This is a genomic window from Martinezella lusitana (genome assembly GCF_014207095.1).
Taxonomy (GTDB): domain Bacteria; phylum Pseudomonadota; class Alphaproteobacteria; order Rhizobiales; family Rhizobiaceae; genus Rhizobium; species Rhizobium lusitanum_B.
Window position 1 is genome coordinate 1 of sequence record NZ_JACHBG010000017.1, and the last position, 55,787, is coordinate 55,787.

A 55,787-nucleotide genomic window follows, 5' to 3' on the forward strand; every position below is an offset into this window, starting at 1 on the left:
GGCGGTCACGCCTACTAACCTTCAAGGAGACTTCGCATGTGGTATTTCGCCTGGCTCCTCGGCCTCCCTCTCGCCGCCGCTTTCGCCGTCCTCAACGCCATGTGGTATGAGCTCATGGATGATCAGGCCAAGCAGAAGGCTGGCCGCAACCAAGGGAAATAAGCCCGGGGAGCTATCGCTCCCGGGAAAGCGGCAGGCCGGCTTCGACGGGCCTGCCGTCTTGGTTCAGAAATTTCGCTCAAGGGAGATCAATTCTCCATTCATTCCAATCAATCTTGCCGGCCGCCGCATTTGTTTGGGATGAGGCCGCCCGCTTGCCCGAGCGCATGCGGTGTTTTTCTATGACTTGAATGGCGCGCAACAATATACCATCAATGTCGGTCAGATCTCATTCCTGACGATCCCGACGCGGAGCATTGACATGAAGAACTGGCACCCCGATCTCAGCCGCTCCCCGAACCCGCGTTATATCGCCATCGCCGATCTGATCGAGATGGATTTGCGCAGTGGGGTTCTGGCCCCGGGCGATAGGTTGCCGCCGCAGCGGGAACTGGCCAAGCGCCTGAACATCGATTTCACGACGGTCGCGCGCGGCTATGTCGAGGCGCAGAAGCGCGGATTGGTCGGCTCGCATGTCGGCCGAGGAACCTTCGTGACTGGCGGCCAAACGCAAGAAGGTAAGAGTTTCGTCGCCGATATGGAGCCTGATCCGCGCCGGGTATCCGCGGTCGATTTTTCAATGAACCTGCCGCCCGATCCAACGGACCCCGACCTCATTGCCCGTATGCGTGACGGGATGTCGGCGGTGGCCGCGAATCTCGTTTCCTTGCTGCGCTATCAGGATTTCGGTGGTTCCGCCATGGATAAGGAGGCTGCCGCTGGCTGGCTTGGCCGTCGCGGCCTGATGCCGCCACTTGAGCGGATTTTCATCACACCGGGAGCGCATCCGACGTTGCTTGCGATTTTCGGCCTGATCGCAAAGCCAGGTGATGTGGTGCTTTCCGAAAATGTCACCTATGCGGGCATGCGTTCGATCGCTGCTCAACTGCGTCTCAATCTTGTCGGTCTGGCGATGGACGAGCGGGGCATTTTGCCGGACGCTTTTGCCGAGGCCTGTGAAAAGACGCGTCCGAAGGCGCTTTATCTCAATCCGACACTGCAAAATCCACTGACGTTGACCATTCCGGAGGGGCGTCGGCGGGAAATTGCCGCAGTTGCACGTCGATATCAGGTGCCCATCGTGGAGGACGATGCCTATGGATTTATCCCTTCGCATGGCCCGCAGCCGATAGCGGCGATAGCGCCGGATCTGACCTGGCATATTGGCGGCCTTGCCAAATGTATCGGAGCAGGCCTCCGTCTTGCCTATACTGTCGTGCCGGAGGGCAAGGCAGTCTGGCCTTTCGTCAGCGCCATGCGGACCGGTAATGTCATGGCATCGCCTATTACCATGGCGCTGGCGACGCGCTGGATTGAAGATGGCACGGCCGATGCTATCCTGCGTTTCATAAGGACAGAGGCTGCCGTGCGACAGTCGATGGTCGCGAGCGCATTTCCGGCCGGCAGCTATCAGGCCGATCCGATCAGCTTCAACATTTGGCTGCCGCTGACCGATGGCTGGACCCGATCTACCTTCTCCAACCATGTGCGCAATTCGGGCATTGGAGTCGTGGCAAGCGACGCCTTTACCGTCGAGGGCCCTGCGCCCGAGGCCGTCCGGGTTTGCCTCGGTGGTTCCATTGGTCGCGACAGGCTGAAAAGTGCTCTGGACTTCATGGCGCATGCGTTAGCAGGCTCACCGGAAATGGCCGCCTCCGTCTTCTAGGCACTACGACGCGCATTGCTATATTGCGTGCACAATGATCGCATTTTTGCATCGGCTATTTGGCCCTAACTTGCTGCGTCATTCTGGCGAATGGACTCGCATATTGCTTCTATTGTACCTATATTGAATGCAAGCAATATGACCATTGAATGCATTCTCGATGGTCTCTTTTGAAAGCGAGAGCGCCATGGATACCGAATATCCCCCATTAAGCCCGTTGCAGACCGGCCTACGCTGCCGTTGCCCGCGATGCGGGCAAGGCCGCATGTTCGATGGATTTTTGACTTTGCGCAAACAATGCGAAGCATGTGGCCTGGATTATTCCTTTGCCGACCCTGCCGATGGGCCGGCATTCTTCGTCATTTGCTTTGCCTGCATTCCGAGCGTGCTGCTCGGTGTGTGGCTCGAAGTCGCCTTTTCCGCGCCGATCTGGGTTCACTTCCTGGTGACTGGGCCGTTTATGCTGGCGACCTGCATTCCACCGTTGCGGCCGCTCAAAGGCTGGTTGGTTGCGAGCCAATATTTCTACAAGGCCGAGGAAGGCAAGCTCGTCCGCCTGCCGGAAACCGAGACGCTGCACTCGGCAAACTAATGCTGTGGGGGCATCTTTAATTGATGGTGGCAGCAGCAAGACGGATGATGGCACCACTCATGCCCTGTGGATGCGAGCCTTATGATCGAAGTTAGATTGGACGATGGTCTGAACAAAAAATGAAGCTGCCGAAGCGGCGGTTTCGAGGTGGTGCACCTCACAATAGATAGCCCCGAGTAATAGTCTGGAAATATTCAAAATGGTGGATTGGTTCCCTATAGTCTTCATCGTGTTCAAGGTTCTCGTGCTAGGCACGGGTATGTACTTCGCCATCAAGTGGCATCACGATCAGGCGAAGAAGAAATAATAAAACAGCGGACCGTCATAGACGGCACGCCGGCCGTAGGTCGTTGTCGGCCCTATACAGAACTCTTTGCGCTTAGCACCGGATATCAACGCTTCGGCATCGCGGTGCCTATCTCGCACTGCACATTCGACCAAATAGACCGCCATTCTTGTCAAAAAAGTATCGGCTAAGCGTATAAGGCGTAGTAGCGGCAGGTTGCCGCACGGCGTAGATTTGACCTCATGGAAGACGTTATGGCCTCTGGGAGGAGGCGCCGCAGTCCTGGTGGCGTGCGGACGGACGAAAGGAGGCTGGCTGATGAACCCTGATTTGGAAGTGGTCGCGATCGGCAGCGGCGAGTCCTTCAAGGCCTGGGAGCACGGCTATCCCTACCGTACGGTTCGTTGGCATTTTCATCCCGAGTACGAGATCCACCATGTTGTCGCGACCACGGGGCAATATTTCGTCGGCGACTTTATCGGTGAATTCGAGCCGGGCAATCTGGTCCTGACAGGCCCCAACCTGCCGCATAACTGGGTGAGTGATGTGCCGGCGGGCGTGACGCTTCCCCTGCGTTGCCGCGTTCTGCAATTCTCCGAATTTTTCCTGGCTGAGGCGAGCCGTGCATTTCCGGAGCTGTCTGCCTGCGCGCCCATGTTGGAAACGAGCCGCCGGGGCGCACTCTTCACGCCTGAAACCGCTGCTATCGTTGGTCCCATCCTTGGTGAGCTTGTCGAGGCGACAGGTATTCGCCGCATAGAACGCTTCATGAGTGTTCTCAATGCAATGAGCAATGCCCAGGGAACGCGTACGCTTGCGAGCGCCGGCTATCAGCCCGATCCGTCTGGTTTCATGTCGGCGGGCGTCAATCAGGCGCTGGCTTACATCAATACGCACCTGACGGAGCCCTTCAGTGAAGGAGATCTTGCCGAGTTGACCGGCCAGAGCGCGAGTGCCTTTTCCCGCAGCTTTCGCCGCCATACCGGCATGGCGCTGGTGCAATATGTCAACCGGCTGCGTATCAACTTCGCCTGTCATCTGTTGATGAGCAAGACGGAGATGACGATCACCGACATCTGCTTTGCGGCAGGCTTCAACAATATCTCGAACTTCAATCGGCGTTTTCTGGATCAGAAGGGCATGGCGCCCTCGCGCTTCAGATCGCTATTGGCACAGCACGCACGCGCGGTGGAGGCCGCCTAAAAAGGGAGGAACGGGAGGACTCAGCATTCAGGACAAGCGAACGGGCCGGCATCTCTGCCGCCTGAAGGAGAAGGCTTGTCCAAAATTTACCGCCGCGTCGATCAGGTCACCGGTCGCGGGCGAGCATCAAGCAAGAGCATCGCGTGCTGACCGCCGTGATGACTGAGGGAAACCACTACCATGTGGAACGGAGAAATTCCAATGAACCATTTCGCACTCAAAATCGCCGGCGCCGTCGCGCTTGCAATAGGTCTTATGACCGGCACATCTGCCTTCGCGCAATCCGCCAAGGTCACGGACGCGACCGTCGCCTTCCTGATGCCCGACCAGAGTTCCACGCGCTATGAAGAGCATGATTTCCCCGGCTTCCAGGCCGAGATGAAGAAGCTCTGCACCGGCTGCAAGGTCATCTATCAGAACGCCAATGGCGATGCCTCGCGCCAACAGCAGCAGTTCAATTCGGCGATCTCACAGGGCGCGAAAGCGATCGTGCTCGACCCCGTGGATTCGACGGCCGCCGCTTCGCTGGTCAAGCTGGCGCAAAGCCAGGGCGTGAAGGTCATCGCCTATGACCGCCCGATTCCGTCGGCCGCCGCAGACTACTATGTCTCCTTCAACAATGAAGAGATCGGGAAGATGATCGCCAAGTCGCTGGTCGATCACCTCAAAGCCAAGGGCGTAAAGGCAGGAGATGGCGGCCTTCTCGAAATCAACGGTTCGCCGACTGACGCAGCCGCCGGCCTGATCAAGAAGGGCATCCATGCCGGTCTCGCCGATGGCGGTTATCCGGTGCTTGCAGAGTTCGATACGCCGGAATGGGCGCCGCCGAAGGCGCAGCAATGGGCAAGCGGCCAGATCACCCGCTTCGGCAAGAAGATCCTCGGTGTCGTTGCCGCCAATGACGGCACGGGCGGCGCGGCTGTTGCGGCCTTCAAGGCTGCAGGCTTCGATCCGGTTCCGCCGGTGACGGGCAACGATGCCACGATCGCCGGCCTGCAGCTCATCATTTCCGGCGACCAGTACAACACCATCTCCAAGCCGAGCGAGATCGTGGCCGCCGCCGCCGCCAATGTCGCGATCGAATTGCTCTCCGGCTCGGCACCGAAGGCGGACACGAAGCTTTTTGATACGGCGACCAAGCTGTTCACGCCGGCTCTGGTCACCTCGGAAAATCTCAAGGCCGAAATCATCGAAAAGGCCGTCAACGGCAAGCCGATCCAGACGCCGGCACAGCTCTGCATGGATCGCTACGCCGATGGCTGCAAGAAGCTTGGTATCGGCAGCTGAGAGCTGCTTCCTCCCAGTCTCCGGTCGCTTCGGCGGCCGGAGACGAACGCAATCGATAGCATTTCAACCCGAGAAGGTGGCTGGTCATGAGTGACGCTTCCGATCATAGAACCCCATCTGGCGAGCTTGTGCTCAGCCTCAAAGGGGTCTCCAAGCACTTCGGCGCCGTCTCGGCACTGACGGATATCAACCTCGATGTACATGCCGGCGAAGTCGTGGCGCTCGTCGGTGACAATGGCGCGGGCAAATCGACGCTCGTCAAGGTTCTGGCCGGCGTCCACCAGCCGAGTTCAGGCACCATCACGTTTCGCGGCAAACAAGTGACGCTCAGCGATCCCGCTACCGCACTTGATCTCGGCATCGCCACCGTCTTTCAAGACCTGGCGCTTTGCGAGAACCTCGATGTCGTTGCGAACATCTTTCTCGGCCGCGAAATGAGCCCGTTGAAGCTCGATGAAACGGCGATGGAGGTTCGCGCCTGGACGCTGCTCAATGAGCTGGCGGCGCGTATCCCGAGCGTGCGTATCCCGATCGCTTCGCTTTCGGGCGGCCAGCGGCAGACGGTGGCGATCGCCCGCTCGCTGCTGCTCGAGCCGAAACTCATCATGCTCGACGAGCCGACCGCCGCCCTTGGCGTGGCACAGACAGCCGAGGTGTTGAACCTCATCGAGCGCGTCCGCGACAAGGGTCTCGGCGTCATCATGATCAGCCACAACATGGAGGATGTCCGCGCCGTCGCCGACCGCATCGTTGTCCTGCGCCTCGGCCGCAACAATGGTGTCTTTTATCCAGACACCTCGAACCAGGAACTCGTCAGCGCCATCACGGGTGCGGCGGAGAATTCCGTGTCGCGACGCGCCGTGCGCCGTCAGGCCCAACAGGAACAGAGGGAAGGGGGCCAGCGATGAGCCAGGACAGCAAGCAATCGGCCGTGCTGCTCGACCGCAGCGACATTCGGGTCAATCATGAAACCGGGCTCGTGGCCACCATTCGCTCGTCTATCGACAAGGTTCGTTCCGGTGATCTTGGCTCGCTGCCTGTCGTCGTCGGCCTTGTCATCATCTGGACGGTGTTCGGTACGCTGAACCCGACATTCCTCTCCAGCAATAATCTTGCGAACCTGCTGTTCGACGCCTCGACCGTCGGCATCATCTCGCTCGGCATCGTCTGCGTACTGATGGTCGGCGAGATCGACCTTTCCGTGGGGTCCATCAGCGGCTTCGCCTCGGCCATGGTCGGCATGCTCTGGGTAAACGAGGGCTGGCCGGTGGCCTTGGCGATCCTCGCGGCACTCGTCGTCGGGGGCGTGATCGGCGCCATTTATGCGGTGCTGTTCAACCGGCTGGGCATGCCGAGCTTCGTTGCTACGTTGGCCGGGCTTCTTGCCGTGCTCGGCATGCAGCTTTATCTGCTCGGCGCAACCGGCTCGATCAATCTGCCCTATGGCTCGGCCATCGTGAACTTCGGTCAGCTCCTCGTCATCCCCCGTCCGCTTGCCTATGTTTTCGCGCTCATTCCGGGTGCCGTCATGCTGGCGACCGGTTGGCGCGCGGTCCGGCGGCGCAAACAGGCAAACCTTTCAGCGCCTTCCGTCGGCGGTCTGTTGACGAAGGCGTTCGCCATCACCGTGGCTTTGGAATTCGTTGCCTTCTACCTCAACCAAGATCGCGGCATTCCCTGGATGTTCGCCTTATTCGTGGTGCTGGCCATCGTCATGGATTATGCGCTGACGCGCACGCAATGGGGCCGGTCGATGTCCGCCGTCGGCGGTAATCGTGAGGCTGCGCGCCGGGCCGGCATCAATGTGCGGCGGATCTATACCAGCGCCTTCGTGCTCTGCGCCATGTTCGCAGCCTTGGGTGGCGTGCTGGCGGCTGCGCGTCTGGCCTCGGCCAGCCAGCAGGCGGGCACCGGCGATGTCAATCTGAATGCCATTGCAGCAGCCGTCATCGGCGGCACCAGCCTTTTTGGCGGCCGAGGCAGTGCCTATTCGGCCCTGCTCGGCATCATCGTCATCCAGTCGATCGCGAGCGGCCTCACAATGCTCGATCTGTCGTCGGCGCTTCGCTACATGATCACAGGCGCAGTTCTTGCCATCGCCGTCATCGTCGACTCGCTCGCCCGTCGTTCCCGCGCCTCGCATGGGCGCGGCTGATTTCTTCAAGAAGGTAAGGATTGCTATGAGACAGGATTTTGCCGGCAAGGTCGCCGCCATCACCGGGGCTGCGTCTGGAATTGGCCTCGAATGCGCCAAATCACTATTGAACGAGGGCGCCAGCGTCGCCCTCGTTGACAGGGCGGAAGACAGCTTGGAAAGCCTTTGCGCCGAATTGGGGCCGAACGCTCATCCCGTCGTTGTCGATCTTCTGAAGCCCGAGAGCATGGCGACCATGATGCCGCAGATTCTCGACAAGTTCGGCAAACTCGACATCTTCCACGCCAATGCCGGCGCCTATATCGGCGGCGATGTGGCGGAAGGTGATCCTGATGCCTGGGACAGGATGCTGGATCTGAATATCAATGCTGCCTTCCGTTCGGTTCGCATGGTGCTGCCGCACATGATCGAGAGGAAGACTGGTGACATCATCATGACGAGCTCGATCGCCGGCCTGGTGCCAGTGGTCTGGGAGCCGATCTACACAGCCTCCAAGCATGCCGTTCAGGCGTTTACGCATACGGTACGACGTCAGGTCGCCAAGCACGGCATCCGCGTTGGCGCCGTGGCGCCGGGGCCGGTGGTGACGGCGCTCATCAGCGACTGGCCGCAGGCGAAGCTGGATGAAGCCATTGCCGCGGGCGGTCTCATGGAGGCGACGGAAGTGGCGGAAGCGGTGGTCTTCATGCTATCGAGGCCGCGTAACATCGTAATTCGGGATCTGGTGATCCTGCCCTTGAGTACGGATCTCTGATGACGGCACCTTATTTCATCGGCATCGATGTCGGCACCGGCAGCGCCCGGGCCGGTGTTTTCGATGCGCATGGCCATCTGTTAGCGGCCGCCAAGCGGCCGATCACCATCTGGCACGAGCCCGGCAGCATCGTCGAACAGTCGAGCGAGCAGATATGGAAGGCCGTCTGCGACAGCGTCAAAGAGGCTGTCGCGACGGCGAGAATTGCGGCAAATGAGGTTGCCGGCGTCGGCTTCGACGCGACTTGCTCGCTGGTCGCGGTCAAGGCGGATGGCAGCCCCGTAGCGGTGGGACCATCTGAAGACGCCGGCCGCAATATCATCGTCTGGATGGATCATCGTGCTGCGGGCGAGGCCGCGGAGATCAATGCCGGACATCATGCCGTGCTTCGTTACGTCGGTGGCCGCATTTCGCCCGAGATGGAAACGCCGAAGCTGCTGTGGCTGAAGCGAAACATGCCACAATCCTTCGCGGCGGCGGACCATTTCTTCGATCTCGCCGATTATTTGACCTGGCGTGCGACGGGTTCGTTGCAGAGGTCCGTGTGCACGGTGACATGCAAATGGACTTATCTGGCCCATGAGAAGCGTTGGGATGCCCAGTATTTCAAGGCTATCGGACTTGGCGAATTGGTTGACGAGGGCTTCGTGCGGATCGGCACTGAGATCGTCGAGCCGGGCGCCGCACTTGGTGAGGGCTTGAACGAAGCCGCCGCGTTGGATCTTGGCCTCACCACCGGTACGCCGGTCGGCGCATCCCTGATCGATGCTCATGCCGGCGGAGTCGGGACGCTCGGCGGGAAGGGATCGGACGGCAAGGTAGATGTTAAAAACAGGCTTGCCTACATCTTCGGGACGTCTGCCTGCTCGATGGCATCGAGCGAAGAGGCTGTGTTCGTCGATGGGGTCTGGGGTCCCTATTATTCGGCCATGGTGCCGGGTCTCTGGCTGACCGAAGGCGGCCAATCGGCAGCGGGGGCGGCGATCGATCATCTCGTCACCATGCATCCGGCAGCCGCGAAGGCTCGTCAGAAGGCCGAAGCAGAGGGTTTGTCGCTGGTTGCATGGCTCGACCGCCAAGCCATGAAGACAGGCGGAAGCGCATCCGACGCGGTGAAGCTTGCGCAATTGATCCAGGTGGTCCCGGAATTCCTTGGCAATCGGTCGCCTTATGCCGATCCGGATGCGCGCGCCGTTATCTCAGGCCTTGGGCTGGAAACCGGCATCGACGATCTGATCGGTCTTTATGTCGCCGGCCTCTGCGGTATCGGTTACGGCCTCAAGCAGCTGCTCGAAAAGTTGGCGCAGGATGGCATTGCCTGCGATCTGATCATCGCCAGTGGCGGTGCCGCCCAGAGTGGCCTCGTGCGACAGCTTCTCGCGGATACGACCGGTCGGCCGGTCGCGGTCGCCGATACGGAAGAACCTGTTCTTCTCGGTGCTGCCATGCTTGGCGCCACGGCTGGCGGGCGTTGCGGCTCGCTTGTGGAAGCCATGGCCGCCATGTCGCGGCTGGCAAAGAGGTTCGAGCCGGCGGATGGTGCTATCAAGGGGCTGCATGAACGGCGCTATGAAGCCTTCGAGCTGCTGCAATCGGCGGATCGCAGCATCCGCGCGCTGATGGCCTCGTAAGCTCTGCTGCAAATTCTGCTCAACCGCGGTGGCGCAATGCGTCCAGCACCACGGCAAAAGCCGAGGACGGTTGGCGGCGGCTCGGGTAATAGAGATGGTAGCCCGCCCACGGCGGGCACCAGTCTTCCAGCACCCGAATGAGGCGGCCGCTTTCGATAAGCGACTGAACCAGATCGTACGGAGCATAGGCCAGCCCGTAGCCATCGACCGCTGCGGCCAGAACCTGGCGAACGCCGTTAAATGTCATCTGGCCATCAACGCGTACCCGCAATTCTTCGCTGCCCTTTTCGAATTCCCAGACATAATTGCCGCCATGTGTGGGAAGGCGCAGATTGATGCATCGATGAGCCGCGAGGTCTTGGGGTATCTGGGGCTTGCTGCGTCCCTCGAAATAGGAGGGAGAGCCGACGACGGCAAACGCCTGATCGGGCGCAATGCGGACCGCGATCATGCCGTTTGCCACAGTCTGGCCCAAACGAACGCCGGCGTCGAACCGTTCCGCTACAATATCGGTCAAGCCGCAATCGTTGATGATCTCGACATGGATGTCGGGATAATCCTTCAGCACGCCGGCAAGCTTAGGCCATATGTAGGTATCGACGGCATAATCGACTGCCGTGATCCTGATCGTACCGGCGGGTTTTTCGCGCAGCTCGGTAACGGCAATGAGTTCAGCCTCGATTTCCTGGAAGCGCGGCGTCAGCGATTGCAGCAGACGCTCACCTGCCGGCGTCGGGCTGACGCTGCGCGTCGTACGCGTCAGCAATCGGATGCCCATTCGCTCCTCGAGTTGCCGCACCGTGTGGCTGAGCGCCGATTGCGAAACGCCGAGCTGCGCCGCCGCGCGCGTAAAGCTCCGCTCTCTGGCAACCGCAAGGAAAAATAGCAGATCGTTGACGTTTTCACGCAGCATCTATGAGTAGTCCTCATATATTGGGTGCTGCTTTTACCATGAAGTAGATGGTTGTTATAGCGCGCGAACGCGCAACGGCTTGTTTCTGGCCCATCGAGGTGAGTTTTATGCATTATAGAGGTCGATATTTGAGGAGTAGAATTTATCGACATGACTCATAAGTTTATGCGACGCTACCACCCTATTGTTCCGTTTAAGATGTATTAGATTAGCGCCAATCGGTCGCGCCATCGCATCCCTTGTCAAGGAAGGACATGATCATGAACATCAACAGGAACGGTACGCAATCTTCGGGAAAGGGGCCTTCTGACTGGTTCACCGGCACTGTGCGCATCGACCCGCTATTTGCCGCCAATGAAGCACGCCGCGCCGCGGCAGGCAGCGTCACTTTCGAACCGGGCGCCCGCACTGCCTGGCACACCCATCCGCGCGGCCAGACGCTGATCGTCACGGCGGGGTTCGGGCGCGTCCAGCGAGAAGGCGGTCCGATCGAGGAAATCCGGCCGGGAGACATTGTCTGGTTCGAGCCTGGTGAAAGGCACTGGCATGGCGCCTCGCCAACGACGGCCATGACCCATATCGCGATCCAAGAACACCTCGACGGCAAGGTGGTGGATTGGATGGAGCACGTGACTGACGATCAGTATCAGGGAAAATAAAGCCCTACGGCTGCAGTAGGCTCGACATCGGACGAAACGCTTCCCTGACCATTTCCGCAAGCTCGCGGATTGCCGGGCTCGAATGGTAGGGGTTGCGGCGCAGCACAACGCGGGAAGCATCGACCGGGGGGAAGCCGTCCTCGATCGTCAGCTCCCTGCAGCCGTGCGGGATATTGCTGCGCGATAGGGTCGAAACGGCAAGGCCTGCGAGAACCGCACTTTTCAAGCCTGAACCGGTATCTGCGATGAAGGCGACACGATAGCGCAATCCCGCCTGCTCCAGCGAACGCAAGGCGAAATCCCGGCACCAGGTCGAGTTCCGGTAGACGGCGATGGGCAGCGGGCTTGCTTCGTGCAGGCGGTGAACCAGGGAGGTGACCCAAACCGTAGGATCGACGCAGAGAATTTCACCCGTGTTCTGGTTGCTCCAATCGAAGACGACGGCAAGGTCGAGTTCGTCTCGCTCCAGGGCTTCGAGGTTGCGTGAGGTGTAATCACAGGAAACCGTCACCTCGACCGCCGGATGCCTGATGGCGAAGGCCGCCAGTGCTGCCGGTAGTATGGTCTGGCTGTATTCCTCGGGAATGCCGATCCGTACCGGCCCATCAAGCGGCTTGGTGCGGATCGTTGCCGCGGCCTCGTTCAGAAGCTCGATGACCCGCTGCGCGTAGGGAAGCAGCTGATTTCCCGCCCGGGTCAGAACCGCTCCTCTCGCATTCCTCTCAAAGAGCGTTTCGCCAACGGTCTCCTCAAGCCGGCGGATCTGCGCGCTGACAGCCGACTGCGTGCGCCCGATACGCTGCGCGGCAAGGGAAAAGTTGCACGTCTCGCTGATGACGAGAAACGTCCGAAGCAGGTCGCTTTCGATGGGTTCGCGCATGAACGGGCCACAAATATTTCTGATAGCTACTATCTCTACTATTCGTTTGCCTGATGTCAAATATCGGCGCACACACGTGACATTCAGTCACCATTTCATCTTGAGTCCCCTAAAATGACCTTTCAGTTCCCAGCCCGCTCCGCTTTCGCCAGCGACTACGAGAGGGGCGTCATCCTCGTGGTCATGGCAACGCTGGCGTGGAGCTGCAGCGGCATCTACGCGCGCCTTCTGACCACGGATATTTGGACGGCGATCGCCTGGCGGTCGCTGCTTGGCGGCGTGTTCCTGATCGTCCCGAGCTTCTTCCTCGAGGGCGGGTTCTCTCGGCGCCAATGGAGCTCGATCTTTCATCCCGCCGGTATTGCGATGATCGTCTGCCAGGCGCTCAGCCAGGCCTGCTTCATCGGTGCGCTCTACATGACCACGGTCGCGAACGTGACGATGATCTATGCGACGGCGCCCTTCATCGCAGCCCTTCTGAGCTGGGTGCTGCTGAGGGAGCGTGTGGCCAAGCGAACCTTGGTTGCCGGGGCAGTCTGCCTCATCGGTGTCGCTGTCATCGTGGCATCCTCGATCGGGGGCGGTACGGGTATCGGCGATCTTCTGGCGCTCGGGATGACGGTGACTTTCGCCTTCATCATCGTCATTCCTCGCATGGACCGCAGCGTGCCGATCCTTCCGTCGAGCATCGTCAGCGGCTTCCTTACCTTTGTCGTTTTTGCGCCGATGGCTTCGACCGCTTCACTCGATACCTACAACTGGCTCTTGCTTGCCGCATTCGGGGCAACGAATTTTGCGCTGGCTTTCGTGCTGTTCCTGTTCGGGTCGCGACGCATGCCTGCCGCTGACGCGGCGCTCATAGGCTCGATGGAGATCGTGCTGACGCCGTTCTGGGTGTGGCTCTTCTTCTCGGAGAGGCCGCCGGCCGCTACCTTTATCGGCGGTGCCATCATCTTTGCGACGATCGTCTGGCATACGGCGGCCGACCTGCGTCATAGTCGCCGCGCGCGTGCGCCGATGTAGAAGCCTATAGCCATCGGCTCCGGTCTCGGCAAAGATAGCATCTCGGTTCGCGGTTTTTTGGGAGGAAATGGAAACCACATGGCGTCTAACGATCCTTTGCTCCAGCCCTATCAGCTTAAGCATCTCACGCTGAAGAACCGCATCATGTCGACAGCGCATGAGCCGGCCTATTCCGAAGATGGCATGCCGACGGATCGTTACAGGCTTTATCATCGCGAGAAAGCAAAGGGCGGCATCGCGCTGACCATGACGGCCGGATCCGCCGTCGTCTCACCGGACTCGCCGCCGGCTTTCGGCAATCTTCATGCCTATAAGGACGAGATCGTGCCGTGGCTGAAGCGGCTCGCCGACGACTGTCACGAGTTCGGCGCCGCCGTAATGATCCAGCTTACCCATCTCGGCCGCCGCACGGGCTGGAACAAAGGTGACTGGTTGCCCGTGCTAGCGCCATCGCCGCTACGCGAGCCCGCGCATAGGGCCTTCCCCAAGACGATAGAAGACTGGGATATCGAGCGGATTGTCGGTGACTTTGCCGCGGCCGCCCAGCGCATGCAGGATGCGGGCCTCGACGGCATCGAGCTCGAAGCCTATGGTCATCTGACCGATGGCTTCTGGTCGCCGGCGACAAACAGGCGCGAGGACGAGTTTGGCGGCTCGCTCGAAAACCGCATGCGCTTCTCGATGATGGTGACTGACGCGATCCGCAAGGCGGTCGGTCAGGATTTCATCGTCGGTATCCGGCTCGTCGCCGATGAAGATTGGGAAAAAGGGCTTTCGAAAGAGGAAGGTATCGAGATCGCCCGGCGTCTGGCCGCTTCCGGAAACATCGATTTCCTCAACATCATCCGCGGTCATATCGACAGCGATGCAGCGCTCAACAAGGTCATCCCGATACAAGGAATGCCATCGGCGCCGCATCTGGATTTTGCCGGCGAGGTGAGGGCTGCGACCAAGTTTCCAGTCTTCCATGCCGCGCGTATCGGCGACGTCGCCACCGCACGGCATGCGATCGCCGAAGGCAAGCTCGATATGGTGGGCATGACGCGCGCGCACATTGCCGATCCCCATATCGTCAACAAGATCATGTTGGGGCAGGAGGCGCACATCCGCCCTTGCGTTGGTGCCACCTACTGTCTCGACCGCATCTACGAGGGCGGCGAAGCGCTCTGTATCCATAATGCGGCAACCGGCCGTGAGGCGGACATGCCGCACGAAATCGAGCGGGCGCCGGTATCCCGAAAGGCCGTCGTCATCGGTGCCGGCCCCGCGGGGCTGGAGGCAGCGCGCGTGCTTGCGGAGCGTGGTCACACCGTCAATTTGCTCGAAGCAAGCGGCAAGGCGGGCGGACAGGTGAATCTGCTTGCGCGCAATCCCCGCCGCAAGGAATTGGTCGGGATCGTCGATTGGCGGCTTTCGGAGCTGGAGCGTCTCGGCGTTGAGATCCACTACGATGTTTACGCCGGTGCGGATGACGTCCTGGCATTCGAGCCCGATATTGTCGTCGTGGCGACCGGTGGTATCGCGCAATCCCCTGAACTCGATGGCGGCGACAATCTGGTTACGTCTTCCTGGGATATTCTGGCGGGAGCCGTAAAGCCAGAGGGGCAAGTTCTGCTCTACGACGACAATGGCGGGCATCCGGGCATGTCGGCAGCCGAAGTCATTGCCAATAGCGGCGCCGAGCTGGAGCTGGTTTCGCCGGAGCGCTTCTTTGCGCCGGAAATGGGCGGCATGAATCACGTGCCCTATGCCAAGGCATTCGCCGAAAAGGATGTCCGGGTTACCATCAATACGCGCCTGAAATCGGTGCGCCGCGACGGCAATGCGCTGATTGCAGTGCTAGGGTCCGATTTCTCTGAGCAGACGCAATGGGAACGCCGGGTTTCCCAGGTCGTGGTCGAACACGGTACGATAGCCAATGACGAGCTTTACCTTGAGCTGAAGCCGCTTTCACGCAATCTTGGGGCCGTTGACTATCCGGCATTGATAGCGCGGCGACCACCTTTGCCGGAGAAGAATGGGCAGGGCACCTTCGATCTGATCCGCATCGGCGACGCCGTTTCAAGCCGCAATATTCATGCTGCCATCTACGAGGCGCTGCGCTATTGCTCGCTCTTGTGAGAACGCATCTGTGGGGGAGCTTTGCGTCTGATGATGACGAAAGGGGTGTGGTATTTCGATATCACGCAGATGACCGGGCGGCGCGAGGGAAGATGTAGATTTTTGAAAAAATCATGTGATAACAATATATTCTGATTAAAATCTAAGAGAACGCTTTAAAATTATTCCCGCAAAATCAGGCCGGTGAGGCCGCCGCCTTCCTGAAACAAAATGTAACAACTTATAACACTGCGTTACGTCCGAATCGGTATATTGCGACCTCTCGAACGAGAGGTTGCTTGATGCATTCAGACAATTCGCCAGCCCCTTCGCAGACAGATGTTTTGATATGCCTCGACAATCAGCAAGCTGCGACGCGCATAGGCTCGGTGCTTTCCGAGCGGGGCCTGACGGTGGCCTCAATTCCTTCGACCGGGATCCAGCAGTGGTTCGAGCCGAGTGGTTGCCAAGTGGTGGTCACGCACACGGCAATGATAGGTGAGGTGCGCACGCGGTTGAAGTTGCCCATCGTCAACCTGGAAGCCTTCATTTTCGACCGCCCGGAACATGTGACAGAAGGTGCGGCCCGGCAGTTCGATGGCGAGGCATTCGTGAAGCGGGTTTTCGCGATCATGGGGGACACCCAGAAGCGAGCGTCGCGCTAGGGCGTTTCCGTTGTTCTTCGGCACACTATCCTTTTGTTTTTTTGTAGCTCCAGGCAGAGATCCGCGACACATTTTGCGGGAATTTTTCCAGTTGCCTCTCGGCAACCGCCGCCAACTGATCGTCATCGGCTAATGCTCGTGCCCATCGAAGGCGCTCCTTTCGATTGGAGCGCGATAGTCCGTTCGGATCGCGCCGCAAATGTGGCCTCCCCAGCAAAATTACTTCCATTTGCGATCGCGCCCACCGCCAGTGCCGTAAGAGCGGCGAACGAATCTCGGAAACCGCTCCGGCAATTTCAGATAGAGTTCAGCCTGCGCAATTATGGTCCGCCTCGATTCCGAGCGGAAGACCGGCAGGGCGCTCGATGAGCCTTGCCGGCCTTTTGTCGGAAGACTGTTTCGCAGCGAAGTTCATCGCACCCGTTCCGGTGCAAAGCCCCCTAAAGAACCGAGGATTTCGAAACGTGGCTGATGTTTGTACGCAAGGCGTAGACACGGGCTTTGTCGCCCTGGGCTATGCCAAAATTGCTGTTCTGGGAGTCGTACAGGGTTTGACGGAACTCCTGCCGGTCTCCTCCACCGCGCATATGCGCCTCGTGCCAGCCCTGCTTGGCTGGCAGGATCCCGGCTCGGCGTTTTCGGCAGCAATGCAGCTTGCCGCGCTGGCGGCAATCATTTCCTATTTCTGGAGTGATGTCCGCTACGTCACCTTTGGATCGCTCGATGCTATCAAACGTAGGGATTGGGGCTCACCCGCCGTGCGACTTGCAATCGCCATCATCATCGCAACGATCCCGATCGTCATCGTCGGCCTGTTGCTGGCGTCGTCGCTGAATGCCTGCGGCACGTCGTTCCGCAGCCTGTGGGTCATCGGCATCGCCTGCGTCGTCATGGGCGTGCTGCTGGCCGTTGCCGAATTGTATAGCCGCCACAGAAAGAATATCGAGCAGATGACACTGGTCGATGCGCTGTTCGTCGGCATCACCCAGGTCGGCGCGCTTGTGCCGGGCGTTTCGCGCTCCGGCTCCACTTTGACCGGTGCACTCTTCCTCGGCCTGAAACGCGAGGAGGCAGCCCGCTTCTCGTTCCTGCTCGGACTGCCGGCGATTGCACTTGCCGGCCTGAAGGAGCTGTTCACGCTCTACAAGGCTCACATTCCGATGGAAGCCTGGTCCATCCTCATCGTCGGACTGATCGTCGGCAGCATCTCGTCCTTCATCACCATCTGGGGGCTGATGCGCTTCCTGGAGCGCTTCTCCACCTGGCCCTTCGTGGTCTACCGTGTCGTCCTGGGTGTGGTCATCCTCTTTGGTGTGCTGACCATGGGCTGGGCCTGAGCCTCGAAATTCATATCGGACCAGGAAATCAGGAGAAAGGCGTCGACCGATGGTCGGCGCCTTTCCGTTTTTTTGGTGTTAGCCGAAAACTAGCCCGCCATCGACGATGAGGTTCTGCCCGGTAACGGCACGAGCCCAGGGGCTTGCGAAGAACAGAACCGCGTCGGCAGCTTCGTCCGGCGTCGTGACGCGGCGAAGAGGCGTATTGGCGGCGATGATGTCAAAGACTGCTTCCGGGGTGGCACTGCTGGCATCCGTCGTGCGCAGCAGCCCGCCCGAGACCATGTTGACCGTAATGCCAAGCGGCCCGAGTTCGGCCGCCGCCGTTCGCGTCAGCGACAGCAATGCGGCCTTTGCCGCAGTATAGTCGTGATAAGGTACGACCGGGTTCTGGAAGAGATTCGTGCCGATCGTCACAACCCGGCCAAACGCCGCGCGCTCCATCGCCGGCCGCGCCGCCTGGATGAGGTTGAGAGCGCCCTGCAGTGCCGTCTCGAGCTGCATTGCCATCTCGGCCCAGCTTAAGGCGTCCAGTTTCGATCGCGCGTCGCCGTTGAAGCTGAAATCGGCAAGGGCGTTATGCACCACCGTCGTCGGCGCACCGAAATGAGTCGTCACCTCTTCCACGAGCCGCTCCGTTTCGGCAAGGCTGCGCATATCCGCCTGAAAGGCTTTTGCGCCGCTGCCAATTTTCTCGGCAAGGGCTTCTGCCTGTTGGCGGCTTGCTCGATAGTTGATCGCAACCCTGGCGCCTTCGCGGGCGAAGGCCGTGGCGATTGCGGCGCCGAGACCGCGCCCTGCGCCCGAGACGATGACGATCTGGTCCTTGATTGGCAGGCTCATTTCCTTACTCCTTCATTGTCTGCCCATAGCGCATGGAAATGCTGCACGGGGCCGTGGCCGCTGCCGACCGAAAGCTGGCCCGCGGCGGCGACCGCCTGGGCGAGATAGTCCTTGGCCGAGGCAATGGCTTGCGCAAGCGGCAAGCCCTTGGCGATCTCGGCAGCGATCGCACTGGAAAGGGTGCATCCGGTTCCATGCGTGTTCTTGGTCGGCAACCGGTTGGCCTCGAACCAGGTGATGGTTCCGCCACTTGCCAGCACGTCGGGGCTCTCGTCGCCGTCGAGATGACCGCCCTTGACGAGCACGGCGGCCGGGCCGAGCTTTGAGAGCGCGAGCGCCTGGCGCGCCATATCCTCGCGGCTCTTTGCTTCGGCCTCATGCAGCAACGCGGCAGCTTCCGGCAGGTTCGGCGTCACGACCGCCGCCAGTGGCAGCAGCCGACGGCTCAGAGCGTCGACGGCGTCGGCCGCGAGAAGAGCTGCGCCGCCCTTGGCGATCATAACGGGATCGAGCACGACCGGAACATCGCGATGCCGCTTCAGTATGTCGGCGACGACCTCCGCGATCGCCGCATTCGCAATCATACCGATCTTGACGGCATCCACGCCTATGTCGGCGAAAATCGCCTCGATCTGAGCACCGACAAATGTCGGAGGTACCGGATGAACACCGGAAACGCCCTGCGTGTTCTGAGCCGTCAATGCTGTCAGCGCAGCCATTCCATAAACGCCGAGAGCCGAAAAGGTCTTAAGGTCGGCCTGGATACCCGCGCCGCCTGAGGGATCCGACCCAGCGATGGACAGGACATTGCGGATCATTTGCGCGCCTCCTTGATAGCATTGGCGATAAAAGTTGTTGCAGCCATGGGATCTGGCTTGCCGCAGATCGCTGAAACCACTGCCAATCCATCTGCGCCGGCTGCCAGCGCATCGGCCGCATGCTCGGCTTTCAGCCCGCCGATGGCGACCGTTGGAACCGGGCACAGCCCAATGATACGGGTGAGGCCATCAAAGCCGATCGGCTGCTTGTGATCCGGCTTGGTCGGCGTCGCAAAGACGGGGCCGACGCCTGCATAGTCAACGATCTTGGCATCGATAGCCGAAGCGAGCGCCTCAGTCTCCACAGAGAGGCCGAGGATCATGTCCGGGCCGATCATGTGGCGGGCGTCCTGGGCGTTCAGATCCTCCTGCCCGATATGCAGGCCGTCCGCGCCAATTGCGATGGCTGCCTCGACATCATCGTTGACGATCAGGCGCGCGCCGCTTCCGGCGAGCGCCTGTTTGAGGGCGAGCCCTGTCTCGATCATGGCCCTTGTCGAGGCATGTTTGTCGCGCAGCTGGACGATCGTTGCACCACCGGCAACGGCAGCGCGTGCGGTTTCGATCATGCCGATGTCGGCGCAGAGTACCGGGTCGAGAACGAGGTAAAGCGAGAGATCGAAGCTTTTCATGCTACTACGACCCTTGCTTTGGCGGTGAGCGTCTCTGCGTCGAGAGTGGCCAGCACGTCGAGAAAGCGCCAGGAGAAGGAGCCAGGACCATCGGCTGCCGCTCCGGCTTGTTCTCCCGCAACGGCAAAGACAGCGAGGGCTGCGACCGTCGCGTCGAACGGGTTGCCGGGTGCGGTCGCGGCGAAAGCTCCGACAAGGCAGGTCAGCGAGCAGCCGAGTGCGGTAATCCGGGGCATCAATGGCGACCCGCCTTCTACCCGTTGCGCCTTGTGGCCATCGGTCACGAAATCGGTCGCACCTGTCACTGCAACGACGCATCCATGCCGGCTGGCGAGTTGCCTCGCCGAATCCTCTGCCATGTCGACGGGGTCGCGGCTGTCGACACCCTGGCCGCCGCTATTGCCACCGGTGAGAGCTATGATTTCAGAGGCGTTGCCGCGAATGATCGTCGGCCGCAGCTCCAGCAATTGCGCGACCGCCTTACGACGGAACGCCGTTGCATAGTGTGCGACCGGATCGAGAACCCAAGGCTTGCCGGCGTGATTTGCCGATCGTACAGCCGCAAGCATGCCCGCGAGCCAGCCGGGCGAAAGCGTGCCGATGTTGACCGTCAGAGCTCCGGATATGGCGGCGAATTCGCCGGCTTCTTCTTCCGCATGCACCATGGCGGGCGAGGCGCCGGCCGCAAGCATCACGTTGGCGGCGATATTCATTGCCACGAAATTGGTGATGCATTGCACCAGCGGCGGGTTACCGCGCATGGCGTCGAGCAGTGCGCCGAGATTGACTTGGTCTTGCATATCGCCCCTTTCAGGCGGGCGAGGCGCATGGGGGCACGAGCATGTTGCAAAGCCCCGAGCGACTCCCTCCGCCAGCATGATCTGGTTCAGGTTCAAAGGGTACTTCTCAGCCCGCCATACGGCGGACGCCCCTGTCTCTCAATCCTTCCCTTGTCGCAGACAATGGCTGCCCTGTCATCAGCAAATCGCGATGGCCATCACGGATCGATCGGAGTGAGGTTGCTGGATGTTTCGATGATCCATGCATCCGACGCATGGGTGCAGTGACGCCTTGGCTCTGCAAAAAGCGAGGAGCTTGAGCTATATATTTCTCATCGAAGCGAACGAAGCGCCAAGCACGGCAGCTCAGCTTCGAATGCCCAAGGAAAGGGGACCATCATGAACGTAGCACGCTCTTTCAATAACTGGCGCAAGTACCGTCAGACGGTCGCTGAACTGGGCCGTATGACCACACGCGAACTGCATGATCTGGGTATCGAGCGCGGCGAAATCCGCAATGTTGCCCGTGCAGCCATCGCCGGTTAACAGCCCTCACGGCTAGGTTACAAGCTGCATTTTGTAGGCGCCTGCTTCCTCCCGAGCAGGCGCTTTTGTTTTGTCCGCATGGGAATCCAATGGCGTCTTCTGCCGAAAAATGCTCCAGTGGAGTGCTCCGGTTTTCGCATAACGCATAGCTGTCCTGCAAAGAAATGCCTATCAACTGAGCAAAAGTCTGCTATGTTTGGGTCATCGAAGTGATGCATCTCCTCCCGCATCCTTCGCTTGGCAGACACCTACTCCTCCTCCCAAGGTCGTCTGCTCGAACAGCGCCTCTCCTCCTCCCGAGCGCTGTTCAACCATTGACGAAAGCCTGCCGCACCTCCTCCCGCGGCAGGCTTTTTTCGTTTCAACCAGGAGCATTAGAAAAGCAGTGCGGCGGCTCTCGCAAAAATGAACGGGCGTGCCTATGTGCGACAGGGATAGCGCGCTACATCGAAGATCGCTCCCAAATCTGATTCACCCCAAAAGGAGGATGCTTATGACCGGTTCTGCCGAATACACGCCGCCGAAGATCTGGACCTGGAACAAAGCCAATGGCGGCCAGTTCGCCAACATCAATCGTCCGATCGCAGGGCCCACTCATGAGAAGGAACTGCCCGTCGGCCGCCATCCTCTGCAACTTTACTCGCTGGGTACGCCGAATGGCGTCAAGGTCACCATCATGCTTGAGGAGTTGCTGGCGCTCGGCCACAGCGGCGCAGAATATGATGCCTGGCTGATCAAGATCGGCGATGGCGACCAGTTCGGCAGCGGCTTTGTCGAGGTCAATCCCAATTCGAAGATCCCGGCCTTGCTCGACCGCAGCGGCCCCAAGCCGATCCGCGTTTTCGAATCCGGCTCGATCCTGACCTATCTCGCCGAAAAATTCGGCGCTTTCCTGCCGACGGAACAGCCCGCCCGTGCGGAGTGCCTGTCCTGGCTATTCTGGCAGATGGGCAGCGCGCCTTATCTCGGTGGTGGCTTTGGCCATTTCTATGCCTACGCACCGACGAAGATCGAATATGCGATCGATCGTTTCGCCATGGAAGTGAAGCGCGAGCTCGATGTGCTCGATCGTCGCCTGGCGGAAAGCGAATATATTGCGGGCAGCGAATACACGATTGCCGATATTGCCATCTGGCCTTGGTACGGCGGCCTTGCCAAGGGGTGGCAGTATGGTGCCGGCGAATTCCTGCAGGTGCAGGACTATAAGAACGTGCAGCGCTGGGCCGATCTGATTTATTCGCGCCCGGCAGTCAAGCGCGGCCGCATGGTCAACCGCTTGTCGGGCGATCCGTCCGAGCAACTGCGCGAGCGCCATGACGCCAGCGATTTTGAAACCAAGACGCAGGACAAGATCGAAGCGGTCGTATGACGCTGGGCGCCTTGCCATGGTCTAGAGATGCTCGCGGCTGAAAGGCCGCGAGTTTTCGTTTGAGAGGACCGGCTCACGCCCCCCGGCGATCACTCCCCTCCGATCCGGCGAATTCGCCGCGGACGATACCGTGGCGTTGCAGCTTGTCGTAGAAGGTCTTGCGGGGAATGCCGAGGGCCTCGATGGTGCGCCGGACGTCGCCATTATTCTGCGATAGGGTCTCTCGGATGAGTTCTGCTTCATAGCGCTCGATCCGGGCAGGCAGCGGCAGTGTTCCGTCGGAGCTGGGCGTGTCGCGGGGTTCCTGCATCGCCGCTGTCTCGAGGCCAAGCACCAGGCGCTCTGCGAAGTGCGAGAGTTCGCGCACGTTTCCCGGCCAGTCATGCTGCTGCAAATGGCGATGTACGGAGCTGGACATTTCCGGCATTTCGCGCTTGAAGCGGCTGGCGGCACGCTTCGCAAAATAGCTGAACAGCAGCGGTATATCGGCGCGCCGTTCGCGAAGCGGCGGGATCGAGAGCGTAACGACGTTCAGGCGATAATAGAGATCTTCGCGAAAATCGCCGCGTTGGGCGGGATCGCCCAGATCCACCTTCGCTGCTGCCACCACGCGCAGATCGACGGGCCGAACCTCGTTCGTGCCGAGCGGCGTAACCTCGCGCATTTCCAGAACGCGCAGCATCTGTACCTGGATCGACGGCGGCATGCTCTCGATTTCGTCGAGAAAAAGGGTGCCGGCGCTTGCATGCTCGATGCGGCCGATCCGCTTCTTTTGCGCGCCTGTGAATGCGCCGGGCTCGTGGCCGAAGAGCTCACTTTCAATAATGGTCTCGGGGAGGGCACCGCAATTCAATGCGACGAAATTGCCCTTTGCGCGGCGGCTCCAGCGATGCAGCAGGCTTGCCACCACTTCCTTGCCGCTTCCTGTTTCTCCCGTGACTAGCACATCGACATCGGTATCGGCGATCTGCCGCAAAGTATGCCGCAGCCGCTCCATGGCCGGTGTCTGGCCGATCAGCGGCAGATCATCCTGCGCTTGTTCCGCCGCGCGGCGAAGCGAACGGTTTTCAAGCACCAGCCGCCGCTTCTCGGCGGCACGCCGCACGCTTTGCACCAGCCGGTCAGTCGCAAAAGGCTTGGCGATGAAATCATACGCGCCGTCCTGGATTGCCTGCACCGCCATCGGAATGTCGCCATGACCGGTCATCAGGATGACGGGCATGTCGGCGTCGCGGTCCTTGACGTGGGAGAAGAGCTGCTGCCCATCCATTTGCGGCATGCGGATATCGGAGACGACAACTCCGGCAAAGTCTGCATCGAGAGCGCTGAGCGCATCGCTCGCCGAAGAGAAGGCCGAGACGACAAAGCCGGCCAGTTCAAGCGTCTGCTTCGTCGCCTTGAGCAGATCCTTGTCATCGTCGATGAGAAAGACCGGGGAACTGTCGTTCATGTCGTTGCCCTGTGCAGATGAATGGTGAAACGGGTGCCGCTACTGCTGCTCTCCACCTCGATCCGGCCGCCATAGTCGACGACGATATCCTTGGAAATCACGAGCCCAAGCCCAAGGCCTTTTTCCTTGGAAGTGTTGAACGGTGTGAAGAGCGAATCGAGAATTGCGGCGGGAATGCCCGGTCCGTTATCTGACACGACGATCTCGACATCGTCGGTCATCTCCCGCACAGAGACTTCGACCTTCGCGCCGTCTCGACCTTCAAGGGCTTCCAGCGCGTTTTGAAACAGGTTGATGAGAACCTGTTCTAGCCGGATTCTCGTGCCGACGACAGTGAGCCCCGAGGGCGGCAGCTCGATTTTGAGAGCGTCGAGGCGGCCGGCGAACCGGCTCCTGAGCAGAACAACAGCACCCTCGATGACGGCCTTGAGCTCCACCGGTTCGGGAGCTGTCCGTCCTTTGCGGGCAAAGGCCCTCAATTCCTCGGTGATTGTTCCGATCCGCTCCGTCAATCCGGCTATGGCGGACAGGTTATGCCTGACGGGATCGATCTGCTGCCGTTCGAGGAAGATATTGGCGTTCTCGGCATAGGCTCGTATCGTCGCGAGCGGCTGATTGATCTCATGGGCAACGCCTGCGGCGACCTGGCCAAGGATGGCGAGACGATTGGCCTGCACGAGATCCTGCTGAACCCCCTGGAGCTTCTCTTCCGTCGCGCGATGGTCGGCTATTTCCGCCTCCAGACGGTCGCGGGCGCGGCTGAGATCATCGGTGCGCTCCAGAACTCGCCGTTCCAGCTCTTCGCGGGCGATCCTGCTGACGGCGATCTGCATGGCGGAGGCATGACGCCTGCGAAAAAGAAAGGCGGCGAAGACAAGGATCGGTAAAAGCACCGTCAATGCCAGGAAACGTGTCTCCCGCACGGAGGATGTCACGGCCGGACCTGTCGGTATCAGATAGCCGAGTTGCCACGGGGTTGACGGGACCGCGGTCGTCAGTCGCAAATATTCATCGGCGCTGCTACCGGGCAAAACAGCGCGGACGATGGTCGTATCGGGGTCGATCGTCTCTGGGCGGCTGATTGGCAGCGGCGAAAGGGGGGCCGCGCCAAACTGCAGGCTCTTGCGAATAACAGCCGCTTCGTCACGTGAAAACGGTGCCGTTGTCATGAAGCGCCACGAGGGCAGGTTGGTGATCAGGACGACACCGCGCTCATCGGTGACGTAGGCAGGGCGGCCGCTTTCGCTCCAATCCGCCTCCAACTGATCGAACTCCATCTTGACCACGACGACGCCCAAAGCGGAGCCGGCATCGCCGACCCGGCGGGAAATATAGAGACCCGGCCGATTGCTGACCGTGCCGAGCGCATAATGCTCGGCGGTTCCGGTCTCCATGGCCTTGCGGAAATAATCGCGAAACGAATAGTCGTTGCCGACGAAGCTCAGCGGCTCGCGCCAATTGCTCGAGGCCATGGCGATGCCGTCCTTGCCGACGACATAAAGAACCGCTGCGCTCGTGCCGGAGACCAGACTCTCCAGCTTGCGGTCGAGTGCGGCCACGGCGTCAGTCTGTCGCTCGGCCAGAGCATCGCGCACCTGCTGATCGTCCGCTAACAGCAACGGTAGTGCGCGTGGCCGCTCCAGCACCGCTCGCAAGAGGGCAACCTTGAGGTTCGCATCCGTGTGCCCCTGGCGTTGCAATCCTTCGATGGCCGTCAGGCGCCCGTAGAGGCTGGCACCGTACAAGGCGGCGGCGATGATGGCGGCCGATAACAGCGCGAAGACAAGCCAGACCTGCCGGGATCGCCGTCCCAACTGCTCTGGCGTCAAAAATCGTTCACTCACCGGTCGCTGCGGCATGAGTATATTGTGCATGTTTTCGCTCGATCTGTAAATCAATCTGTGCGGATTGTCGCACAATTGATGCCGCGAGGGTCGATGATAAAACTATAAATCGTTTTAAATCATATAGTTATATGGATGGAACGAGATTGGCACGCTCATTGCTATGGGAGAAAGAACAGTCGGAGGCTGTTGAATTCTAGTCGTCGCCCGGAGGGCCGAGAGATCGGTTGGGCTTAACGGAGGACATCATGATTGCTCCCATCGCTGCCGCCGATACGCGCGGCAAACTTCCATTCTACCGGCATCTCTACGTGCAGGTGCTTACCGCCATCGCTGCGGGTATCCTGCTCGGCCACTACTATCCACAGTTCGGCGCTTCGCTTCAGCCGCTTGGCGATGCCTTCATCAAGCTCGTGCGCATGGTCATCGCGCCGGTCATTTTCCTGACGGTCACCACCGGCATCGCCGGGATGTCGGATCTCAAGAAGTTCGGCCGGGTTGTCGGAAAATCGTTCATCTATTTCCTGACCTTCTCGACCCTGGCGCTGATTGTCGGCCTTATCGTCTCGAACGTCGTGCAGCCGGGTGCCGGCATGCATATCAACCCGGCGACGCTGGATACGAAGGCCGTCAACAACTACGCGGCGCAGGCGCATGAGGCCACCGTCGTCGGTTTCCTGATGAACATCATTCCGGACACAATCGTCGGCGCATTCGCCAAGGGCGATATTCTTCAGGTGTTGTTCTTCTCCGTCATCTTCGGTATCGCGCTTGGCGCAGCAGGTGAACGCGGCCGCCCGGTTGCCGATTTCCTGCAGGCGCTGACGACCCCGATCTTCCGCATGGTCGCCCTGCTGATGAAGTTTGCACCCATCGGCGCCTTTGGCGCCATGGCCTTCACCATAGGCAAATATGGCATCGGAACGATCGCCAACCTGGCATTTCTGATCGGAACCTTCTACGCCACGTCGCTCCTGTTCGTGCTCGTCGTGCTCGGCGCAGTCGCCCGCTACAACGGCTTTTCCATTCTTGCGCTGATCCGCTACATCAAGGAAGAGTTGCTGCTCGTGCTTGGCACGTCCTCTTCCGAAGCGGCATTGCCCGGCCTGATGAACAAGATGGAGCGCGCCGGCTGCAAACGCTCGGTCGTGGGTCTTGTTATCCCAACAGGCTATTCCTTCAATCTCGATGGCACCAATATCTATATGACGCTGGCAGCACTGTTCATAGCGCAGGCGACCGATACGCCGCTGTCGCTCGGCGACCAGATCCTGCTGCTGCTGGTCGCCATGCTGAGTTCCAAGGGTGCCGCCGGCATCACGGGCGCCGGCTTCATTACCCTCGCAGCTACGCTTGCCGTCGTACCCTCGGTCCCGATTGCCGGCATGGCTCTGATCCTTGGTATCGACCGTTTCATGTCCGAGTGCCGCGCCCTGACCAACTTCGTCGGCAATGCCGTCGCGACGATTGTCGTTGCGCGTTGGGAGAACGAGCTCGACCAGACGAAGTTCGCCGCCGCCATGGCTGGCCAATTGAGCGAGGACATCGAAGTGCCGGCATTGCAACCGGCCGAATAGGTCTCCCATCAATTCTCCGCAATGCGAAGCGGCCCTGCGGGGCCGCTTCCGGTTTCAATACCTGCTCGGCTTGCCGCTCACCGCACGGATCGAGCCAAGCGCATCATCAACAGCGATCTTCATAAAACTGTCACTCCAACGGCTCACAGCATGATGCTGACAAGGCCGAGTATCGATAGGGCCAGATGCGGGGACAGGAGGGGAGCGTGGCGCTGATGATTTTGGTGAGGGCGCTCCTGCGGACTTCCGGGCGGAATGCCCGCTCGCAGCAGCATAGCGAGTAGTTGTGGCGATATGGCATCGTCAGCGCAGGACAAGGGCTTGAGGCGTTCGGAGAATTTTCTCTCCGAGCTGGCATCTCACGCCGACGCACTGTTTCGCGGGCGCTTCTACGAACAATATGCGGCGATCTGCTACAGAAAACTGCCGGAAGGGCCGATCGTCGAGGTTCTTATCGTCACGAGCCGGGAAAGCGGCCGGTGGATCATACCAAAGGGCTGGCCCATGAAGGGTAAGAAACCGTATGAGGTCGCAGCGATCGAGGCTTTCGAGGAAGCGGGTGTGGGCGGCAAGGTGAAGAAGAAGGCCTTTGGATATTTCACCTATCTGAAGCAGTTAACCGACGGCAGCGATGTTCCCTGTGTCGTCGCAACGCATCTGCTCGAAGTTGCGCAGGTTTTTCAGGATTTTCCCGAGCGCGGCCAGCGTCGCAGCGAGTGGGTTTCCTTCATCGAGGCGGCAAGTCGCGTGCGGGAGCCCGAGTTGAAAGGACTTCTGCTCGCCGCGGAGCGCAAGATACTGAAATCGATCGGCAAAAGGCAGCCGAGCTAATCACTTCAATTTGATGGATGTCGGCACTCCATCGTTGGCGCCAGCCCTGAATTCATTCCTGACCTAAGCCGCGCCATCGCAGGCGTTTGCCGGTACATCGGCATTCAAGGAGCAGGCGAGCCGCGACCCAGGATATTGGCAGCTATGCGCTTGCCCGCTTGCCTACGCCGCATTGATGCCTATATTGACGCAGCATTCGGCCATATTTGTTGCGGTCGAAGTGCTCCATGGCTGCAATAGCTGCCTTCACCCGGCATTCATACTGCCGGTGGACTTTGGAAGGAGAAATTTCATGTCCATTACTCAGAATAATATCGATAGTTCAAAGGCTTCCACCGTTCCCCATGGTGAAATTGCAGCTGCCGTCCGGCAGGCGCGCGAAGCCATTGGCTACACGATCGCCGATCTTTCCGAGACCTGTGGTCTCACCAGCGAGGAAATCGTCGACATAGAAGCCGGCGCCGATTCCGACCCCGCAAAGCTTCGGCGAATTGCCGCTGCGTTGCAGGTTGCCCCTTCGACTTTCTTCGTCGTTTGAGCATAGAGGGCGCGCCCCGATCAGGGTGCGCCTCCAAAAATCCGCGGCGTCGGTTTCCGCAACAGATTTCCATTCTGAATTTCAAAAGTTCTTTAGCTGATCGAAATTTGATCGCGCCGCTCACGCGCCTTCGATCCCATGTCGAGCGATGAAGAAGCTCGACGCGCGTCATCGCTCATGCTGTCTGGCAAAGATGCGGGAAGGGGGCGCATCGCTACGTCCAGCACGGTGATGTTGCTTTTGATTTCGCCAGCCATCAGGCTTTTATATGGAGCTTAGATCGAAGTGAGACGGCGTTCTCTCCGGCAAGGCAGACGGCATTAGTCTTACTCATTTTCCAAGCGTGAGCTGCCTATTCCATTAGGTCTCCGCTTGTGTTGGTGGCATTCCTTTGTTGCCTAACATTTCCCTCCCAAGGAATTTTGTAAATCAACGTTTCCCGCGTCGAAGTTTCCGTATTAGTGCCGTAAAACCGTTCTTTTCAGGGGATCGATAATTTGTATAACGGTTGGAAAACGGGATGAAACCTATGACCGCGAGCGCTGCGCCGGATATTTTGATAGTGGATGACGACCACGAAATCCGCTCGCTCCTCAGCCGATATCTGGAGGAGCAAGGGTTTCGCGTGTCGACGGCAAGTGATCTTCGCGGCTGTAACGATGCCCTCAATCGCAGGCACCCCGATTTGATAGTCCTGGATGTGATGCTTCCGGACGGCTCTGGGCTCGATCTCTGCCGCGACTTGCGCAACCGCCGGCCGCGGGTGCCTGTCATTCTGTTGACGGCACTCAAGGAAGACATCGATCGAATTCTTGGGCTTGAGATTGGGGCTGACGATTATCTCGGCAAGCCGTTCAATCCTCGCGAGCTGGCGGCGCGCATTCGCGCCGTACTGCGCCGTACGACAGAAGATCTTTCACCCGAACCCGAACAAAGGCGATATCAGTTCGGGGATATGATGCTCGATCCGCAGCTTCGCCGTGTCACAAGAGATAACGGCGAAGTCATATCTTTGACTGGCGCCGAATTTGACCTTCTCAAGGCCTTTCTGGAGCGCGCTGGGCGGCTATTGTCACGCGATCAATTGCTCGATTTGACACAAGGTCGCGACCGCGACCCGGCAGACCGTTCGATCGACGTGTTGATGAGCAGATTGCGCCGCAAGCTCTCGGAAACAGCGGAAGAGCCGATCTTCAGAACGATCCGCAACGGCGGCTATCAGCTCGTCGTGCCGGTTACGGCGATGAAGGGCGATTCATGAGATCGCTAGGTGCACGGCTGGCGCTGCTCCTGCTCACGGCCATCGTTCTCGTCGTCATTTCCTCGTCTTTTGTCGCAAGCTTCGTCATGCGTGGGCCACGGCCGAACATGATGATTCAGCCGATGGCGCGTCAACTTTCCATTATGGCAACATTCGCCGAAAAGGATCGGGCGTCTGCAACTTCGGCCGGACTGGTCGTCTCGCCCAAGCCGGCCGAAGGCCCTCGGGATGAGGAGCTGTCTCGCTTTCTCATGGAGGCGCTACTCCGAATTTCCGGCATGCGCGAGGCGGTCATATCGCACCAGTCGACGGGCGGTTTGACTGCGTCGCTGAAGCTTGCCGACGGCGCTTGGCTTGTCATGCCGATGCCGCAACACGGCCCACCGCCGGGCGGCTGGAAGGTTCTTGCCGAATGGCTTGGCCTGATCATCATCGGTAGCGTACTGGTGTCGATCTTCGCGGCATCCAAGATCATGAAACCGCTGCGTTTGCTGGAGCAGGCCGTGGCCGCCGTCAATCCCGACGGCACGCTGCCGCATATACCGGAGACGGGCCCCGGCGAAATTCGCGTCACCGCACAGGCGCTCAACGGGCTTTCGGCCAGGGTGAAGGCCGCCACGGAAAGCCGAATGCGGCTTGTTGCCGCTGCAGGGCACGATCTCAGAACACCTATGACGCGGATGCGTTTGCGTGCGGAGTTTATTCAGAACGATGAAGAGCGACACAAATGGCTCGCCGATCTCGAGGAGCTCGACCGAATAGCCGATAGTGCCATCAGGCTAGTGCGCGAGGAGATCTCCAGCGACAGCCTCGAACAGGTCAGGCTCGACACGATCGTCGGGGATATCGTCACCGAGCTGAAGGCCATCGACATGAATGTCGAAAGTGGCGAGCTTGAGCTTGCGACGATCAGCGCGGGGCCCCTAGCCGTTACAAGAGCGCTGCGCAATCTTCTCATCAATGCCGCGACGCATGGACAATCGGCCCTGGTTACGGTCACCCATCTCGGTAGCAGGGCTGTGGTGCGGATTATCGACACCGGCCCCGGCATTCCTGAGGAGCGGCTCAATCAGGTCTTCGAACCGTTCTTCCGCATCGACATTGCAAGACAAAAATCTTTTCCGGGTGCCGGCCTCGGCATGGCGATCGCGCGCGAGATCGTCACGCGCTTCGGCGGAGAGATCACTGTACGCAACCGGCAGCCAACCGGCTTGGAGCAGGTGGTATCGTTCAAGAGTGTCGACAGTAAATTCGCCGGTTGAGCGAAAACGATCCGGGGATCGTAATAGGTCGAGCGGGCCGTTACATGGCGGCTTTCGAAAGTATGACCATCATTGTGTAGTCGCCTTGCTTGTTCTCGTGTCGGATTAGTTTCGAATCATCAAGGATAAGTTCGCTAAAATTCATGTCTTACTTGCGTAGATTTTTCGAAGCATCCAATGGATGATAATATGAAATTAAGTTTGTAGAGCTTATTAAATAATAATACTCAGAATAGAAAAGCCGAGACATTAAATTTCGTCAAAATGCCTAATTTCAGCAACATTCAGAAATGTTCAGCCCGTCGACTCCTGTAGAATTACAGTCGATCAACATGCTTGGCTCAATCAGGCATTGATCGCCCCGCGTACCCGGCTTCGTCACGACGCCCCCAACACGAATGGCGAAGCCGGATTACCTCCTGAAGGCGCGGTGAAAATACTTCCACGCTGTCGATCGCGAGGCAAAGGCCCGACGAATCTATCTGTTCGTCAGAGCCGAAACAAATCCTGCAATGAGACAATTATAGGATTTCAGCGAGGCGGGGCTTCACTGCATCAGCAGCTTGTCCATCAGGCCCCACGTTCAGGGGAAATGGGCGATGTTGCACGCACCATATTGGCTCGGGAACGCCGGCGGGGCATTCCCGAGCCATTCGGCTCCTAAAGGAGCCGCTCCTTCCAACCGATTGGGGGCGTCCGGGAGGAACCTGTTCGGTTGGGGGCAGAGAGCAAATGGTCCTGCTGTCTTGGCTAGGAAGGTGAATCCGGCAGACCCTCTAGCGCCGATTACGGAATGGGCGAGGCTCAGGAACGAGTGATCGTTCTGCATTTTCCAACTTGGCAAGCTGATCGGCGGTGAGCACGCTGCGCAACGCGGTCGCCTTGTCCTTGAGCACGGTCGCCTTAGCGGCGCGATCGAGCGCGAAATCGGCGATGCGCTCGCCGAACAGCTCATTCTGCTTGTCCGGCTGGTTATCGCCGTCGTGATCGGATGGAGGCGTCGTATCGTCGCTCGGCATCGGTGATCCAGGCTGCCTATGCCGGGGAAAAGCTAGGAAATCGGTCAGCGCGCTGGTGTAATCTCTCCAGGCATCGAGCTGATTGCTGCGAATACCGATCAACGTTTCCAGAGCTGATAGTTTGCCGGCAATCTCCAAAGCGAGGTTTGGCCCGCGGGCGAACCCGCCGGGAGGCCCGAAAGGCCGCATTGGCCCACCATCGCCAAAGTTCATCATCGGACCGCCCGGATGCGGACCGGGCCAAGACCAGGCGGGCGGCGGCGTTGGGTCTGGTGCAGGTTGATCAGCTTCGACGCCAGCGGGTGGTTGCGCCTGCGTCGTTGCTGGTGGCTCGGCGGCAAACGCCGAAACACTTGCCCCGGCCATGGCTGTCAGCAGCAAAGTTGCGACGATGTATCGTTGCCTCATGTTCAGTGCCTTCATCATTATGAACTGACGCCGAAGCTATGCAGGCTGCATGAACGCAATAGGTCTCAAGATTTCCCAATGTTTCATGGGAACGGGATGTTGCGAACAAAGTTTGCTGATCGCGGCGCGGCAATATTTCGTTACAAATTTGCCGCCGCGGAGGTGGCGCTACGGAGAGGATTTCTCCCCAAAAGCGGCAAGGGAGGCGTGCGATAGAATCGTAAGGAGGGGGATAAAACCTTGGGGGGTTGACCGGCGGTCTCCGATTACCAATCTCCGTCATCAAAGAATCCGTTAATTGCGGTGTACTTCCAATTCCTTGTCGACATTTTGCCTACAAGATCATTAGTGTCGACACCGCAGCGCCGCGTGGGGCGCAAAACGCATTCGACTGAGAATATTGAGGAGAGTTGAAGAATGTCGTGGCAACATCCAGTTCCCCGGATCACCGACGAAGAAAGACAGGCGCGTCTTTCGCGACTTCGCCAGGTGCTTGATGCCGAAGGTTTGGCCGGCATGCTGCTCGGGCCGAGCGAGAGCCTGCGCTATTTTACCGGTCTCGTATGGCATGCAAGCGAGCGGTTTCTCGGCGCATTGGTGACGCAGTCTGGGCTCTACTATATCGTTCCGGGGTTCGAGCGCAGCCGTGTCGAAACCTTGCCGCATCTGCCGGCGGAAATTCTCGAATGGCAGGAGGAGGAAAGCAGTGCGGCGCTTGTCGCACGCCTCCTCGGTGAACGCGGCATTCTCGCGCTCGATGATGATATGCCGCTTTATTTCTATCACGCACTGGCGGCAAAGCTCGGTGCCGAAAGGCTTGCGAATGGCGGCGCGCTCATCAACGGCCTCCGCCGGATCAAATCATCTGCCGAGATCGCACTCATTCACTATGTGATGAACCTAACGCTCGATGTTCACAAGCAAGCTCATGCGTTGCTGAAGCCCGGTATTCGCGCCTCCGAAGTGGCTGAATTCATCAACCGACGGCATCGTGAGGCTGGCGCATCCGCTTCGACCTTCTGCATCGTCTCCTTTGGTGAAGCGACGTCGTTGCCACATGGCGCCGATGGCGACCAGATCCTTGGGGAAGACGATGTGATCCTGGTCGATACCGGCGCGCGTGTAGATGGCTATCACTCGGATTTGACGCGAACCTACAAGCTCAAAGCCGGGGATACCGTCTTCGAAGATGCCTGGGCCATCGAGCGCGAAGCGCAGCAGGCGGTCTTTGATGCCGCCAAGATCGGCGCGGCTTGCTCAAGCCTTGACGATGCGGCGCGTGCCGTGCTTGCCAAGCACTCGCTTGGACCGGACTATAAGCTGCCCGGTCTCCCGCATCGTGCCGGCCATGGCCTCGGACTTCAGATCCATGAGGAACCCTATATCGTGCGCGGCAATGCAACCAAGCTTGCCGCCGGCATGTGCTTCTCAAACGAGCCGATGATCGTCTTCCCGCAGAAATTCGGGATCCGTCTGGAAGACCATATCTACATGACGGAAGAAGGCCCTCGTTGGTTTACGCAGCCATCGAAGAGCCCGACCGAGCCTTTCGCATAAGGTTGCGAGCCACAATTCACAGCGAAAATGCAAGGGCGGCTAGACCGCCCTTTTCCCTTCCTCGTCGAAAACGTGCAGATGCTGGGCCGGGAATGCGACATTGACCCGGTCGCCGGCACTCAGCGCGCTGCGATCCAGCGTGAAGACCTTGAAGGGCAGACCGTGCAGCGAAAGATGCAGGATGATGCCAAAGCCCGTCGGCTCGATGAGTTCGACATTGGCGGTCATATCAGCTGGGTTGGACGATAGCACCACATGTTCCGGGCGAATGCCGAGCGTCACCTTCGTACCGGCTGCCAGCTTCAGAGGCTCCGAAAGTGCAACGATCGTGCCATCCTTCAGCTTGACGCCGTTCCCTTCATAGATCGCATCGAGAAAGTTCATGCCGGGCGACCCGATGAAGCCCGCCACGAACAGATTGGCGGGGTGATCGTAAAGTTCAAGCGGGCTTCCCACTTGCTGCACGACGCCGCCATGCATGGCTACGATGCGGTCCGCCAGCGTCATCGCCTCAATCTGATCATGCGTCACATAGATCGATGTCGCTTTAAGATCGCCATGCAACTTCTTGATTTCGGCACGCATTTGCTCGCGCAAGCGCGCGTCGAGGTTTGAGAGCGGTTCGTCGAAAAGGAATGCTTTCGGCTGGCGCACAATGGCGCGACCCATGGCGACGCGCTGGCGCTGACCGCCGGAGAGCGCCTTCGGCCGGCGTTCGAGCAGCGGATCGAGGCCAAGCTTTGCTGCTGCGCTGGCGACGGCCTTTGAAATGCCCTCCTTGGCAATTTTCCGCAGCCGCAGGCTATAGCTCATATTGCCGGCCACATTCATATGCGGATAGAGCGCATAGGACTGGAAGACCATGGCGATGTCGCGGTCCTTCGGGTGCAGCTCGTTGACACGGTTTTCGGCAATGCGGATTTCACCGCCGCTGATGTCCTCGAGGCCGGCAATCATTCGGAGCAGGGTGGACTTGCCGCACCCTGATGGGCCGACGAGAACGACGAATTCGCCGTCCTTGATCCGAAGATCGATGTCGTGCAGCACCTGCACATGTCCGTAGGCTTTCTTGACGTTCTGAATATCGATCGATGCCATTTGACTAACCCTTGACCGCGCCGGCCGTTAGACCCTGCACGAGATAGCGTTGGATGAGCAGGAAGAAGAGAGCGGCCGGAATGAGCGCCATGACGCCCGCTGCCATCATCTGCCCGAAGTCCACGGAGAATTTCGAGACGAAGGTAAGAAGCCCGACCGGGAAGGTTGCAGCCTGATTGCCGTTGATGAGCATCAGCGCGAAGAGCAATTCGCTCCATGCTGCCGTGAAGACGAAGCCGAGCGTCGCCGCGATGCCGGGCAGCGTCAGCGGCAGGATGATCTGCCGGAAGGCCGTGAACTGCGTCGCGCCGTCGATCATCGCGGCCTCTTCCAGATCCTTCGGAATGCCGTCGAAGAAGGACTGCATCAGGAAGGTGGCAAAAGGCACGTTGAAGGCAGTGTAGACGATGACGAGGCCGGTCAGGCTGTTCGTCAGGTGCAGGGGCGTCAGGATCTTGAAGATCGGCGCGACGAGCATGACAAGCGGAAACATCTGCGTCAGCAGCATCAGCGCCACGATCCAGTATTTGGCGCGGAAGTTGAAGCGCGAAAGCGCGTAACCCGACAAGGAAGCACAGATGGTGACCGTGATCGCCGTCGAGGCGGAGACGATCAGACTGTTCTTGAAGAAGGTGGGAAAGTCGCTGTGTTGCAGCACGAAGGAATAATGCTCCCACGTCGTGCGAGACGGCCACATACGAACACCCTCCGTATAGAGGAGGTCATTCGGCGTCACCGACACCTTGAGCAGCCAGAACAGCGGAAAGAGTGCGAAGACGACGTAGCAGAGGATCGCCAGCCGGTGTGCAATGGTAGGTATGATGGATCGTCTCATGGCTCAATCCTTCAGCAGGGTCTGCCGCAGCAGGATGATCAGCATGGAATAGGCAAGCAGCAGCACCAGCAGAACCAGGGCGATGGCCGAGGCGTAACCGAAATCCAGCCGCCTGAAGGCCTGCGTGAAGATGTAGCTGGCGACGATCTGCGTGCGGTCCGCGGGACCGCCGCCCGTCATGACGATGATCAGGTCGGCGAAGTTGGACACCCACACCGTGCGCAGGAGCACCGTGATGGCGATCGTCGGCGCAAGGAAGGGAAGGGTGATCGAGCGGAAGCGTTCGAACCAGCCGGCGCCGTCGATCGAGGCCGCTTCATAGAGATCGCGCGGGATCGCCTGAAGTGCGGCGAGCAGCGTAATCGCAAAGAAGGGAATTCCCCACCAGACATTAGCGACGATCGGCCCCCACATTGCATAATGCGGATCGGACAGGATGTTGCTCGGCTCGCTCATGAGGCCGATGGCGTAAAGCCAATGAGGAATTGGACCGATAACCGGGTTGAACAGCCAGGACCAATTGAGGCCGGCAAGGAAAGAAGGAACCGCCCAGGGCAGAAACACCAGTGCCTGCACCAACGAACGTCCGACGAAGGGCTTGTCCAGCAGCAGCGCAAGGGTCAGTCCAAAGATAAACTGCAGCGCAACCGAGGCACCCGTCCACCAGAGCGTGTTCTTCAACGCCCAGTAGAAGGCGGTATCCTTGGAAAGAGCGCGAAAGTGCTCCAGGCCGATGAAGCTGCCGGAAAACGGATTGAGCAACTGGATATCGCGAAAGGCATAGGAAATGCCGATCACCAGCGGCACCAACATCACGGCAATGATGAGGATGAGCGCAGGTGCGCTGTAGAGATAGGGTTCGGAGGCGTCGGCGAGGCGCTTCAGCCACGGCCTGCGGTCTTGCCGCCCGGCGAGCGTGTCGGCGATCGTAGTCATCTGCGATAGTTCCCGTTCGCGGCGTTCGAACGCCGTCTGTTTCAAGGGCAGGAGCGGCGGCGGATTGCTCCGCCGCCGCGCATGCTCATTATTTCTTGGTGAGGAATTTCTGCTGCGCCTTGGTCAGATAGTCTGCCCACTGGTCGGCGAGATCCTTGGCCGAGATATCGCCGAGCATCGCCTGCTGCGACGTCTTGATGGCGAGCGAATCCTTGAAGAAGGCGAATTCTTCGAGGTAGGTCGGCATGACGGTGGGAACGGTGTTCTTGTCGGCCAGCTCCTGGAACCAACCCTTGAACTGGTCGCCGGCGTAGAAGGGGTCCTTCTCCGCAGCCGTGTAGGCCGGCAGAGCACCGATCTTCTTGTTCCACGTCAGGTTGCCTTCAGGACCTTCGAGCGTCGCGATCAGCTTCCAGGAAAGATCCTTGTTCTGGCTGCTGGAGAACATCGACCAGCCACCATAGCCGATGGTCGGGAAGGACTTGCCGTCCGGTCCCTTCGGCAGCGGCGCTACGCCGAAATCGTCCTTGTTCATGCGTTCGGCGACGGCGATCAGCGCGTCCGGATCCTGGTCGAGGAAGGCGCAGGTGCCGGAGTAGAAGCCGGCGACGACTTCGTTGAAGCCCCAGTTGACGCTATCCTTAGGTGCATAGCCCTTCTTGTAGAGATCGACCATCCATTCGATGCCCTTGGCCCAGCCGGGGCTGTTCATCGTCGATGTGCCGTCGTCCTTGAAGTACTTGTTTTCGCCGGCCATGGAGGCAGCAAAGATCATCCAGCCGTTGAGGCCGCCCGGACCGCCGCGCATGCAGTAGCCGTACTTGCCAGGCAGCTTAGAGATGGCTTCGGATGCCTTGACGAATTCGTCCATCGTCTTCGGCGGTTCGGCGATGCCGGCGTCCTTGAGGATCTTCTTGTTGTAGAACATGGCGCGCAGATAGAAGCCGTAGGGCAGCATATAGGCGGTGTTCTTGACGTAGCGACCAAGCTCGAGCGCGCGCGGCGTCAGTTCCTTGGTGTGGTCCCACTTGGCAAGGTACGGTTCAAGGCTTTCGAGCATGCCGTTATTGCCGTAGAGCGATACCCAGGTGTCCGGCATTTCCATGACGTCCGGAATGTCACCGGCCGAAACCATGGTCGCGAACTTCTGGAATGCTTCGTTCCAAGGCAGGGAGATGATGTCGACCTTGGTGCCGGGGTTTTCGGCTTCGAACTTGGCGACGATCGACTTGAGCGTCTCGGTACGTTCGGGGCTCGTGATCACTTCCACGAGCTTCAATGTCGTGCCGGCAAAAGCGGTGCCGGCCATCATGGCGATAAAGAGTGCTGCTGTTATCAGTCTTTTCATGTTGTTCCCCTTTTAGGTTTTCCTCTCAGGTTGCTTCATTCACGAGGCGGCGGCGATTGCCTCCTCGAGTTCCTTCCAAAGGGCCTCGGTACCTTCGAGGCCGATATGGAGACGTACGGAGCGTGGATTGATGCCGAAGGTATGGGCCGAATTCGGCTGCGCCTTCTGCTGCAGAACGACTTCTCCCGGCACGATCAGGCTTTCATGACCACCCCAGCTGACGCCCAGCTTGAAGAGCTTCAGGCGATCGGCGAAGGCACGAACATCAACACCCTCGCGGAAGATGAACGAGAAAAGCCCGGAAGTGCCGTTGAGGCCGGCAGGCAGGCGGTTAGCGAGACCCGGATGGCAGACCTGCTCCACGACGTCGAGCTCCTGCAGGCGCTTGGCGATCGTCATCGCGGCAGCCTCATGCGCTTTCATGCGGATCGGCAACGTGCGCAGGCCGCGGATCAGCAACCATGCATCGAAGGGCGAGAGCTTGCCGCCGAGATAGGGATAGGCCTCGGCCTTCAGGCGGGCGATCATCTCCTTGGAGCCGGCGACGATGCCGGCGACCACGTCGCTATGACCGCCGAGATATTTCGAGGCGGAATGAATGACGAGATCGACGCCAAGCTTCAAAGGCTGCTGGAAATAGGGGGTAGCCCAGCTGTTGTCGATCATCGAGACGACGCCATGCTTCCTGGCAAGAGCCGCGAGCGCGCCGACATCATGCGCTTCCATGACCCAGCTCGTCGGGCTTTCCATGTAGAAGACCTTTGCGCCAGGAAGTGCCTTTGCGACGGCCTCCTCATCACGGCCGTCGACATAGGTCACCTCGACCTTCATGCGCTTGAGAACGGTGCCGAAGAGGCGGAAGGCGTCGGGATAGACGTGCTTGACTGCGACGATGCGATCGCCCGGCTCGACGAAGCTGAGCACCGCGGACGAAATCGCCGCCATGCCGCTGGCAAAGCCAAGCGCATCTTCAGCACCTTCGAGCTTGGCCAGCATTTCTTCGAACAGGCGCACCGTCGGGTTGAGGCCGCGGGTGTAGGTCGGCCGCACTTTCTCGCCGCGATAGGAGGCGATCATCTCGTCATAGCTGGAGAAGGTGAACAGCGATGTCTGGAAGATCGGCGGCACCACGGCATCGGCGAAATTGCCGTCGTCATGGGCTGTGATGAGGGATGCAAGTTCGAATGGCTCTAGCCCGTCAGTCATTTGGACATTTCCTTGATGTCTTCCTCGACCACGTCGAGAATTTTCAGTGTTTCGGCGCGCGCTGCCTCGGGATCCTGATCGGCGATGGCGTTGAACAGCGTGCGGTGGAATGGGAATGACCGGCGGGCAAAATCCTCGCGGTCGAAAGGGTGGTCCCAGAAGCGCTCGAAGGTTTCGCGCATCTGTTCCAGAAGTTGCCTGAACAAGGGATTGTGCGTGGCATCGTAGACTGCCAGGTGAAATGCCAGGTCTTCCGGCCCTGACGTACCCTTGGCGATATGAACGCGCTCCATCTCGTTGAGCTTCTGCTCAATGATGACGAGGTCTTCGTCGGTGCGTTTTCGGGCTGCGACCATGCCGGCTTCGCACTCAATACCGCGACGAACTTCCAGCGTCTGCAGCAACGCATCACGCAGATGCGGCGGATCGAGCGACAGTGGCATATGGATGGTCGCCTTGGAAACGGGCTTCAACAGGTAGGTGCCGCTGCCCTTGCGCGATTCCATGACGCCCAATGCCTGGAAATAGGTGATCACTTCCCGGATCGTCGAGCGCCCGACGGAAAGCGCTGTCATCAGTTCGCGTTCGGTCGGCAGCCTGTCGCCAGCCTGCAGCTTCGACGACTCGATGAAGCTCGACAGCGCGTCGATGACTTGCTGTGTCCGGTCGATGGAAGGAAGAGGTGTCAGCATGGCCTTTGTCATGGATGATAAATTGGTCTGACATCTGCCATCAGGTCAATCCCTTTTTTTGAATAGTAGGATTTTTCTGTGGCCGATCTCGCCGTCTCCATGATCTCAGGAGTCTGAGGAAATCCAGCGAGGGCGTCCGTCGGTCTTCAAGACAGAGGACGGCGCTGATAAAAGGGGCGCAACATGAGTCCCGGATTGGTAGAGAATGGCTGCGCGAGATCGATATTCACGGAAACTGGAATGTGCAAAGTGTGGCCATACTGGCTTTGCCGAGGTTTCGGAGACCGATAATCGCCGCGCGCCCAGTCGCGACTTCAAGATCGATGAGATGCCCCGCGGCTTTTCCACCGAGCGGCCGTCGCCCGATCCGCGCAAGCACATGATGAAGTGCCGCTGCGGATCAGTGTTCCGGTTTGAGCAGGATACGGTCTATGCGCCCGGCGGCGAGCCGCGCCGATAGCGGGCAGTATGCCAAAAAGAAAAAAGCCTCGCACAGGCGAGGCTAAGCTTGTGCCGCTCCGGGGAAATCGGAAGCGACGCGGCGTGGTTTAGTCGCGACTATTCAATCCGACTAGGTCAGTTTTGGCGATTACGGTACGCTTGATCAAAAAAGCTCGGGACCTTGCCAACTCACCGACCTGCAAGAATCCCGCCATAATTGCGCGATGTGGAAAAATCCCCTTGAGGATGTGTTGCTATTGGAGACAAAGCCATCCTGGCGTGTATCTGTGTTCAGCTACCGTTCATTTTGGCGAGAGCAAAAGGCATTTGCCGCAACGCCTTGCGGTGGTCGAGACTCGGCTTCCGACCGGCTTGCCGGTCCGGTCGCCGGGTCTCGCAGATACTGAAAAGTTTGGATATTCGCATGCGACTGCTTCTCGCCTTCATCGACTGGATCCGTGGTCGCCGTCAACGCCGGCTTGAGGGGGAGACGACCCAATATTCGGCCGACGATCCATGGGTCTTGCAGCAGATCGAAAAATTCGAGCGAGAGTTGAAGCGATAGCGCTGCGACGCTCCGATTACTGACACCCCGGTTGGGTCTTCATCTGTCTATGGCTTGCTCTGTCGTGCCCGCCGCAGGTGGTTGTAGACGGTCGCCCGCGAAATGCCGAGCAATCGGGCGAGGTAAGGGACCAGGTTGCGGATGGAAAAATAACCTTCCTGTTCCAGCCTCTCGATCAGGGCAGCGTGATCTTCCTTTGCAAGGGCGGAGGCCGCAAGCCCCCGTTCGCCGAGAAAGTCCGCAATCGCGGTATTGACGGTTTCTTGCCAGTCCGCATTGAACAGAGCGGTTGGCTGCGTGCCGGCCCCCTGAAAAGCCGCGAGCAACGTTAGTGCGTCGCGAGCAGCCTCGATCGGCGCGAGGTCGAAATTGATGCATAGCAAGCCAAATGTCTCGCCGCCGCTGTTTCGCAGCACAGCCGTAATCGATTTGAGCTGCCGCCCGTCGAAGTTTGTCTTTGGATAGGGGCCAATGACATCGGTGCCAAGCTCCCCGATATCCTTCAATTCCGCGAGCGACGAGCCGCCGACATCGCGCCTGGATATATTGTTGGCGATATAGGCAATCGTCTGCGTTCGCAGATCGTGAATGACGACTTCCGCATGCGGCTTGAGCAGGGTCGCAACAGCCTCGGCGATGGGAACGAATTGCAGCACGTCGCCCTCGATCGGCTTTGCTCTTCTCGGCGCATCAGTCTTTCTCGGCATGACGTCCTTTCCATCCCTATGTTTACAATAAGTCTATATTTGACAATTTGTCAACGCGACACTAATGTTCTGCCAACAAACGCCAGCGCGAACGTGTATAAGTTACTGTGGAGAAATACCCCATGCCGGTCCTTCCAGATTTCAAGCTCGAAACCTATTTCTCGAAGTGGGAGTTCAGAGCGCGCTATCATATGACCGCGTCGGACGCGCAGAGCATGACGATGGCTGAGTTGCTTGGCATGGCGACTACCGAAAAGCGGCAAGCTCACGAGAATCTGTGGCTTGGATACACAGAGACCTTCGGTGGTCCGGAACTGCGCGATACTATCGCTGGCCTTTACGAAACAATGCGCCGGGCGGACATTCTCTGCTTCGCGGGCGCGGAGGAAGGCATCTACATCGCAATGCACGCGCTCCTCGACAAGAGCGACCATGCGATCGTCGTAACGCCCAACTACCAGTCGTCCGAAACGATCCCACTCAGCATTTGTGACGTTTCCGCCGTAGCGCTTAATCCGGAAGACGGCTGGTCGCTCGATATCGATGCGGTCCAAGCGGCGATCCGACCCAGTACCAAGCTGATCTCGATCAACTTCCCGCACAACCCCACAGGCAAGGTGCTTGAGCGGGAAAGATTCGACGCGCTGGTGGAGATCTGCCGTCGCCATGGCATCTGGTTATTCAGTGACGAGGTCTATCGGGGACTAACCGTCGAAGGCCGAGACATATTGCCCGCTGCTGCTGATGTCTATGAACGGGGTCTGTCGCTGGGTGTCATGTCGAAAGCCTATGGCTTGCCGGGGCTGCGCATCGGCTGGCTCGCCTGCCGCGATCACGAGGTGCTTTCGAAAATGGAGCGGATGAAGCACTACCTCTCCATCTGCAACTCCGGCCCGAGCGAAAGCCTGGCGCAGATTGCACTGCTCAATGCCGAGAGGATCCTTGAGCGCAACAATAAGCTCATCGCCTCCAACTTGGTCAAGCTCAAGTCCTTCTTCGCCGAATTCGAACACCTCTTCGACTGGTACACGCCCGATGGTGGTTGCGTCGGCTATCCGCGTTATAGAGGTGAGGATGGTGTCGAGAGCTTTGCCCAGGACCTTGTTGAGCAGTCCGGGGTGCTGCTTTTGCCTGCCAGCCTTTATCGGTCCGATCTCAACGTGACACCCACCGATCGCTTTCGCATAGGCTTTGGCCGCGCCAACATCGATGAAGGCATCGCGGCCATGCGTTCTTATTTGCTGCGCAATCGCTCTTGAGCACTGGCCGTTGGAAACAAAGACAGAACGGATGGCGCAAATCAGCCGCCGGTACTAGAATGTCGTCATCGAAAATCGAGAGTGACGATAGTGGCGCAAAGAGCTGGCAAAGCTGACCTTCCGTTGCATGGCGGCCGTGTGCCGCGCTGGCTCGGCGATCGGATGACGCGGTTGGGCGCCGTGATCACCGAGGCGATCGTCCAGCATTATGGGCGCGACGAGCTGTTTCGCCGGCTGGCCAATCCATTCTGGTTCCAGTCCTTCGGCGCCGTCATGGGCATGGACTGGCATTCTTCCGGCATTACCACGAGTGTGCTTGGCGCTTTGAAGCGCGGCCTCACGCCGCTTTCAAGCGAGCTCGGCATCCATGTTTGCGGCGGGCGTGGTGCGCATTCGCGCAAGACCCCGGAAGAGCTGCTCCATATCGGCGACCGGGTCGGTATCGATGGCTCTTCGCTTGCGAACACCAGTCGGCTCATCGCAAAAGTGGACAGCGCAGCCGTCCAGGATGGCTTCGATCTCTACCTGCATGGCTTTATCGTCGCTGATGACGGCAAATGGGTTGTCATCCAGCAGGGCATGAATGGCGATCGCCGGCAGGCAAGGCGATATCATTGGCTGTCCGAGGGGCTGGGCAGTTTTCTCGATTCCCCACATGCCGCCATCGAGGGACGGGATCAGGGTGAGATCATCAATCTGGCCGATCGGCGCGCCGACTGCTCCCGCGATCGGCAACTGGATTTGCTTGCGTCACTTGGTCCGGATAAAATTATTCGTGAATTCAAAGTATTGGATGGAAAAACTCTAGTAAATTACGAGCAGGATGTTCAGCCGCTGCTGCCATATCTCATCATGCCCGAGCATCACGATGTGCGCGAGGAAGACGCGAACATGCGGCGACTGCATGGAAACCTCGCAGCGGCGGCCGATCGTGGTCCGGTGGATTTCGAAGATCTGCTTTTGACCCCGGGCGTCGGCGCGCGAACGGTAAGGGCATTGGCGATGGTCGCTGAGGTCGTGCACGGTGCTCCCTGCCGTTTTTCCGATCCGGCGCGTTTCTCGCTGGCGCATGGCGGCAAGGATAGGCATCCCTTTCCGGTGCCGTTGAAGGTCTATGACGAAACGATCAGCGTAATGAAATCCGCCGTCAGGAGGGGGCGGCTTGGCCGCGATGAGGAGCTGGCGGCGCTAAGGCGCCTGGACGATCAATCGAGAGCGCTGGAGCGCTATGTCACCGGCCCGGACTTGAAGGAGATCGTTGCCGGCGAGTTCGAGCGATCCTTCTCCTATGGTGGCCGCAGCGTCTTTGGCTGGGAGCCTGCCCCGGACTCGGAAGATACCGATCCAGCGGACAAAGTTCGCGTTTCGGGGGGCTAGTTTGCGAAGCTGAAATTCAGGGGCGATTTGGCGAGCGCGACACCGCGGCGGCGTTCGGATTCGTTAATGGACGTAGTTAATTTTTTAACAATTGAGCTGATACTGCTGGAACAGACCATAGATTCGAGAGTTTCCGTGCAAAGGCGGAGGACCAGTGATGAATTTGAAGATCGTTACCGCGCAGTCAGAAGTCGAAACCGATGATACCGGAACCTATCCGGACGGACTGATGGAGCGCATCCTTGTCGACCTGTCGGCAAGTTACGAGCAACAGCACCGCCGGTCCCACGAGCGGGACTACGGCACGCGCAAGATGAGCAGACCCATCCCGGCGGGCTTGGTGTAACTCCCGGCACTTTTCCTGAAAATGCCCCAAGCGGCGCTCAAATGTAGAGTGGTGCCATCTTGCGCCACGCGCCAGCCCTGTGAGCGCGGCCATCCCAGACGTGCAGGCGATGGTCGACGCCTTTGTCGGCAAGAAGCCGGCTTAGATGGCGATTGTTGTCGATAAAGGGATCAGCGTCGCCGATCGTCAGTACAATATCGACCTGCCGTAGCCTTTCGAGCTGCCACTCGCAGGCTAGCCCCGGCAGAAAGTGCGTCGGCATGTGGAAATATATGTCGTCGTCATAATAGCCATCGAACAGATCCACGAAGGATTCGACCCGCATCGTCAGATCGTAACGTCCTGAGAAGGCGACGAGCTTGCGAAAGAGATGGGGGTGACGGAACACGAGGCTGGCCGCCTGGAAAGCGCCAAGGCTGCAGCCGTGGACGATCGTGCATTCATGAGAATTTTTCTGCGCCATCAGCGGCAAAACTTCATTGAGGATGTATTCCTCAAAAGCCCTGTGTCGACGGATGCGCTCCGATGGGTGTCGGCCGGAACCATAGAAAGTTTCGCCGGCTAGTCCCTCGATACAGTAAAGTTGAAGCTGCCCTGCGTTCAATTTCTCTGCGAGGCTGGCGACAAGCCCCATCTGCTCATACTGCCAGAACCGTCCGTCCCTCGTAGGGAACATCAATACCTTGGCGCCGGCATGGCCGAACACCAGAAGCTCCATGTCTCGTTCCAGTCGTTGACTGTACCAGCGCAGGTATTCGCGGTTCATGGCACCTTGAAAAAATGTCCTACCTTGTCTCGCAGAATTGCGTTCTGCTCGTTCATGCCATCGTATTCGAAATGGCCCGCATCCAGGATGAATATTTCGTTAAACTTCTGCGTCGCATTTGCGACGGCGAACTGGCAGGGTGGCGCAACGGCCGGATCGAAAAGGGCGGGCGCAATCAGCATCGGGACCCTGATCCGGCTTGCGGCAATCGCAGCATCGAAGAAGCGAAGGGTTTCAAACACGCTCCCGTGCTCTTGCTGATAGGCCTGCACCGACTGCGCGCTGCCAACGGCCGGCAAAGTCAACCATAGCGATCGATGCCCGAAAGTCGGAACCACGAGATGGCCGCGGTCGATACGGGTATCGAAAGGAATCGCAAGAGCGCCGAGGCCGCCGCCGAAGCTGATGCCGCTATAGCCGATGTTGCTTGCGATCCACGGATAGAGCGTCTCCAGCGTTGAAACCGCAAGCCAGAGATCCTCGACGCAACCGCCGATGACATAGGTGTCGCGGCTCTCGATGCCGCAAAGCACATGGCCAGAGGCATCCGCCGGAATTTGCGGGCATGCGCTGAGAGACAGGCCACGGGAACAGGGAAACAGCACCGCCGTCTCTTCGAGCGGCAGGTCAAAGTCCGGCTGCTCCCTTCCACCATAGCCGTGCCCTACGACCAATCCTCGACGCACCTGCCCGTGGCGGGGAAGGAGAAGCCAGCCGTTGATCTGAAACGAGTTGGTCGACATGTAGCTGATGTCGAAGACACGCCAGCGATCAGCGTGCAGCTTGCTATGGCGAAGTCTCGGTTGCGGGTCGACGGCAAGCGCACGCTTGTATCGCTTACGCCAGAAGTCGTCGAAGCCCACGGGCGCATCCGGCAGCTCGATGGACTGCAGTTGCTCCAGATGCATGCCATAGGTCGGATCGAAAGCGAAGGGATAGATTGTCGGTATCGTCATCACGGAGTTTTCGCGCGAAAGCGCTGATGGCGCAAGGCTGATGGCTAGAGCGCTGGCCTATCGATGCGATAGAGCACATGCGGCCGCAGGATATTTCCGGGCGGCACAGTGACGTCATCGAAGTCAGCGCGTTCGACGCGAGACATCCCGATCTTCTCCATCGCCTGCCGTGAGGGAAGATTGATCTCCGAGGTATAGCCGATGACGCATTCGGCTCCCAGCCGCCGCCAGGCAAAGTCGAGACAGCAGCGGCTGATTTCTGTGGCATAACCCTGCCGCCAGTAGGCTCGCCCAAGAATCCAGCCGATTTCCAGCGGAAAATCGCCCGGAACCTCCGCTCCCGGACGCGACAGACCTGCACCGCCGATCAAGGCGCCGTCAGCCTTGCGCTCGACCGCGAGGAAGCCAAAGCCGTCCCGAGACAACCGCTCATTGGCGTCATCGATCAGTTCATCCGTTTCAGCGGATGTGAGCAGGCGCGGATAGTAATAGCGCCGTACCTCCTCATCCGCGTTGATAGCGGCAAATGGCACGCGATCTCGATCCTGCCAGGGCCTGAGGACAAGTCGGGAGGTTTCCAGATTGAGCATGGTACTTCCTGCGGCAGAATAGTCGACGCTCGTCTTGTTCATCCGGCGGCCGAACGGTTTTGCCGCATTTCCTTCCATGAAACCGTGAGGAAGTCCACTATTGCGTGTAACCGGATTCACTCTGCAATATCTCGAAATTTACCTCCCAAACCCGGCGACCTTCAACGAAAAGATGAAGGGGATAGGGCTGCTTTCTTGCGCTCCGAGGTCGCCCCGGTGCCTCTCTTGGAGTATAGTGGGCAGATGATCAGGATCTTAGTCGCACTCGCTGGACTATCGATTGCAGGCGTCGCGCTGGCGGGGCAGGGGCAGGTCATTCAGGTTGGCGACAAGGTCCGGGATTGCTCGAACGCTGCCGATGAGGTCCTGTCGAAAACAAAAGGGCGTCTGCTATCCGTCAAGCCCCGCGAGAATCGCTGCATCATCACCGTAATCGTACCGCATGGCGAACAACGGCCGGAAAAGGTCGTCGTTCGTGTTGACTACATCGATGCCGACAACAACACCGAGAATAGCCAGTAGCTGCGTGTCACAAAGGGACCGTGTGAAAATGGGCGAAATTATCCAGTTCAAGCCCACAGCGAGATTCAGCAAGCCGCTTGAGCGGCAAGCCGGAATGGAGAGGGAGCTGCTGCTTCCCTTCTCGAAGGCGCAAGCAGCAGCGAAGCGCGCCCCTCGCATCGATCCAGACAGGCCGGCAACGGCAAGCGTTCCATCCAAGGCCAGTCTCCCACTCCGTGGTATCGCCATCGTCATAGGCGGTGTCCTTGTCTACGCGCTGATGATTTCGCATGTCGTCGGTCAGCCGCATTATTCGGCTCGCGCAAACCTCATGCCCGCGGTTCTCGTCGAGAACTGATCGTCGGGAGCACTATCCCGCCATTGGGTGCCTGCGTGCCGCGCTTCGTCACTATCCAGGCGGATTAGCTGACGCAATTCCGGCGTTTTTCCTGCCTATGCGCCCCGCTTTGCCGCAGCAATTGTCCCGGCAAGCTGATGATCCACGCGTGAGAAATATTTAAGCCTGTTCGTTAAGTGAAGATTCGACAGAATCTGGTGTAGTCTCCCTCAGGCAATTGTTTGTGGAGAGCATTCCTTGTCGCGGCTTAGAATACAACAGCTGCAATGGATCGGAGCCATAGCTGTTATCATGGTTTGCTTGATGATGGCCGGCTCGACAATTGCCTTCAGCCTATCGGACTATCTCAACTACAAGCGTGGCGTTGCGGAATTCAATCGGTTCCATGTTGCGTTGCATGCCGCGGCCGCAATTTCCAGGGAGCGTGGCCCCGCGAATAGTCTCATGGGGGCGCCGGAAGAGCAGCAGCCGCAATTCATCGCTGCCTTGAGAAATAGCAGGCAGGAAACGGACCGCGACATTGCCAGCATCGAGACGCATTTCCGGACGGAAATCGACGGGTCTGCGGAGATGCGCAATGCCTTTATTGCCCTCAAATCGCAGCTGCAGACCGGCCGAAGCGCCGTAGATGCGGTCGCCGCTACCCCATATCATGAGCGCAGCGGTGCAAGAATAGCCGAGGCAATCCGGGCGATGTTCCGCGCGGCCGATCGCGCTCAGGATTACCGCGACATCGCCGGGCGATCGATCATTGCGCTGGCACCCGAAACCAGCGCCGAGGTGATACTGACGTCCCTCGCCGGGACGCTCAGGGAGCGAGCCGGTAGAGTTGGGTCCTATGTCGTGATGATGGCGACTTCGCAGGGAGACGCGCGCCGGAACTATCGCGAGGCATTCGACGGGGAGCTAAACCGGCTCCAGGAGGTGAATGCGATCCTGAAGACCTACACGCCAATCGCTCTGCAGTCTCCGGCCATCGCTCTCCTGCTGGATCGAGTGACGGTAAACTACTTCTCCGGATCCTTGCTCTATGCGCAGCGGGTCGCTTTCGAGCTGAATAACGGCAACCCACCGTCTCCGGCCGAATTCAGCGAAAAATATGTTCCAGGACTGACCTCGACCGAGAAGTTGCGCGAGGAAATCGAAAACAGTGCGCTGAGTTCCCTTGAAGCGATGCGGCGGAAAGCCTTCAATACGATGCTGGTCTCGATCCTGCTCGCTGGCACGGCAATATCTGTGATGCTCGGTCTGGTCTACGTGCTTGGGCGATCCATTTTCCGCCCGATGCTTGCGGCCATACGGCAGATTGACGATATCGCCGCCGGCAATCTTCTCCAGCCGCCGCCCATGCGCCATGCGGGAAGAGAGGCGCGCGAGATGTTCCAGCGGCTCGACCTGTTGCGTGAGCAACAGCGTCTCAAGCGACATCTGGAGATGGAGCGCAAGTCGATGACGGAGGAGCTGAGGCGACTGTCGCAGACGGACGCGCTGACAGGCCTTCTCAATCGACGCGCGCTTGGGGAGGCTATGGGTGAGCTGCTCACCGCTCCCCGAGCCAACCTCGACGGAGTTGCCGTCATCATGTTTGATATCGACCACTTCAAGCAGATCAACGATCGCCATGGCCATGGCCTCGGCGATCTGGTTCTACAGAGAACGGCGCAGATTTTGAGCCCCTATCTGCGCGAGCAGGACTTGTTTGCGCGCTACGGCGGTGAGGAGTTTCTGATCGTACTGGTTGATGTGACGGAATCCTTTGCGCATGCGACCGCTCAGCGGCTGTGCGACACCCTTTCGCAGGCCGTTATCAGTGACGAGCACAAGCTGACGGCCACTGCCAGCTTTGGGGTCGACTGGCGATCGCAGCATGCGATCGAGCATTGGGAGGAACTGGCCGCGGTGGCTGATCGGCGCCTCTATCAAGCCAAGCGAAACGGCCGCAACATGGTTTGCTTCTCTGATATGCCGGAGGATAAGGCTGTCATATCCATTGCAAAGACCAAGCCGGGTGGCGCCGGCGTGGCCTGAAGAAGCATCCGTTTCGGCAAGGCCTGTCACGTGCGATCGACAATCTAAAATGCAGAGAGCGAGACTGAAAGATCGTGATGCGGTCTAATAGGTGAGTGTAACGACGACTGTGTCGACATAGCTGCCTGGCGACGGTGTCGTTTGTGGCGGCACCCGACCATAGACCGTCAAGAGTTGCGCCGTTCCGTTTCCGGTTCCAGCCACGGTGCTGCCGGGTGTGTTGGCATCGCCCCATGGCTGCGAGCGGCTCGAATCCTTATAGAGGCCATAGGTGACGTTCTCCGTGCCCTTGGACATTTTTCGCGCCGTCGGCGCGGCGTTGGCCACGCCGCCGTTCAAAGAGATCGTGTAGGTCGTGCCGGGCGTGCAAGTTGCCGTGACTGAGCCGGTCGCATCGACATTGCCGCTCAGCACGCCTTGGGTGCCGAAGTTGATGTTCTGGACACTCACCAGGCAATTGGCGGCAACGCTCGCACTCACGGCAAACGTAGCGGTTCCAACCGAGCCGGAAGGAGAGTCGCAGGTGGTGGCACTGCTATAGCTGTAATAGAAGGCCGTGTCGGCGCTCGAGAAGTTCGAGGTAAAGGCGCCTGTTGCCGCAGTAGGTTGAGAGCCGAGGACAGCGCCATACATGGTCATGCTGCCGGTTGCGGCGCTCAGCAGGCCTCCGAGCAAGGTCATGGTCATCGCAAAGGCGGGCGCTCGTGACGGGTAGGCCCAGGTGCTTGATCCCCACACCACGCTCATGCCGCTGTCGGAATAGATTTGATAGTTCAACGGGTTGATCCCGTTCAGCATTTGGCGTGCTGTTGCAGAGGAGGCGCCACCGCTGCCCGGGCCGAGATTGGGGCAGATCAGGATACGTCTCCCGCCGTCGAGCAGGCCTCCCGTGCAACTGATGTTCAGCGTCGCCGTTGTGGTTACAGGGTTGCCGGAAAGGCTGTCGACTGCCCCGAAATTCATATTGGTGACGGTGAAATTGCAGCTCTGCGCGAAGGCGAGCGCCGGCAGCAGGAGAGCAAGCAGAAAGACGATCGAGCGGAACATCTTTCAACTCCCTCTCAAAAACATCTCACATTATCGATCACGACTTGCTCTCCACGCTGCGGCTTATAGGGGAAATCGCCATGGCATTTGGTGCCGTCCTCAAACGAAACCTCGATCGAGTTTCGAGCATGCAATCCGCGGATATAGGCCTGGCCGTCATAGCCGATGACGAAATCTTCGCTTGCTCCCTGCAATCTGCCGCTGAGGCCGGCGGGCAGGAAGGCGCCATTCTTATCCACAATGGTCACAAGCGCGGCCTGCGGTGCCTCCGCAACGCCAAACTTGACGACGACACCACTGCGATCTGCAGGTACGACGATCTCCTTCGTCGCTGGCACATCCGCGTCGACGGGAAGGTTCTTCGGATCGATGGACACGGTATTCGGCTCGTAGGAATTGAGATTTGGCACGAGTATACGGCCGCTCTGGCTAGTCTTGCCGACGGGCCTGTTCTGCTGTTGGACTTCGACGTCGGGAGCGCCGACATCGACAATGGCGAAGGCGTCGTCGATACGGTTGGTGGCAAAAACGCCGCCGCCGGCGGCCGCGATGGCGCCATCGAGCCGGAGCATGGCGCGAGCGTCCCGATCCTGTTGCTGGACGCCGGCCTCGATCTGCCCGAATGGCGCACGGTAGCTGAGGGCCGCTTCCCTGTTGGTGTTTTGCCCTTCGGATGTCCGCAATCGCCAGCCGAAGCTGCCATTTTCCTGCTGCATGGACTTGGAAACGTCGGCAACCAGTCCGAGACCATCCGGTCCGCTCTGCACACCGGTATTGGCGGTGATATTGCTGCCGAAGGGGATGGAAAGTCCGGCAAAGACCCCGAAGTTGCCTCGCTCCTCCAGATCGGTGAAGGCTGTGGCGTAAAACGTCGTGTGCTTGAAGGTTTGATTGTATGAAAGGCTGGCGATCTTGCTCTTGGTGCCGTCTGCACTTTCAAGCCTCGTGTATGAAAGATTGAGGCTGGAGAGATCCAACGGTGTCGGTACGCTCAGGGTCACCTGGTCGATGGCGCGCGGCACACCTGCACTGAGTATTGCAAGTCCGCCGGCGGTACTCGTCGTCGGCTTGGCAGACACGGACGCAATATCGTCGTAATCGTCGAAGGCGCGCTGTACGCGCGCATAAAGAGCCCATCTATCATAACTCAGTTCGAGCGATGCATTTGCAAGCGAACCGGAGCGATCGCTGCTCTTGCTTGCTGCACCAGCAACCGAAGCGACACCCCAACCACCCAGCGGGAAGGCGGCTCCGACACCACCGTTCAGGAGATCCACGCCGCCTTCGAAATGCCCCTCGAGCGTCAGCCAATCGGTCAATCCGTAGCGGGCGGTAGCGACACCCATGATGCGGTTGTCGTAGTCATTGGACTCTGTTCCGAAATTTCGACGGGGGACACCAAGTTCCGCTGAAAAATCCAAAAGGCCGCGTCGAAGCAGTAGGTTGGAGGAGTAAAACGGCAATGTCTGAGTTGTCTCCCGCCCAAGGCTGTCGCGCAGCACGACGGTTGCTTGCCCTCCGCCCGAGAAAACCGGTAAATTGTTGACTTCAAATGGCCCCGCGGGAACATCGCCGGAATAAGTTCTGACATTCTGGGCATAGATTTCGAGCGTGGAAGGAACCGCCGCAGTCCCGGCAAATGCCGGAAGAGGCTCCGTCACCAGATCCGAGCGCAGGCTGAAATTGCGTTGGAACTGGATACCGCCGAAGTAGACTGGTCGTGTCCAGGAAAGGCCGCCGGTCGTCAGATCGCCTGCGCGATAAGTGAGGAGGTTCTTTGGATCGGAATAGCTCCAGGTGGTGTTGAGGCGGGTGACGCCATCCAGGCTGCCGTTGGAGTATCCGGCGATGAAGGATTGGCTGAGGGTGCCGTAGGGGCTGAAAATTCGGGCATCGAATGATCCGGATATTCCCTGGAAGATATCGGAACTATTTTTGAAGAGGCTGTTGGAGCTGGCATAGAGGGAATAGTTGAGTACGGCTCCATAGCCGGATTGAGGCTCTGGAACCTTGCCTTCCTCCTGCTGTCTGACACTGATAACATGTGGCGCGCGCTGTTTGTCGCCCGCCTGAACATAGAGCCGCTGGGTCGGATCATCGACCTGATAGGACAAGCCGGGCAGGGTGCCAAGCTCGACGAGCGTGGCGTCGTCGACGTGCGCTGGAGGCTTTATGCCGACTTCGCGCAGTTCCCCTGCCGTCGCTACGAGCGAGCCATTCGAGCGCTGTTTGAAATTACCAATCATCTTCGTCGAGACGTTGTTGATGAATACCTCAAGATTGACGTCGCGTGTGCCAGCGGGCTGATCGGCGGTGACAGCCGCTGCCGGCGGATTGGGAACTTCCTGAGCACGCAGCACCGAAACCGAAAGAAGGATACTTGCAAAGACGGTGCCGGCACTAAGGTTTCGCAACAGCAACGTTTGCATTGAACGGCCCAAGATCGCTCTGGCCTTGCAAGGTGATCGCGCTGCTGGAGAGGGATTTTGCCGTGGCAATCGGCCACTGCATCGTCGCGCCGCTAAGAACGTATCCGACCAGGCCGTTGCGGCTGGCGATCTTTGTCCCTCCTTGTGTGACCGTCAGGTTCGACAGCCGAAACCGGCTGTCGCCATTGTTCTTGCCGGTCAAAAACAGGCTGTTGCCTTGCCTGTTGAGGTTCCAAGAGACGTTAGCCGGCTTGATATCGGCCCGTTTGAAAAAGATCGGAATCGAATGGCGCATGATCAACGTCACCGTTCCCGCGCGCGCGAGCCGCGGATCGGGCAGTTCATCGACGATGACGCGATATGTCTCCTCCGCCTTTACCGGAGCTTTGCTCGTGCGTACCACCCTGACGACGTACTGGCCGTTTGGACTCATCTTCGTTGAGGGAGGGCTGGCGACCACATCTCTGGTCGGTTCGAGCCGTTCGGTTCCCCCCGTCTGGCTCCATTTGAAAATGCGAACCTGGACGTTGATGGGGTGATCGCCATCATTGGCGAGATTGAGAACTGCGGTGCCGGATGGAGCGACAAGCTCCAGGCTGGTGGGGGCCACACGCAGCGATGCTGCGTTCACGCTGTGGGAACTCATAAGCAGAAGCATAGTCACGGCAATGCGTGGCAACCTGTGTTGCATGGCAGCCTCCTGTGCGTATGGTTTGCTCTAGTAGGTGACCGTAATCGCCACCGTATCGGTATAGGTGCCGGCAGCAGGGGTGGTCTGGGGCGGGACCCGGCCATAAACCGTATAGTTCTGGACGCTGCCGTTGCCAGTGCCTGTTTCCGTATCGGTACCGATCGTGACCCCCCAACTCTGAGACCGTGCGGAATCACGGTAGAGCCCATAGTTGATCGTTGCCGCCCCAGGGCCGGTCATGACCCGAACGGCTGTCGTAGCGCCGGCCCCCGCACCGGCACTTAAGCCCACATTATAGGTTGCTCCAGACGTACACTGGATCCCGATCGTGCTTGTCTGATCGATGTTGGAGGTGATGACTCCGTTGGTGCCAAAATTGAGGGTTCCTGCCGTCTGGACCAGGCACTGTGCCTGAATGGTGATGGTAACCGTCATATTGCCGGTTGCAGTGGCAGCCATTGCAGCCGGTTCTGCGATGATCATGGCGGTACTCACGAGAGCTGTACCGCATAGCACTTTCAGCATTCGCGATCCCCTAACCGTGCCTCCAAACATCGGAATATAAGAAACTAATCATATGTTTCCGATTCTGGCAATGCGCTAGAAACCGTGTGCATTGACCGCGAAAGTATCGAAAGAGTTGCCGAACAGTATAGGTTGCAACTACTCGGCATGTGTTTGGATGCAAACACCAATTTTGAAAATCATGGTTAACTTTTTGTATGTTTGATTGTTATTTTTTATGTAAATACAATAATGGCATATGTTTCACTTCCAAAGATGCATTCGCACGCAGTCTTGCCAATGATTAGTCACTGATTCGATCTGGTCACGCGGAAGGAGGCTTGTCCAAATAGCATGTCTCATCCATTGGATGAGGTGACACTGACACTCGCAATGCGGGCAGAGCAAAGCCAACCAGCACATACGAGGTCGATCCGGCAGATTAGTCGCGGGACAATCCCAGAACCACAATGCCAAATCGTTCGTCGCTCTTTTCAGCCGTGTTCAATACGTCGTGGCTCACCGTGTCGATGATCGCATATTTCTCGGCCTGATAGCGCCAATACTCAGATACGAAGGTATGGGACAGCCAGAAGCTGCTTTTTCCCGGAGCGCCGACCCAACCAACACTGCCGAATTCAGCAGCGCGCTTGAACAGACGCTTCAAATGCGTCTTGGAGATCATGAACTGACTCTGCAAGACCTTCATCGAGAGCGGACCAATCAGCACTTTGTCGGCGGCAAAATCCATCGAGGTGATGCGTGAGATGAGATAGTCCACGACCACGCTACCAGAAGTCGCCCAATTGAACAGGTTGAACGTCTCACCGGGATTGCGCAAAATATCGCTATCAATGATACGTTTGGCGATGATGGGATGCATGCGCCAGGTCGCGTCCGGGTCCATCGCTATCGCCGCCATGCGGTTTCCGCCATCAAGCGTATCGAGCACGATGAGATGGGTGTGAATCCACCGCATCATGTACTCTCGTGTAAATGGGGTCGGCTCGAGCAAGGTGACACGCCGATCCGAACCGCGTTGTATCGGTTGGATGAACTTGTA

At 59.0% G+C, this 55,787-nt stretch carries 55 protein-coding genes and 1 riboswitch (1 of these 56 running past the window's edge); of the genes, 30 read left to right on the forward strand and 25 right to left on the reverse strand.

The features are described from left to right. Positions 1-36 precede the first annotated feature (36 nt). The 9 genes from cydX to GGD46_RS25040 all read left to right on the forward strand — a co-directional run bounded on the left by cydX (position 37) and on the right by GGD46_RS25040 (position 9,733). The gene (cydX, locus tag GGD46_RS25000) at positions 37-162 is read left to right on the forward strand and encodes a cytochrome bd-I oxidase subunit CydX (protein WP_184709074.1); all 126 of its coding nucleotides are present in this window, start codon (positions 37-39) and stop codon (positions 160-162) included. Positions 163-421: 259 nt separating this feature from the next. Further along, a complete protein-coding gene (locus GGD46_RS25005; RefSeq protein WP_184709076.1) occupies positions 422-1,825 on the forward strand; it encodes a PLP-dependent aminotransferase family protein in 1,404 nt (467 codons plus the stop codon). A 187-nt stretch (positions 1,826-2,012) separates the two neighbouring features. Continuing rightward, positions 2,013-2,417, forward strand: a complete 405-nt coding sequence (locus tag GGD46_RS25010) for a DUF983 domain-containing protein (protein ID WP_184709078.1) — start codon at positions 2,013-2,015, stop codon at positions 2,415-2,417. Positions 2,418-3,021: 604 nt separating this feature from the next. After that, positions 3,022-3,906, forward strand: a complete 885-nt coding sequence (locus tag GGD46_RS25015) for an AraC family transcriptional regulator (RefSeq protein WP_184709080.1) — start codon at positions 3,022-3,024, stop codon at positions 3,904-3,906. A 201-nt stretch (positions 3,907-4,107) separates the two neighbouring features. After that, positions 4,108-5,193 carry a sugar ABC transporter substrate-binding protein gene (locus tag GGD46_RS25020; RefSeq protein ID WP_184709082.1) on the forward strand — a complete coding sequence of 362 codons (1,086 nt, stop codon included), beginning with the start codon at positions 4,108-4,110 and terminating at the stop codon, positions 5,191-5,193. Positions 5,194-5,279: 86 nt separating this feature from the next. Further along, positions 5,280-6,101, forward strand: coding sequence for an ATP-binding cassette domain-containing protein (locus GGD46_RS25025; RefSeq protein ID WP_184709084.1), 822 nt, complete (start codon positions 5,280-5,282; stop codon positions 6,099-6,101). Next, positions 6,098-7,348 carry a sugar ABC transporter permease gene (locus GGD46_RS25030; RefSeq protein ID WP_184709086.1) on the forward strand — a complete coding sequence of 417 codons (1,251 nt, stop codon included), beginning with the start codon at positions 6,098-6,100 and terminating at the stop codon, positions 7,346-7,348. Before GGD46_RS25025 ends, GGD46_RS25030 begins: the two co-directional genes overlap by 4 nt. Before the next feature lie 25 nt (positions 7,349-7,373). Continuing rightward, positions 7,374-8,102: an SDR family oxidoreductase gene (locus GGD46_RS25035; protein ID WP_184709088.1), complete on the forward strand. Its 729-nt coding sequence runs from the start codon at positions 7,374-7,376 to the stop codon at positions 8,100-8,102. Continuing rightward, entirely contained in the window at positions 8,102-9,733 is a 1,632-nt protein-coding gene (locus GGD46_RS25040) for an FGGY-family carbohydrate kinase (protein ID WP_184709090.1), read from the forward strand. The genes GGD46_RS25035 and GGD46_RS25040 overlap by 1 nt, the downstream gene beginning before the upstream one ends. Before the next feature lie 19 nt (positions 9,734-9,752). On the opposite strand, the gene GGD46_RS25045 is transcribed toward GGD46_RS25040, so the two are convergent. Next, positions 9,753-10,646 (reverse strand): LysR family transcriptional regulator, encoded by an 894-nt coding sequence (locus GGD46_RS25045; RefSeq protein WP_184709092.1) that lies wholly within the window; start codon positions 10,644-10,646, stop codon positions 9,753-9,755. A 260-nt stretch (positions 10,647-10,906) separates the two neighbouring features. Between GGD46_RS25045 and GGD46_RS25050 the strand changes: the two genes are divergently transcribed. Next, positions 10,907-11,305 carry a cupin domain-containing protein gene (locus GGD46_RS25050; RefSeq protein WP_184709094.1) on the forward strand — a complete coding sequence of 133 codons (399 nt, stop codon included), beginning with the start codon at positions 10,907-10,909 and terminating at the stop codon, positions 11,303-11,305. 4 nt (positions 11,306-11,309) lie between these two features. Here GGD46_RS25050 and GGD46_RS25055 read toward each other — a convergent pair whose 3' ends face one another. Beyond that, a complete protein-coding gene (locus tag GGD46_RS25055; protein ID WP_184709096.1) occupies positions 11,310-12,185 on the reverse strand; it encodes a LysR substrate-binding domain-containing protein in 876 nt (291 codons plus the stop codon). A gap of 114 nt (positions 12,186-12,299) precedes the next feature. On the opposite strand from GGD46_RS25055, the gene GGD46_RS25060 reads away from it, so the two are divergent. The 4 genes from GGD46_RS25060 (at position 12,300) to GGD46_RS25075 (ending at position 17,310) form a co-directional block, all read left to right on the forward strand. Continuing rightward, a complete protein-coding gene (locus tag GGD46_RS25060) occupies positions 12,300-13,208 on the forward strand; it encodes a DMT family transporter (RefSeq protein ID WP_184709098.1) in 909 nt (302 codons plus the stop codon). A 78-nt stretch (positions 13,209-13,286) separates the two neighbouring features. Further along, positions 13,287-15,329 (forward strand): NADH:flavin oxidoreductase, encoded by a 2,043-nt coding sequence (locus tag GGD46_RS25065; protein ID WP_184709100.1) that lies wholly within the window; start codon positions 13,287-13,289, stop codon positions 15,327-15,329. Positions 15,330-15,610: 281 nt separating this feature from the next. Further along, on the forward strand, positions 15,611-15,973 hold the full coding sequence (locus GGD46_RS25070) for a hypothetical protein (protein ID WP_184709102.1): 363 nt from the start codon (positions 15,611-15,613) through the stop codon (positions 15,971-15,973). 464 nt (positions 15,974-16,437) lie between these two features. After that, on the forward strand, positions 16,438-17,310 hold the full coding sequence (locus GGD46_RS25075) for an undecaprenyl-diphosphate phosphatase (RefSeq protein WP_184709104.1): 873 nt from the start codon (positions 16,438-16,440) through the stop codon (positions 17,308-17,310). A gap of 78 nt (positions 17,311-17,388) precedes the next feature. Here GGD46_RS25075 and GGD46_RS25080 read toward each other — a convergent pair whose 3' ends face one another. From GGD46_RS25080 to thiM, 4 genes are read right to left on the reverse strand one after another with little or no spacing between them, the layout of a single operon-like run. Then, positions 17,389-18,153: a 3-oxoacyl-ACP reductase gene (locus GGD46_RS25080; protein ID WP_184709106.1), complete on the reverse strand. Its 765-nt coding sequence runs from the start codon at positions 18,151-18,153 to the stop codon at positions 17,389-17,391. Continuing rightward, positions 18,150-18,971: a bifunctional hydroxymethylpyrimidine kinase/phosphomethylpyrimidine kinase gene (gene thiD, locus GGD46_RS25085; RefSeq protein ID WP_184709108.1), complete on the reverse strand. Its 822-nt coding sequence runs from the start codon at positions 18,969-18,971 to the stop codon at positions 18,150-18,152. Before thiD ends, GGD46_RS25080 begins: the two co-directional genes overlap by 4 nt. After that, positions 18,968-19,603, reverse strand: a complete 636-nt coding sequence (gene thiE, locus GGD46_RS25090) for a thiamine phosphate synthase (protein WP_184709110.1) — start codon at positions 19,601-19,603, stop codon at positions 18,968-18,970. Before thiE ends, thiD begins: the two co-directional genes overlap by 4 nt. Next, positions 19,600-20,403: a hydroxyethylthiazole kinase gene (gene thiM, locus GGD46_RS25095; protein WP_184709111.1), complete on the reverse strand. Its 804-nt coding sequence runs from the start codon at positions 20,401-20,403 to the stop codon at positions 19,600-19,602. The genes thiE and thiM overlap by 4 nt, the downstream gene beginning before the upstream one ends. Positions 20,404-20,449: 46 nt before the next feature. Next, positions 20,450-20,546: riboswitch (TPP riboswitch) on the reverse strand. Positions 20,547-20,781: 235 nt separating this feature from the next. Here thiM and GGD46_RS25100 point away from each other — a divergent pair. Both GGD46_RS25100 and yghU read left to right on the forward strand, forming a co-directional pair. Then, entirely contained in the window at positions 20,782-20,928 is a 147-nt protein-coding gene (locus GGD46_RS25100; protein WP_184709113.1) for a DUF1127 domain-containing protein, read from the forward strand. 493 nt (positions 20,929-21,421) lie between these two features. After that, a complete protein-coding gene (yghU, locus tag GGD46_RS25105) occupies positions 21,422-22,297 on the forward strand; it encodes a glutathione-dependent disulfide-bond oxidoreductase (protein ID WP_184709115.1) in 876 nt (291 codons plus the stop codon). Positions 22,298-22,370: 73 nt separating this feature from the next. Here the strand turns inward: yghU and GGD46_RS25110 are convergent, their stop codons facing one another. Together GGD46_RS25110 and GGD46_RS25115 are read right to left on the reverse strand one after the other, a co-directional pair. Further along, positions 22,371-23,747 carry a sigma-54-dependent transcriptional regulator gene (locus GGD46_RS25110; protein WP_184709117.1) on the reverse strand — a complete coding sequence of 459 codons (1,377 nt, stop codon included), beginning with the start codon at positions 23,745-23,747 and terminating at the stop codon, positions 22,371-22,373. Continuing rightward, complete coding sequence (locus tag GGD46_RS25115) at positions 23,744-25,621, reverse strand: ATP-binding protein (protein ID WP_184709119.1); 1,878 nt, start codon at positions 25,619-25,621, stop codon at positions 23,744-23,746. Before GGD46_RS25115 ends, GGD46_RS25110 begins: the two co-directional genes overlap by 4 nt. Positions 25,622-25,839: 218 nt before the next feature. On the opposite strand from GGD46_RS25115, the gene GGD46_RS25120 reads away from it, so the two are divergent. From GGD46_RS25120 to GGD46_RS25130, 3 genes are all read left to right on the forward strand, one after another. After that, positions 25,840-27,168, forward strand: a complete 1,329-nt coding sequence (locus tag GGD46_RS25120; RefSeq protein ID WP_184709121.1) for a dicarboxylate/amino acid:cation symporter — start codon at positions 25,840-25,842, stop codon at positions 27,166-27,168. A 294-nt stretch (positions 27,169-27,462) separates the two neighbouring features. Beyond that, positions 27,463-27,999 (forward strand): NUDIX hydrolase, encoded by a 537-nt coding sequence (locus tag GGD46_RS25125; protein WP_184709123.1) that lies wholly within the window; start codon positions 27,463-27,465, stop codon positions 27,997-27,999. Between the two features lie 292 nt (positions 28,000-28,291). Beyond that, complete coding sequence (locus GGD46_RS25130; protein ID WP_184709125.1) at positions 28,292-28,537, forward strand: helix-turn-helix domain-containing protein; 246 nt, start codon at positions 28,292-28,294, stop codon at positions 28,535-28,537. Positions 28,538-28,629: 92 nt separating this feature from the next. Here the strand turns inward: GGD46_RS25130 and GGD46_RS25135 are convergent, their stop codons facing one another. Next, positions 28,630-28,794 (reverse strand): hypothetical protein, encoded by a 165-nt coding sequence (locus GGD46_RS25135; RefSeq protein WP_184709127.1) that lies wholly within the window; start codon positions 28,792-28,794, stop codon positions 28,630-28,632. Positions 28,795-29,066: 272 nt separating this feature from the next. Between GGD46_RS25135 and GGD46_RS25140 the strand changes: the two genes are divergently transcribed. Then, a complete protein-coding gene (locus GGD46_RS25140; RefSeq protein ID WP_184709282.1) occupies positions 29,067-29,798 on the forward strand; it encodes a response regulator in 732 nt (243 codons plus the stop codon). Continuing rightward, positions 29,795-31,060, forward strand: coding sequence for an ATP-binding protein (locus tag GGD46_RS25145; protein ID WP_184709129.1), 1,266 nt, complete (start codon positions 29,795-29,797; stop codon positions 31,058-31,060). Before GGD46_RS25140 ends, GGD46_RS25145 begins: the two co-directional genes overlap by 4 nt. 776 nt (positions 31,061-31,836) lie before the next feature. On the opposite strand, the gene GGD46_RS25150 is transcribed toward GGD46_RS25145, so the two are convergent. Beyond that, positions 31,837-32,487 carry a hypothetical protein gene (locus GGD46_RS25150; protein ID WP_184709131.1) on the reverse strand — a complete coding sequence of 217 codons (651 nt, stop codon included), beginning with the start codon at positions 32,485-32,487 and terminating at the stop codon, positions 31,837-31,839. 417 nt (positions 32,488-32,904) lie between these two features. Here GGD46_RS25150 and GGD46_RS25155 point away from each other — a divergent pair, with 417 nt between their 5' ends. Continuing rightward, on the forward strand, positions 32,905-34,044 hold the full coding sequence (locus GGD46_RS25155; RefSeq protein WP_184709133.1) for a M24 family metallopeptidase: 1,140 nt from the start codon (positions 32,905-32,907) through the stop codon (positions 34,042-34,044). Positions 34,045-34,083: 39 nt separating this feature from the next. Here the strand turns inward: GGD46_RS25155 and GGD46_RS25160 are convergent, their stop codons facing one another. From GGD46_RS25160 to GGD46_RS25185, 6 genes are all read right to left on the reverse strand, one after another. Next, entirely contained in the window at positions 34,084-35,142 is a 1,059-nt protein-coding gene (locus tag GGD46_RS25160; RefSeq protein WP_184709135.1) for an ABC transporter ATP-binding protein, read from the reverse strand. Between the two features lie 4 nt (positions 35,143-35,146). Then, the gene (locus GGD46_RS25165; protein WP_184709137.1) at positions 35,147-35,977 is read right to left on the reverse strand and encodes a carbohydrate ABC transporter permease; all 831 of its coding nucleotides are present in this window, start codon (positions 35,975-35,977) and stop codon (positions 35,147-35,149) included. 3 nt (positions 35,978-35,980) lie between these two features. After that, a complete protein-coding gene (locus GGD46_RS25170) occupies positions 35,981-36,913 on the reverse strand; it encodes a carbohydrate ABC transporter permease (RefSeq protein ID WP_184709139.1) in 933 nt (310 codons plus the stop codon). 88 nt (positions 36,914-37,001) lie between these two features. Next, the gene (locus GGD46_RS25175) at positions 37,002-38,261 is read right to left on the reverse strand and encodes a sugar ABC transporter substrate-binding protein (RefSeq protein WP_184709141.1); all 1,260 of its coding nucleotides are present in this window, start codon (positions 38,259-38,261) and stop codon (positions 37,002-37,004) included. A gap of 39 nt (positions 38,262-38,300) precedes the next feature. Then, positions 38,301-39,467 (reverse strand): PLP-dependent transferase, encoded by a 1,167-nt coding sequence (locus GGD46_RS25180; RefSeq protein WP_184709144.1) that lies wholly within the window; start codon positions 39,465-39,467, stop codon positions 38,301-38,303. Continuing rightward, positions 39,464-40,159 carry a FadR/GntR family transcriptional regulator gene (locus tag GGD46_RS25185; protein WP_246806471.1) on the reverse strand — a complete coding sequence of 232 codons (696 nt, stop codon included), beginning with the start codon at positions 40,157-40,159 and terminating at the stop codon, positions 39,464-39,466. Before GGD46_RS25185 ends, GGD46_RS25180 begins: the two co-directional genes overlap by 4 nt. 205 nt (positions 40,160-40,364) lie before the next feature. On the opposite strand from GGD46_RS25185, the gene GGD46_RS34555 reads away from it, so the two are divergent. Both GGD46_RS34555 and GGD46_RS25190 read left to right on the forward strand, forming a co-directional pair. Next, complete coding sequence (locus GGD46_RS34555) at positions 40,365-40,619, forward strand: hypothetical protein (protein ID WP_409527712.1); 255 nt, start codon at positions 40,365-40,367, stop codon at positions 40,617-40,619. Between the two features lie 405 nt (positions 40,620-41,024). Further along, positions 41,025-41,165, forward strand: coding sequence for a hypothetical protein (locus GGD46_RS25190; protein WP_184709148.1), 141 nt, complete (start codon positions 41,025-41,027; stop codon positions 41,163-41,165). 47 nt (positions 41,166-41,212) lie between these two features. On the opposite strand, the gene GGD46_RS25195 is transcribed toward GGD46_RS25190, so the two are convergent. Continuing rightward, on the reverse strand, positions 41,213-41,872 hold the full coding sequence (locus tag GGD46_RS25195) for a transcriptional regulator (protein ID WP_184709150.1): 660 nt from the start codon (positions 41,870-41,872) through the stop codon (positions 41,213-41,215). Positions 41,873-41,994: 122 nt separating this feature from the next. Between GGD46_RS25195 and GGD46_RS25200 the strand changes: the two genes are divergently transcribed. The 3 genes from GGD46_RS25200 (at position 41,995) to GGD46_RS25210 (ending at position 44,854) form a co-directional block, all read left to right on the forward strand. Then, positions 41,995-43,131 carry an aminotransferase class I/II-fold pyridoxal phosphate-dependent enzyme gene (locus tag GGD46_RS25200; protein ID WP_184709152.1) on the forward strand — a complete coding sequence of 379 codons (1,137 nt, stop codon included), beginning with the start codon at positions 41,995-41,997 and terminating at the stop codon, positions 43,129-43,131. A gap of 90 nt (positions 43,132-43,221) precedes the next feature. Then, on the forward strand, positions 43,222-44,508 hold the full coding sequence (locus tag GGD46_RS25205) for a DUF763 domain-containing protein (RefSeq protein ID WP_184709153.1): 1,287 nt from the start codon (positions 43,222-43,224) through the stop codon (positions 44,506-44,508). Positions 44,509-44,665: 157 nt separating this feature from the next. Then, the gene (locus GGD46_RS25210) at positions 44,666-44,854 is read left to right on the forward strand and encodes a hypothetical protein (RefSeq protein ID WP_184709284.1); all 189 of its coding nucleotides are present in this window, start codon (positions 44,666-44,668) and stop codon (positions 44,852-44,854) included. Between the two features lie 37 nt (positions 44,855-44,891). Here the strand turns inward: GGD46_RS25210 and GGD46_RS25215 are convergent, their stop codons facing one another. The 3 genes from GGD46_RS25215 to GGD46_RS25225 are packed head-to-tail and all read right to left on the reverse strand — an operon-like array spanning position 44,892 to position 47,166. Continuing rightward, positions 44,892-45,620, reverse strand: coding sequence for an esterase family protein (locus tag GGD46_RS25215; protein ID WP_184709155.1), 729 nt, complete (start codon positions 45,618-45,620; stop codon positions 44,892-44,894). Beyond that, positions 45,617-46,576: an acetylxylan esterase gene (locus GGD46_RS25220; RefSeq protein WP_184709157.1), complete on the reverse strand. Its 960-nt coding sequence runs from the start codon at positions 46,574-46,576 to the stop codon at positions 45,617-45,619. Before GGD46_RS25220 ends, GGD46_RS25215 begins: the two co-directional genes overlap by 4 nt. 44 nt (positions 46,577-46,620) lie before the next feature. Then, complete coding sequence (locus tag GGD46_RS25225; protein WP_184709159.1) at positions 46,621-47,166, reverse strand: GNAT family N-acetyltransferase; 546 nt, start codon at positions 47,164-47,166, stop codon at positions 46,621-46,623. 243 nt (positions 47,167-47,409) lie between these two features. On the opposite strand from GGD46_RS25225, the gene GGD46_RS25230 reads away from it, so the two are divergent. From GGD46_RS25230 to GGD46_RS25240, 3 genes are all read left to right on the forward strand, one after another. Continuing rightward, positions 47,410-47,688, forward strand: a complete 279-nt coding sequence (locus GGD46_RS25230; protein WP_184709161.1) for a hypothetical protein — start codon at positions 47,410-47,412, stop codon at positions 47,686-47,688. Positions 47,689-47,716: 28 nt separating this feature from the next. Beyond that, the gene (locus GGD46_RS25235) at positions 47,717-48,025 is read left to right on the forward strand and encodes a hypothetical protein (protein WP_184709163.1); all 309 of its coding nucleotides are present in this window, start codon (positions 47,717-47,719) and stop codon (positions 48,023-48,025) included. A 237-nt stretch (positions 48,026-48,262) separates the two neighbouring features. After that, the gene (locus GGD46_RS25240; protein WP_184709166.1) at positions 48,263-50,053 is read left to right on the forward strand and encodes a GGDEF domain-containing protein; all 1,791 of its coding nucleotides are present in this window, start codon (positions 48,263-48,265) and stop codon (positions 50,051-50,053) included. An 84-nt stretch (positions 50,054-50,137) separates the two neighbouring features. Here the strand turns inward: GGD46_RS25240 and GGD46_RS25245 are convergent, their stop codons facing one another. The 5 genes from GGD46_RS25245 to GGD46_RS25265 all read right to left on the reverse strand — a co-directional run. Further along, positions 50,138-51,100 (reverse strand): spore coat protein U domain-containing protein, encoded by a 963-nt coding sequence (locus GGD46_RS25245; protein ID WP_184709169.1) that lies wholly within the window; start codon positions 51,098-51,100, stop codon positions 50,138-50,140. Positions 51,101-51,114: 14 nt separating this feature from the next. Further along, positions 51,115-53,529, reverse strand: coding sequence for a fimbria/pilus outer membrane usher protein (locus GGD46_RS25250; RefSeq protein WP_184709171.1), 2,415 nt, complete (start codon positions 53,527-53,529; stop codon positions 51,115-51,117). Next, on the reverse strand, positions 53,501-54,220 hold the full coding sequence (locus GGD46_RS25255; RefSeq protein WP_184709173.1) for a molecular chaperone: 720 nt from the start codon (positions 54,218-54,220) through the stop codon (positions 53,501-53,503). The genes GGD46_RS25250 and GGD46_RS25255 overlap by 29 nt, the downstream gene beginning before the upstream one ends. A gap of 27 nt (positions 54,221-54,247) precedes the next feature. After that, positions 54,248-54,745 carry a spore coat U domain-containing protein gene (locus tag GGD46_RS25260; RefSeq protein ID WP_184709175.1) on the reverse strand — a complete coding sequence of 166 codons (498 nt, stop codon included), beginning with the start codon at positions 54,743-54,745 and terminating at the stop codon, positions 54,248-54,250. 421 nt (positions 54,746-55,166) lie between these two features. Continuing rightward, positions 55,167-55,787: the 3' portion of a hypothetical protein gene (locus GGD46_RS25265; protein ID WP_184709177.1), read on the reverse strand. It continues 285 nt past the right edge of the window; only the last 621 of its 906 coding nucleotides appear in the window; its start codon lies off the right edge, out of view — the gene reads right to left on this strand; the stop codon is at positions 55,167-55,169.

Excerpts from the sequence above, each read along its gene's own strand:
- cydX (WP_184709074.1), top strand. The coding sequence starts at position 37 with ATGTGGTATTTCGCCTGGCTCCTCGGCCTCCCTCTCGCCGCCGCTTTC.
- GGD46_RS25005 (WP_184709076.1), top strand. The coding sequence starts at position 422 with ATGAAGAACTGGCACCCCGATCTCAGCCGCTCCCCGAACCCGCGTTAT.
- GGD46_RS25010 (WP_184709078.1), top strand. The coding sequence starts at position 2,013 with ATGGATACCGAATATCCCCCATTAAGCCCGTTGCAGACCGGCCTACGC.
- GGD46_RS25015 (WP_184709080.1), top strand. The coding sequence starts at position 3,022 with ATGAACCCTGATTTGGAAGTGGTCGCGATCGGCAGCGGCGAGTCCTTC.
- GGD46_RS25020 (WP_184709082.1), top strand. The coding sequence starts at position 4,108 with ATGAACCATTTCGCACTCAAAATCGCCGGCGCCGTCGCGCTTGCAATA.
- GGD46_RS25025 (WP_184709084.1), top strand. The coding sequence starts at position 5,280 with ATGAGTGACGCTTCCGATCATAGAACCCCATCTGGCGAGCTTGTGCTC.
- GGD46_RS25030 (WP_184709086.1), top strand. The coding sequence starts at position 6,098 with ATGAGCCAGGACAGCAAGCAATCGGCCGTGCTGCTCGACCGCAGCGAC.
- GGD46_RS25035 (WP_184709088.1), top strand. The coding sequence starts at position 7,374 with ATGAGACAGGATTTTGCCGGCAAGGTCGCCGCCATCACCGGGGCTGCG.
- GGD46_RS25040 (WP_184709090.1), top strand. The coding sequence starts at position 8,102 with ATGACGGCACCTTATTTCATCGGCATCGATGTCGGCACCGGCAGCGCC.
- GGD46_RS25045 (WP_184709092.1), bottom strand. The coding sequence starts at position 10,646 with ATGCTGCGTGAAAACGTCAACGATCTGCTATTTTTCCTTGCGGTTGCC.
- GGD46_RS25050 (WP_184709094.1), top strand. The coding sequence starts at position 10,907 with ATGAACATCAACAGGAACGGTACGCAATCTTCGGGAAAGGGGCCTTCT.
- GGD46_RS25055 (WP_184709096.1), bottom strand. The coding sequence starts at position 12,185 with ATGCGCGAACCCATCGAAAGCGACCTGCTTCGGACGTTTCTCGTCATC.
- GGD46_RS25060 (WP_184709098.1), top strand. The coding sequence starts at position 12,300 with ATGACCTTTCAGTTCCCAGCCCGCTCCGCTTTCGCCAGCGACTACGAG.
- GGD46_RS25065 (WP_184709100.1), top strand. The coding sequence starts at position 13,287 with ATGGCGTCTAACGATCCTTTGCTCCAGCCCTATCAGCTTAAGCATCTC.
- GGD46_RS25070 (WP_184709102.1), top strand. The coding sequence starts at position 15,611 with ATGCATTCAGACAATTCGCCAGCCCCTTCGCAGACAGATGTTTTGATA.
- GGD46_RS25080 (WP_184709106.1), bottom strand. The coding sequence starts at position 18,153 with ATGAGCCTGCCAATCAAGGACCAGATCGTCATCGTCTCGGGCGCAGGG.
- thiD (WP_184709108.1), bottom strand. The coding sequence starts at position 18,971 with ATGATCCGCAATGTCCTGTCCATCGCTGGGTCGGATCCCTCAGGCGGC.
- thiE (WP_184709110.1), bottom strand. The coding sequence starts at position 19,603 with ATGAAAAGCTTCGATCTCTCGCTTTACCTCGTTCTCGACCCGGTACTC.
- thiM (WP_184709111.1), bottom strand. The coding sequence starts at position 20,403 with ATGCAAGACCAAGTCAATCTCGGCGCACTGCTCGACGCCATGCGCGGT.
- GGD46_RS25100 (WP_184709113.1), top strand. The coding sequence starts at position 20,782 with ATGAACGTAGCACGCTCTTTCAATAACTGGCGCAAGTACCGTCAGACG.
- yghU (WP_184709115.1), top strand. The coding sequence starts at position 21,422 with ATGACCGGTTCTGCCGAATACACGCCGCCGAAGATCTGGACCTGGAAC.
- GGD46_RS25110 (WP_184709117.1), bottom strand. The coding sequence starts at position 23,747 with ATGAACGACAGTTCCCCGGTCTTTCTCATCGACGATGACAAGGATCTG.
- GGD46_RS25115 (WP_184709119.1), bottom strand. The coding sequence starts at position 25,621 with ATGCACAATATACTCATGCCGCAGCGACCGGTGAGTGAACGATTTTTG.
- GGD46_RS25120 (WP_184709121.1), top strand. The coding sequence starts at position 25,840 with ATGATTGCTCCCATCGCTGCCGCCGATACGCGCGGCAAACTTCCATTC.
- GGD46_RS25125 (WP_184709123.1), top strand. The coding sequence starts at position 27,463 with ATGGCATCGTCAGCGCAGGACAAGGGCTTGAGGCGTTCGGAGAATTTT.
- GGD46_RS25130 (WP_184709125.1), top strand. The coding sequence starts at position 28,292 with ATGTCCATTACTCAGAATAATATCGATAGTTCAAAGGCTTCCACCGTT.
- GGD46_RS25135 (WP_184709127.1), bottom strand. The coding sequence starts at position 28,794 with ATGGCTGGCGAAATCAAAAGCAACATCACCGTGCTGGACGTAGCGATG.
- GGD46_RS25140 (WP_184709282.1), top strand. The coding sequence starts at position 29,067 with ATGACCGCGAGCGCTGCGCCGGATATTTTGATAGTGGATGACGACCAC.
- GGD46_RS25145 (WP_184709129.1), top strand. The coding sequence starts at position 29,795 with ATGAGATCGCTAGGTGCACGGCTGGCGCTGCTCCTGCTCACGGCCATC.
- GGD46_RS25150 (WP_184709131.1), bottom strand. The coding sequence starts at position 32,487 with ATGAGGCAACGATACATCGTCGCAACTTTGCTGCTGACAGCCATGGCC.
- GGD46_RS25155 (WP_184709133.1), top strand. The coding sequence starts at position 32,905 with ATGTCGTGGCAACATCCAGTTCCCCGGATCACCGACGAAGAAAGACAG.
- GGD46_RS25160 (WP_184709135.1), bottom strand. The coding sequence starts at position 35,142 with ATGGCATCGATCGATATTCAGAACGTCAAGAAAGCCTACGGACATGTG.
- GGD46_RS25165 (WP_184709137.1), bottom strand. The coding sequence starts at position 35,977 with ATGAGACGATCCATCATACCTACCATTGCACACCGGCTGGCGATCCTC.
- GGD46_RS25170 (WP_184709139.1), bottom strand. The coding sequence starts at position 36,913 with ATGACTACGATCGCCGACACGCTCGCCGGGCGGCAAGACCGCAGGCCG.
- GGD46_RS25175 (WP_184709141.1), bottom strand. The coding sequence starts at position 38,261 with ATGAAAAGACTGATAACAGCAGCACTCTTTATCGCCATGATGGCCGGC.
- GGD46_RS25180 (WP_184709144.1), bottom strand. The coding sequence starts at position 39,467 with ATGACTGACGGGCTAGAGCCATTCGAACTTGCATCCCTCATCACAGCC.
- GGD46_RS25185 (WP_246806471.1), bottom strand. The coding sequence starts at position 40,159 with ATGCTGACACCTCTTCCTTCCATCGACCGGACACAGCAAGTCATCGAC.
- GGD46_RS34555 (WP_409527712.1), top strand. The coding sequence starts at position 40,365 with ATGGCTGCGCGAGATCGATATTCACGGAAACTGGAATGTGCAAAGTGT.
- GGD46_RS25190 (WP_184709148.1), top strand. The coding sequence starts at position 41,025 with ATGCGACTGCTTCTCGCCTTCATCGACTGGATCCGTGGTCGCCGTCAA.
- GGD46_RS25195 (WP_184709150.1), bottom strand. The coding sequence starts at position 41,872 with ATGCCGAGAAAGACTGATGCGCCGAGAAGAGCAAAGCCGATCGAGGGC.
- GGD46_RS25200 (WP_184709152.1), top strand. The coding sequence starts at position 41,995 with ATGCCGGTCCTTCCAGATTTCAAGCTCGAAACCTATTTCTCGAAGTGG.
- GGD46_RS25210 (WP_184709284.1), top strand. The coding sequence starts at position 44,666 with ATGAATTTGAAGATCGTTACCGCGCAGTCAGAAGTCGAAACCGATGAT.
- GGD46_RS25215 (WP_184709155.1), bottom strand. The coding sequence starts at position 45,620 with ATGAACCGCGAATACCTGCGCTGGTACAGTCAACGACTGGAACGAGAC.
- GGD46_RS25220 (WP_184709157.1), bottom strand. The coding sequence starts at position 46,576 with ATGACGATACCGACAATCTATCCCTTCGCTTTCGATCCGACCTATGGC.
- GGD46_RS25225 (WP_184709159.1), bottom strand. The coding sequence starts at position 47,166 with ATGCTCAATCTGGAAACCTCCCGACTTGTCCTCAGGCCCTGGCAGGAT.
- GGD46_RS25230 (WP_184709161.1), top strand. The coding sequence starts at position 47,410 with ATGATCAGGATCTTAGTCGCACTCGCTGGACTATCGATTGCAGGCGTC.
- GGD46_RS25235 (WP_184709163.1), top strand. The coding sequence starts at position 47,717 with ATGGGCGAAATTATCCAGTTCAAGCCCACAGCGAGATTCAGCAAGCCG.
- GGD46_RS25245 (WP_184709169.1), bottom strand. The coding sequence starts at position 51,100 with ATGTTCCGCTCGATCGTCTTTCTGCTTGCTCTCCTGCTGCCGGCGCTC.
- GGD46_RS25250 (WP_184709171.1), bottom strand. The coding sequence starts at position 53,529 with ATGCAAACGTTGCTGTTGCGAAACCTTAGTGCCGGCACCGTCTTTGCA.
- GGD46_RS25255 (WP_184709173.1), bottom strand. The coding sequence starts at position 54,220 with ATGCAACACAGGTTGCCACGCATTGCCGTGACTATGCTTCTGCTTATG.
- GGD46_RS25260 (WP_184709175.1), bottom strand. The coding sequence starts at position 54,745 with ATGCTGAAAGTGCTATGCGGTACAGCTCTCGTGAGTACCGCCATGATC.